The organism is Pseudomonas sp. LFS044 (genome assembly GCF_047978245.1).
In the GTDB taxonomy this organism is placed as follows: domain Bacteria; phylum Pseudomonadota; class Gammaproteobacteria; order Pseudomonadales; family Pseudomonadaceae; genus Aquipseudomonas.
The window spans coordinates 170431-225058 of record NZ_JBFPFX010000002.1 but is presented as its reverse complement, the minus strand read 5'-3'; the positions used below and the strand labels follow the sequence as shown (position 1 = coordinate 225058).

At 60.8% G+C, this 54628-nt stretch carries 64 protein-coding genes (2 of these 64 running past the window's edge); 46 read left to right on the top strand and 18 right to left on the bottom strand.

All coding sequences use genetic code 11. The annotated features are described in order from the left end of the window. Positions 1-242 carry the beginning of a glycerophosphodiester phosphodiesterase gene (locus tag ACNQPL_RS02640; RefSeq protein WP_346613854.1) on the bottom strand. Its footprint begins 475 nt before the window's first position, so 242 of the gene's 717 nt are visible here — the first part of the coding sequence; the start codon lies at positions 240-242; the stop codon falls past the left edge of the window. 31 nt (positions 243-273) lie between these two features. After that, on the bottom strand, positions 274-858 hold the full coding sequence (locus tag ACNQPL_RS02635; RefSeq protein ID WP_346613856.1) for a PilZ domain-containing protein: 585 nt from the start codon (positions 856-858) through the stop codon (positions 274-276). Positions 859-951: 93 nt separating this feature from the next. Here ACNQPL_RS02635 and ACNQPL_RS02630 point away from each other — a divergent pair, with 93 nt between their 5' ends. Genes ACNQPL_RS02630 through ACNQPL_RS02620 form a run of 3 tightly spaced genes read left to right on the top strand, consistent with a single transcriptional unit; the run spans position 952 to position 4191 of the window. Then, entirely contained in the window at positions 952-2202 is a 1251-nt protein-coding gene (locus tag ACNQPL_RS02630; RefSeq protein WP_416465746.1) for a lipoprotein-releasing ABC transporter permease subunit, read from the top strand. 7 nt (positions 2203-2209) lie between these two features. After that, positions 2210-2893, top strand: coding sequence for a lipoprotein-releasing ABC transporter ATP-binding protein LolD (gene lolD, locus ACNQPL_RS02625; protein WP_346613858.1), 684 nt, complete (start codon positions 2210-2212; stop codon positions 2891-2893). Positions 2894-2949: 56 nt separating this feature from the next. Beyond that, on the top strand, positions 2950-4191 hold the full coding sequence (locus ACNQPL_RS02620; RefSeq protein ID WP_416465744.1) for a lipoprotein-releasing ABC transporter permease subunit: 1242 nt from the start codon (positions 2950-2952) through the stop codon (positions 4189-4191). 123 nt (positions 4192-4314) lie between these two features. On the opposite strand, the gene ACNQPL_RS02615 is transcribed toward ACNQPL_RS02620, so the two are convergent. Then, the gene (locus ACNQPL_RS02615) at positions 4315-5652 is read right to left on the bottom strand and encodes a heavy metal sensor histidine kinase (RefSeq protein ID WP_416465742.1); all 1338 of its coding nucleotides are present in this window, start codon (positions 5650-5652) and stop codon (positions 4315-4317) included. Beyond that, entirely contained in the window at positions 5652-6332 is a 681-nt protein-coding gene (cinR, locus tag ACNQPL_RS02610) for a two-component system response regulator CinR (RefSeq protein WP_416465740.1), read from the bottom strand. The genes ACNQPL_RS02615 and cinR overlap by 1 nt, the downstream gene beginning before the upstream one ends. 152 nt (positions 6333-6484) lie before the next feature. Here cinR and ACNQPL_RS02605 point away from each other — a divergent pair, with 152 nt between their 5' ends. Together ACNQPL_RS02605 and queF are read left to right on the top strand one after the other, a co-directional pair. Next, complete coding sequence (locus ACNQPL_RS02605; protein WP_416465738.1) at positions 6485-6988, top strand: cupredoxin domain-containing protein; 504 nt, start codon at positions 6485-6487, stop codon at positions 6986-6988. Positions 6989-7056: 68 nt separating this feature from the next. Next, positions 7057-7887, top strand: a complete 831-nt coding sequence (gene queF / locus ACNQPL_RS02600) for an NADPH-dependent 7-cyano-7-deazaguanine reductase QueF (protein ID WP_416465736.1) — start codon at positions 7057-7059, stop codon at positions 7885-7887. Positions 7888-8018: 131 nt separating this feature from the next. On the opposite strand, the gene ACNQPL_RS02595 is transcribed toward queF, so the two are convergent. Continuing rightward, a complete protein-coding gene (locus tag ACNQPL_RS02595) occupies positions 8019-8282 on the bottom strand; it encodes a DUF4404 family protein (RefSeq protein WP_346613863.1) in 264 nt (87 codons plus the stop codon). A gap of 122 nt (positions 8283-8404) precedes the next feature. Beyond that, positions 8405-8968 (bottom strand): phosphonoacetaldehyde phosphonohydrolase-related protein, encoded by a 564-nt coding sequence (locus ACNQPL_RS02590; protein ID WP_387529721.1) that lies wholly within the window; start codon positions 8966-8968, stop codon positions 8405-8407. Between the two features lie 190 nt (positions 8969-9158). On the opposite strand from ACNQPL_RS02590, the gene ACNQPL_RS02585 reads away from it, so the two are divergent. The 3 genes from ACNQPL_RS02585 (at position 9159) to rssC (ending at position 11921) form a co-directional block, all read left to right on the top strand. Next, the gene (locus tag ACNQPL_RS02585) at positions 9159-9866 is read left to right on the top strand and encodes a VacJ family lipoprotein (protein ID WP_416465733.1); all 708 of its coding nucleotides are present in this window, start codon (positions 9159-9161) and stop codon (positions 9864-9866) included. A gap of 391 nt (positions 9867-10257) precedes the next feature. Further along, on the top strand, positions 10258-11442 hold the full coding sequence (gene rssB / locus ACNQPL_RS02580; RefSeq protein ID WP_416465788.1) for a two-component system response regulator RssB: 1185 nt from the start codon (positions 10258-10260) through the stop codon (positions 11440-11442). Beyond that, entirely contained in the window at positions 11439-11921 is a 483-nt protein-coding gene (rssC, locus tag ACNQPL_RS02575) for an anti-sigma factor antagonist RssC (protein WP_186555062.1), read from the top strand. Before rssB ends, rssC begins: the two co-directional genes overlap by 4 nt. A gap of 163 nt (positions 11922-12084) precedes the next feature. On the opposite strand, the gene ACNQPL_RS02570 is transcribed toward rssC, so the two are convergent. The 3 genes from ACNQPL_RS02570 to dusA all read right to left on the bottom strand — a co-directional run bounded on the left by ACNQPL_RS02570 (position 12085) and on the right by dusA (position 16166). Further along, a complete protein-coding gene (locus ACNQPL_RS02570) occupies positions 12085-13941 on the bottom strand; it encodes an alkaline phosphatase D family protein (protein WP_416465731.1) in 1857 nt (618 codons plus the stop codon). Between the two features lie 100 nt (positions 13942-14041). Beyond that, a complete protein-coding gene (gene tal / locus ACNQPL_RS02565; protein ID WP_346615822.1) occupies positions 14042-14968 on the bottom strand; it encodes a transaldolase in 927 nt (308 codons plus the stop codon). 187 nt (positions 14969-15155) lie between these two features. Continuing rightward, entirely contained in the window at positions 15156-16166 is a 1011-nt protein-coding gene (gene dusA / locus ACNQPL_RS02560; RefSeq protein WP_416465729.1) for a tRNA dihydrouridine(20/20a) synthase DusA, read from the bottom strand. Positions 16167-16267: 101 nt separating this feature from the next. Between dusA and ACNQPL_RS02555 the strand changes: the two genes are divergently transcribed. After that, the gene (locus tag ACNQPL_RS02555; RefSeq protein WP_140175119.1) at positions 16268-17389 is read left to right on the top strand and encodes a site-specific integrase; all 1122 of its coding nucleotides are present in this window, start codon (positions 16268-16270) and stop codon (positions 17387-17389) included. Between the two features lie 281 nt (positions 17390-17670). On the opposite strand, the gene ACNQPL_RS02550 is transcribed toward ACNQPL_RS02555, so the two are convergent. After that, positions 17671-18636, bottom strand: a complete 966-nt coding sequence (locus ACNQPL_RS02550) for an MFS transporter (RefSeq protein ID WP_306674841.1) — start codon at positions 18634-18636, stop codon at positions 17671-17673. A 6-nt stretch (positions 18637-18642) separates the two neighbouring features. Then, positions 18643-19362, bottom strand: coding sequence for an autoinducer binding domain-containing protein (locus ACNQPL_RS02545; protein ID WP_015877499.1), 720 nt, complete (start codon positions 19360-19362; stop codon positions 18643-18645). A 711-nt stretch (positions 19363-20073) separates the two neighbouring features. Between ACNQPL_RS02545 and ACNQPL_RS02540 the strand changes: the two genes are divergently transcribed. Beyond that, on the top strand, positions 20074-20625 hold the full coding sequence (locus tag ACNQPL_RS02540; RefSeq protein WP_104926637.1) for a TetR/AcrR family transcriptional regulator: 552 nt from the start codon (positions 20074-20076) through the stop codon (positions 20623-20625). A gap of 398 nt (positions 20626-21023) precedes the next feature. Here the strand turns inward: ACNQPL_RS02540 and ACNQPL_RS02535 are convergent, their stop codons facing one another. From ACNQPL_RS02535 to ACNQPL_RS02510, 6 genes are all read right to left on the bottom strand, one after another. Beyond that, positions 21024-21287 (bottom strand): pyocin activator PrtN family protein, encoded by a 264-nt coding sequence (locus ACNQPL_RS02535; RefSeq protein ID WP_140174528.1) that lies wholly within the window; start codon positions 21285-21287, stop codon positions 21024-21026. Continuing rightward, complete coding sequence (locus ACNQPL_RS02530) at positions 21284-21532, bottom strand: hypothetical protein (RefSeq protein WP_140174526.1); 249 nt, start codon at positions 21530-21532, stop codon at positions 21284-21286. Before ACNQPL_RS02530 ends, ACNQPL_RS02535 begins: the two co-directional genes overlap by 4 nt. After that, complete coding sequence (locus ACNQPL_RS02525) at positions 21529-22026, bottom strand: hypothetical protein (protein WP_140174524.1); 498 nt, start codon at positions 22024-22026, stop codon at positions 21529-21531. Before ACNQPL_RS02525 ends, ACNQPL_RS02530 begins: the two co-directional genes overlap by 4 nt. Before the next feature lie 90 nt (positions 22027-22116). Then, positions 22117-22356 carry a pyocin activator PrtN family protein gene (locus ACNQPL_RS02520; protein WP_140174522.1) on the bottom strand — a complete coding sequence of 80 codons (240 nt, stop codon included), beginning with the start codon at positions 22354-22356 and terminating at the stop codon, positions 22117-22119. Next, positions 22353-22862, bottom strand: coding sequence for a hypothetical protein (locus ACNQPL_RS02515; RefSeq protein ID WP_140174520.1), 510 nt, complete (start codon positions 22860-22862; stop codon positions 22353-22355). The genes ACNQPL_RS02520 and ACNQPL_RS02515 overlap by 4 nt, the downstream gene beginning before the upstream one ends. Positions 22863-23117: 255 nt before the next feature. Beyond that, complete coding sequence (locus tag ACNQPL_RS02510; RefSeq protein WP_140174518.1) at positions 23118-23777, bottom strand: LexA family protein; 660 nt, start codon at positions 23775-23777, stop codon at positions 23118-23120. Between the two features lie 98 nt (positions 23778-23875). Between ACNQPL_RS02510 and ACNQPL_RS02505 the strand changes: the two genes are divergently transcribed. From ACNQPL_RS02505 to ACNQPL_RS02330, 36 genes are all read left to right on the top strand, one after another. Beyond that, complete coding sequence (locus ACNQPL_RS02505) at positions 23876-24070, top strand: helix-turn-helix domain-containing protein (protein ID WP_140174516.1); 195 nt, start codon at positions 23876-23878, stop codon at positions 24068-24070. A 227-nt stretch (positions 24071-24297) separates the two neighbouring features. Beyond that, positions 24298-24786: a phage regulatory CII family protein gene (locus ACNQPL_RS02500; protein ID WP_085625550.1), complete on the top strand. Its 489-nt coding sequence runs from the start codon at positions 24298-24300 to the stop codon at positions 24784-24786. Next, positions 24779-24982 carry a TraR/DksA C4-type zinc finger protein gene (locus ACNQPL_RS02495; RefSeq protein ID WP_140174514.1) on the top strand — a complete coding sequence of 68 codons (204 nt, stop codon included), beginning with the start codon at positions 24779-24781 and terminating at the stop codon, positions 24980-24982. Before ACNQPL_RS02500 ends, ACNQPL_RS02495 begins: the two co-directional genes overlap by 8 nt. After that, positions 24979-27741 carry a bifunctional DNA primase/polymerase gene (locus ACNQPL_RS02490; protein WP_416465725.1) on the top strand — a complete coding sequence of 921 codons (2763 nt, stop codon included), beginning with the start codon at positions 24979-24981 and terminating at the stop codon, positions 27739-27741. The genes ACNQPL_RS02495 and ACNQPL_RS02490 overlap by 4 nt, the downstream gene beginning before the upstream one ends. 328 nt (positions 27742-28069) lie before the next feature. Further along, positions 28070-28549 carry a hypothetical protein gene (locus ACNQPL_RS02485; RefSeq protein WP_232097762.1) on the top strand — a complete coding sequence of 160 codons (480 nt, stop codon included), beginning with the start codon at positions 28070-28072 and terminating at the stop codon, positions 28547-28549. Between the two features lie 203 nt (positions 28550-28752). Then, on the top strand, positions 28753-29100 hold the full coding sequence (locus ACNQPL_RS02480; protein WP_125854740.1) for a phage holin family protein: 348 nt from the start codon (positions 28753-28755) through the stop codon (positions 29098-29100). Between the two features lie 160 nt (positions 29101-29260). Continuing rightward, a complete protein-coding gene (locus tag ACNQPL_RS02475) occupies positions 29261-29842 on the top strand; it encodes a terminase small subunit (RefSeq protein ID WP_416465722.1) in 582 nt (193 codons plus the stop codon). A gap of 4 nt (positions 29843-29846) precedes the next feature. Further along, positions 29847-31889: a phage terminase large subunit family protein gene (locus ACNQPL_RS02470; protein ID WP_416465720.1), complete on the top strand. Its 2043-nt coding sequence runs from the start codon at positions 29847-29849 to the stop codon at positions 31887-31889. A gap of 1 nt (position 31890) precedes the next feature. Beyond that, positions 31891-32097, top strand: a complete 207-nt coding sequence (locus ACNQPL_RS02465) for a phage head-tail joining protein (RefSeq protein ID WP_416465718.1) — start codon at positions 31891-31893, stop codon at positions 32095-32097. Then, complete coding sequence (locus ACNQPL_RS02460; RefSeq protein WP_416465716.1) at positions 32094-33575, top strand: phage portal protein; 1482 nt, start codon at positions 32094-32096, stop codon at positions 33573-33575. Before ACNQPL_RS02465 ends, ACNQPL_RS02460 begins: the two co-directional genes overlap by 4 nt. Beyond that, positions 33572-34729 (top strand): head maturation protease, ClpP-related, encoded by a 1158-nt coding sequence (locus ACNQPL_RS02455; protein ID WP_416465714.1) that lies wholly within the window; start codon positions 33572-33574, stop codon positions 34727-34729. The genes ACNQPL_RS02460 and ACNQPL_RS02455 overlap by 4 nt, the downstream gene beginning before the upstream one ends. Next, a complete protein-coding gene (locus tag ACNQPL_RS02450; protein WP_416465712.1) occupies positions 34726-35073 on the top strand; it encodes a head decoration protein in 348 nt (115 codons plus the stop codon). The genes ACNQPL_RS02455 and ACNQPL_RS02450 overlap by 4 nt, the downstream gene beginning before the upstream one ends. Positions 35074-35135: 62 nt before the next feature. Next, complete coding sequence (locus ACNQPL_RS02445; protein WP_416465710.1) at positions 35136-36131, top strand: major capsid protein; 996 nt, start codon at positions 35136-35138, stop codon at positions 36129-36131. Positions 36132-36133: 2 nt separating this feature from the next. After that, the gene (locus tag ACNQPL_RS02440; RefSeq protein WP_416465708.1) at positions 36134-36448 is read left to right on the top strand and encodes a hypothetical protein; all 315 of its coding nucleotides are present in this window, start codon (positions 36134-36136) and stop codon (positions 36446-36448) included. After that, positions 36445-37104, top strand: coding sequence for a hypothetical protein (locus ACNQPL_RS02435; protein ID WP_416465706.1), 660 nt, complete (start codon positions 36445-36447; stop codon positions 37102-37104). Before ACNQPL_RS02440 ends, ACNQPL_RS02435 begins: the two co-directional genes overlap by 4 nt. Further along, positions 37101-37631, top strand: a complete 531-nt coding sequence (locus tag ACNQPL_RS02430) for a hypothetical protein (protein WP_416465704.1) — start codon at positions 37101-37103, stop codon at positions 37629-37631. The genes ACNQPL_RS02435 and ACNQPL_RS02430 overlap by 4 nt, the downstream gene beginning before the upstream one ends. Next, a complete protein-coding gene (locus ACNQPL_RS02425) occupies positions 37628-38209 on the top strand; it encodes a phage baseplate assembly protein V (protein ID WP_416465702.1) in 582 nt (193 codons plus the stop codon). The genes ACNQPL_RS02430 and ACNQPL_RS02425 overlap by 4 nt, the downstream gene beginning before the upstream one ends. A gap of 36 nt (positions 38210-38245) precedes the next feature. Then, the gene (locus tag ACNQPL_RS02420; protein ID WP_416465700.1) at positions 38246-38452 is read left to right on the top strand and encodes a hypothetical protein; all 207 of its coding nucleotides are present in this window, start codon (positions 38246-38248) and stop codon (positions 38450-38452) included. Positions 38453-38454: 2 nt separating this feature from the next. After that, positions 38455-38781, top strand: a complete 327-nt coding sequence (locus tag ACNQPL_RS02415; protein WP_416465698.1) for a GPW/gp25 family protein — start codon at positions 38455-38457, stop codon at positions 38779-38781. After that, positions 38778-39758 carry a baseplate assembly protein gene (locus ACNQPL_RS02410; RefSeq protein ID WP_416465696.1) on the top strand — a complete coding sequence of 327 codons (981 nt, stop codon included), beginning with the start codon at positions 38778-38780 and terminating at the stop codon, positions 39756-39758. The genes ACNQPL_RS02415 and ACNQPL_RS02410 overlap by 4 nt, the downstream gene beginning before the upstream one ends. Beyond that, the gene (locus tag ACNQPL_RS02405; protein ID WP_416465694.1) at positions 39755-40483 is read left to right on the top strand and encodes a phage tail protein I; all 729 of its coding nucleotides are present in this window, start codon (positions 39755-39757) and stop codon (positions 40481-40483) included. Before ACNQPL_RS02410 ends, ACNQPL_RS02405 begins: the two co-directional genes overlap by 4 nt. Next, positions 40476-41162 carry a phage tail protein gene (locus tag ACNQPL_RS02400; protein ID WP_416465692.1) on the top strand — a complete coding sequence of 229 codons (687 nt, stop codon included), beginning with the start codon at positions 40476-40478 and terminating at the stop codon, positions 41160-41162. Before ACNQPL_RS02405 ends, ACNQPL_RS02400 begins: the two co-directional genes overlap by 8 nt. Positions 41163-41167: 5 nt before the next feature. Then, entirely contained in the window at positions 41168-41908 is a 741-nt protein-coding gene (locus ACNQPL_RS02395) for a hypothetical protein (RefSeq protein ID WP_416465690.1), read from the top strand. A gap of 7 nt (positions 41909-41915) precedes the next feature. Then, positions 41916-42380: a hypothetical protein gene (locus ACNQPL_RS02390; RefSeq protein WP_416465688.1), complete on the top strand. Its 465-nt coding sequence runs from the start codon at positions 41916-41918 to the stop codon at positions 42378-42380. Positions 42381-42445: 65 nt separating this feature from the next. Then, positions 42446-42757, top strand: coding sequence for a hypothetical protein (locus ACNQPL_RS02385; protein ID WP_416465686.1), 312 nt, complete (start codon positions 42446-42448; stop codon positions 42755-42757). Between the two features lie 90 nt (positions 42758-42847). Next, a complete protein-coding gene (locus tag ACNQPL_RS02380) occupies positions 42848-44020 on the top strand; it encodes a phage tail sheath subtilisin-like domain-containing protein (RefSeq protein ID WP_416465684.1) in 1173 nt (390 codons plus the stop codon). Between the two features lie 12 nt (positions 44021-44032). After that, positions 44033-44542 (top strand): phage major tail tube protein, encoded by a 510-nt coding sequence (locus tag ACNQPL_RS02375; protein WP_416465682.1) that lies wholly within the window; start codon positions 44033-44035, stop codon positions 44540-44542. A 30-nt stretch (positions 44543-44572) separates the two neighbouring features. Further along, positions 44573-44869, top strand: a complete 297-nt coding sequence (locus ACNQPL_RS02370) for a phage tail assembly protein (protein WP_416465680.1) — start codon at positions 44573-44575, stop codon at positions 44867-44869. A 130-nt stretch (positions 44870-44999) separates the two neighbouring features. Beyond that, entirely contained in the window at positions 45000-47846 is a 2847-nt protein-coding gene (locus tag ACNQPL_RS02365; protein WP_416465678.1) for a phage tail tape measure protein, read from the top strand. Between the two features lie 9 nt (positions 47847-47855). Beyond that, entirely contained in the window at positions 47856-48701 is an 846-nt protein-coding gene (locus ACNQPL_RS02360; RefSeq protein ID WP_416465677.1) for a phage tail protein, read from the top strand. Beyond that, positions 48676-48882, top strand: a complete 207-nt coding sequence (locus ACNQPL_RS02355) for a tail protein X (protein WP_280044583.1) — start codon at positions 48676-48678, stop codon at positions 48880-48882. Before ACNQPL_RS02360 ends, ACNQPL_RS02355 begins: the two co-directional genes overlap by 26 nt. A 78-nt stretch (positions 48883-48960) precedes the next feature. Then, the gene (locus tag ACNQPL_RS02350; RefSeq protein ID WP_416465675.1) at positions 48961-50013 is read left to right on the top strand and encodes a phage late control D family protein; all 1053 of its coding nucleotides are present in this window, start codon (positions 48961-48963) and stop codon (positions 50011-50013) included. A gap of 25 nt (positions 50014-50038) precedes the next feature. Further along, the gene (locus tag ACNQPL_RS02345; protein ID WP_416465673.1) at positions 50039-50608 is read left to right on the top strand and encodes a glycoside hydrolase family 19 protein; all 570 of its coding nucleotides are present in this window, start codon (positions 50039-50041) and stop codon (positions 50606-50608) included. Beyond that, positions 50605-51165: a lysis protein gene (locus tag ACNQPL_RS02340; RefSeq protein WP_416465671.1), complete on the top strand. Its 561-nt coding sequence runs from the start codon at positions 50605-50607 to the stop codon at positions 51163-51165. Before ACNQPL_RS02345 ends, ACNQPL_RS02340 begins: the two co-directional genes overlap by 4 nt. A 152-nt stretch (positions 51166-51317) precedes the next feature. Further along, entirely contained in the window at positions 51318-52112 is a 795-nt protein-coding gene (locus ACNQPL_RS02335) for a DNA adenine methylase (RefSeq protein ID WP_416465669.1), read from the top strand. A gap of 325 nt (positions 52113-52437) precedes the next feature. Further along, a complete protein-coding gene (locus tag ACNQPL_RS02330; protein ID WP_416465667.1) occupies positions 52438-52839 on the top strand; it encodes a hypothetical protein in 402 nt (133 codons plus the stop codon). Between the two features lie 80 nt (positions 52840-52919). Here the strand turns inward: ACNQPL_RS02330 and ACNQPL_RS02325 are convergent, their stop codons facing one another. Next, positions 52920-54628 carry the 3' portion of a hypothetical protein gene (locus ACNQPL_RS02325; RefSeq protein WP_416465665.1) on the bottom strand. The gene runs 31 nt beyond the window's last position, so the window shows 1709 of its 1740 coding nt (coding positions 32-1740); the start codon falls outside the window, past its right edge; it ends in the stop codon at positions 52920-52922.

The window sequence follows — 54628 nt, the reverse complement described above, 5'->3', positions numbered from 1 at the left end:
GGGCCGCCCTTGCGTGCGTCGTAGGTGACCAGGTCGGCAGCGGGGTGTTCGACGACCTTGCCACGCCTTCCGGTGGTGCGTTTGAGGCTAGGGTCGTGAATGACCATCAGCTCGTTGTCGGCCGACAGGTGCAGGTCCAGTTCGCAGCGGTTGACGCCGTGGGACAGGCACTGGCGGAAGCTGTGCAGGGTGTTCTCGGGCGCTTCGCCCTTGGCGCCGCGGTGGCCATAGATAAGGGTCACGTTCGTTCCTTCAGGTCAAGAATGAAAAGGCTCAGGGGGCGGGGTCGCTCTGTTCCAACTGCTGGCGCCGTTGCTGCTGTTGGCGCTGCAGGATGTAGCGGGCCAGCAACTGGCGCTGGGCGTCGGTCATGTCGGTGAATTCGGTGCCCAGTTCGAAACTGCCGTCGGGCTGCGGGTCGCAGTGGGTGACCTTGCCGCGCAGCAGCAAACCGTGGGCGCGGGGCATCAGCACCATCTTCACCTTGACCCGGGTGCCGGGGGCGATCTGCTGACGCTGCGCGAACTCGATGCCGCCTTCGGAGATGATCACTCGTTGCGGCTGGCCGATCTCGCCGAGCAAGGTTTGCGCGACCACTGCGCTGAGCAGGTCCAGGCGCTTGCTCTGTGCCCGCAGAAACGCAGCCAGTGTGCGGTCCTTGTCGCTCAGCTGGCGCAGCAGGTGCTGCGACTCGAAGTCGGACAGGTGCAGCTCGCTGAGCAGGTTGAACAACGGCGAATCATCCTGCAACAGTTCTGGCTCAAGGGCTTCGGCCGCGCTCAAGGGGCTGATTTCCAGTGCGATCCGATCTTCGATGCGGTAGTATTCGCGGCGATCTTCTTCGTCTAATGTCGTCATGGCGAACCCATGGTAGCGGCGGTGGTCCGAGTGTAAAGCCGCCACAGGCGCCTCGCCACAAGGACGTTCCCTTTCATCCGAACAAGCCCCGACATGTTCAGACCTCTTTTCGCATTCATCGGTACGCGTTACACCCGTGCCAAGCGCCGTAACCACTTCGTCTCGTTCATATCCCTGACCTCGATGATCGGCCTCGCCCTGGGCGTGGTGGTGATGATCGTGGTGCTCTCGGTGATGAACGGTTTCGACCACGAGATGCGTACCCGCGTGCTCGGCATGGTCCCTCACGCCACGCTCGAGAGCGGCCAGCCGATCAACGACTGGCCCGCCCTTGCTCAACAAGTAAAGCAGAATCCGCAGGTGCTGGCGGTAGCGCCCTACACCCAGATGCAGGGCCTGCTGACCCATGACGGCAAGGTGCAGAAGGTGCTGCTCAACGGCATCGACCCGGCCCGCGAACGTGAGGTGTCGATCATCGACCACTTCATCCAGCAAGGCCGCCTCGACCAGCTGGCGCCGGGCGAGTGGGGCATCATGATCGGCGACAAGGCCGCCGCCAAGCTGGGGGTGGCCATCGGCGACAAGCTGACCTTCGTCGCCCCGGAAGTCAGCGTTACACCGGCCGGCATGTTCCCACGCATGAAGCGCTTCACCGTGGTGGGCACCTTCCACGTCGGTGCTGGCGAAATCGACGGCTACCTGGGCCTGACCAACATCGCCGACCTGTCCCGCCTGCACCGCTGGAAGCCGGACCAGGTGCAGGGCCTGCGCCTGAAGTTCGACGACCTGTTCCAGGCGCCGCGTGTGGCCTGGAGCATCGCCCAGCAGCTGGGCGAACAGGAGTACTACAGCCGCGACTGGACCCGTACCCACGGCAACCTGTACCAGGCGATCCGCATGGAGAAGGCCATGATCGGCCTGCTGCTGTTGCTGATCGTCGCGGTGGCGGCGTTCAACATCATTTCCACCCTGGTGATGGTGGTCAACGACAAGCGCGGTGACATCGCCATCCTGCGAACCCTGGGCGCCACACCTGGGCAGATCATGGCCATCTTCATGGTCCAGGGGACGGTGATCGGGGTGATTGGCACACTGATCGGCGCTGTGGTCGGCATTGTCGCCGCGCTCAATGTCAGCGCAGCGATCGCCGGCATCGAGAAGCTGATCGGGCACAAATTCCTCAACGCCGACGTGTATTTCATCGATTACCTGCCGTCGCAGATCCAGTCCCAGGACGTGTACATGGTCTGCGGTGCGGCGCTGGTCCTGAGTTTCTTCGCCACCCTGTACCCGGCCTGGCGTGCGGCGCGCACCCAGCCTGCAGAGGCGCTACGTTATGAGTGAGTCGCGCATGAGTGATAAAGCCGTTCTGAGCTGCCGCAACCTGGGCAAGTCCTACGACGAGGGCCCGGAGTCGGTGAAGGTGCTGTCCGGGCTCAACCTTGAGCTGCACGCCGGTGAGCGGGTGGCCATCGTTGGCAGTTCGGGCTCGGGCAAGAGTACCTTGCTCAACCTGCTGGGCGGCCTCGACCGGCCGACCCAGGGCAGCGTCTGGCTGGCCGGCGAAGAGTTGTCGGCACTGGGCGAGCGCGCGCGCGGCCTGCTGCGCAACCGTGAGCTGGGCTTCGTTTACCAGTTCCACCACCTGCTGCCCGAGTTCACCGCGATGGAGAACGTGTGCATGCCGCTGCTGATCGGCCGCACCGCCATCCCCGAAGCCCGCGAGCGCGCACAAGCACTGCTGGAGCGTGTGGGCCTGGGCCACCGCCTGCACCACAAGCCTGCCGAGCTGTCCGGCGGTGAGCGCCAGCGCGTGGCGATTGCCCGTGCGCTGGTCAACCGCCCGGGCCTGGTGATGCTCGACGAGCCGACCGGCAACCTCGACCACCACACCGCCCAGGGCATCCAGGAGCTGATGCAGGAGCTTTCCAGCTCTTCGCGCACGGCGTTCCTGGTGGTGACCCACGACCTCAACCTGGCGCGCCAGATGGACCGCGTGCTGAAACTCGACGACGGTCACCTGGTGGCGATCTGAGCCGCTTGCACGGGGTGGCGTGAGCCGCCCCGCAACTCTTTCATTGGGTGTTTTACATGTTCAGACCCTTGCCCTTGTTCATCGGTGCGCGCTACACCCGTGCCAAGCGCCGCAACCATTTCATCTCGTTCATCTCGATGACCTCGATGATCGGCCTGTCGCTGGGCGTGCTGGCGATGATCGTGGTGCTGTCGGTGATGAACGGCTTCCAGCGCGAAATGAGCTCGCGCATCCTCGGCCTGGTGCCGCATGCCAGCATCCTCGGTGTGCAGCCGCTGGACGACTGGCGCAAGGCCGCTGACGCCGCCCTGCAGAACCCAGCGGTTGTGGCCGCCGCGCCGATCACCGAGATGGAGGGCATGCTCTCCTACAAGGGCGCCATGCAGCCGATACAGGTCAGCGGCATCGACCCGGCCGAGGAGGGCAACGTCTCGATCGTTGGCCAGCACATCGTCCAGGGGCGCCTGCAGGCCTTGCAGCCGGGTGAATACGGTGTGGTCATCGGCGAACTGACCGCGCGGCGTTTCCGCCTCAATACCGGTGACAAGCTGACCCTGATCGTGCCGGAAATCAGCAAGGAGCCGGGCGGCATCACCCCGCGCATGCAGCGCCTGACGGTGGTCGGTATTTTCAAGGTGGGCGCCGAGCTGGATGGCTCGCAGGCTTACATGCATGTGGCCGACGCCGGCGAGATGCAGCGTTGGGCACCGGGCCAGGTGCAGGGCGTGCGCCTGAAACTGCATGATCTGTATGCCGCGCCACAGGTGTCCAAGGCCATCGCGGCCGGGCTGGGTGATGCCTACCGTGCCGATGACTGGTCGCACACCCAGGGCAGCCTGTTCAGCGCCATGAAGATGGAAAAGACCATGATCGGCCTGTTGCTGATGATGATCATCGCCGTGGCGGCATTCAACATCATCGCCACCCTGGTGATGGTGGTGAACGACAAGGGGCCGGACATCGCCATCCTGCGCACCCTGGGGGCCACGCCGGCACAGATCATGGGTACCTTCATGGTCCAGGGCAGCCTGATCGGCATTGTCGGCACCTTGATTGGTGGTGTGCTCGGGGTGATAGCCGCGTTCAATGTCAGCCAGATTGTCGGCTGGCTGGAGCGGGTGAGCGGGCAGCATATCTTCACGTCGGATGTGTACTTCATCAGCAGCCTGCCCTCCGAGCTGCAGTGGGGGGATGTGGCGATCATCTGTACGGCGGGGTTGGTGATGAGCTTCCTGGCGACCATTTATCCTGCGTATCGGGCTTCGCAGGTGCAGCCGGCGATCGGGCTGGCGGTCTGAAGCGTCATTGCCGGCCCTATCGCCGGCAAGCCGGCTCCCACAGGTACGGTGCAGCACTTGATGGCGCTGCTGTACCTGTAGGAGCTGGCTTGCCGGCGATGGGCTGCAAAGCAGCCCCGCGATCTAAAGATTTTCGCTGAACTCAATCAAGAACCGCGTCCAGCCGCCCCCACACTCCGCCCGGATACTCCCACCATGGGCCTGGATGATCGAGCGGGTAATCGCCAACCCGAGCCCCGCATGTTCGCTGCAGCCTTCCCGCCGCGACGGGTCCACCCGGTAAAACCGATCAAACAGCCGAGGCAATGCAGCAGGCTCAATCGGCATGCCGGTATTGGCCACGCAGATGCTTGACCCAGGCGCCAGCGTCACGCGTATTTCCCCGCCCGCTGGCGTAAACCGCAGGGCGTTGTCCAGCAGGTTGGACAACGCCCTGCGCAGCATGTGCCGGTCGCCCTGCAGCGTCGCTTCACCTTCGCGCACCAGCGCTACCGCACCCTCTTCGGCCAGCGGTGCGTAGTACTCGAGCAATGCATCGACCTCGTCGTGCAACGCCAGCGCCGCCTGCCCTGGCACCAGCAGGCCATGGTCAGCCTTGGCCAGGAACAACATGTCGTTGATCATCTGCGCCATCCCTTGCAGCTCTTCCAGGTTGCCATGCAGGGCCTCGCGGTAGTCTTCCAGGCTGCGCGGGCGGGTGAGTGTGACCTGGGTGTGGGTCAGCAGGTTGGAGAGCGGCGTGCGCAGTTCATGGGCGATGTCGGCGGAAAACGCCGAAAGCCGCTGGAAGGCGTCTTCCAGGCGCTGCAGCATCGCATTCACCGTGCTGGCCAGTTCTGCCAGCTCTTCGGGCATCTGTGCGACGGGCAGGCGTGTGGTCAGCGAGCGCGCCGAAACGCTGGCAGCCACCTGGCCCATCTGCCGCAACGGCTGTAGCCCGCGGCGTGCGGCCCAGGCACCCAGCAGTGCTGTGGCCAGTGCCGACAGGCCCACCGTCAACCAGATCAGGCGCTGCATGCCTTGCAGAAAATGCTGATGGTGGGTGATGTCGAGAAACAGGGTCAGCCGGGCCTCAGGGTTCAGCCGGACGGCCAGGCTGCGGTAGTCGACGCCGCCCGCATGCACGGTCGCCAGGCCGGTGGCGGTGGGGGCATCGGGCAGTGCGTTGCGGCTGGCGTACCATGCGCGGCCATCGTTGCCGGTGATGCGCAAGGCCAGGTCGGCCTGGTGGCTGAGCTCGTTGCGCAGGGCTGGCAGCAGGGTTTGCAGGTCGCTTTGGCGTTCCAGCCCGGAGAGTTGGCTACGCAGCAGCGACAGGCGCGATTCGAGCAATTGCTGGTCGAGTTCGATGAAGTGCTGCTCGCTGGCGCGGTTGAACAGCAGCCCGGCACCGAGCGAAACGGCGGCGGTACAGGCGGCGAACAGCAGTGCCAGGCGGCTGCCGAGGGAAAGCCTGCGCATCAGTCGTTGCGCTCTTCGAGTACATAGCCCATGCCGCGCACGGTGTGGATCAGCTTGTTGGGGTGTGGGTCATCGATCTTCAAGCGCAAGCGGCGGATGGCGACCTCGATGACGTTGGTGTCGCTGTCGAAATTCATGTCCCACACCTGCGAGGCGATCAGCGACTTGGGCAGGACTTCGCCCTGGCGGCGCAGCAGCAATTCGAGCAAAGCGAACTCTTTGGCGGTGAGGTCGATGCGCTTGCCTGCACGCTCGGCGCGGCGGCGGATCAGGTCCAGGCGCATGTCGGCCAGGGCGAGGGCGGTGTCCTGGCTGGGGCTGGCACCGCGGCGCAGCAGGCTGCGGACCCGGGCCAGCAATTCGGAAAAGGCAAACGGTTTGACCAGATAGTCGTCGGCGCCCAGCTCCAGGCCGTGCACGCGGTCCTCGACGGCGTCGCGCGCGGTGAGGAACAGCACCGGCGTGTCCAGGCCGGCCTGGCGCACGGCCTGGAGGATCTGCCAGCCATCACGGCCTGGCAGCATCACGTCGAGGATCAGCAGGTCGTGATCGCCGCTCAGGGCCAGGTGCTGGCCGGTTTCGCCGTCGGTAGCCAGTTCGGTGGCAAAGCCCGCTTCACTGAGGCCCTGGCTCAGGTACTGGCCGGTGCGGGCCTGGTCTTCGACGATCAGCAGTTTCATGCAGTGCCCACAGGTACGGTGTGATGGCTGAAATGATACGTGACTATCCCAGCCGCCGGCCAAGCTGACAAAGTTGTAATCTTCCCGTCAGTCAGCTGCCAGTCAGCGCTTTCTAAAGTGGCCTCATCCCTGCTGTAAGTACTGGAGTCATCATGAAACACCTGTTCATCGCCGCCGCCCTTGCCCTGGTCAGCCTGCCCAGCCTCGCAGACGGTGGCAAAAGCTTCGCCTTTGGCGAGCCAGCCCCGGCGGCGAAGGCCACCCGCACGGTCGAGGTGGTGTTGAAGGACATCGCCTTCGAGCCCCAGAGCCTCAAGGTCAAGGCCGGTGAGACCGTGCGCTTTGTCCTGATTAACAAAGGCCAGCTGCCCCACGAATTCAACCTGGGCGACAAGGCCATGCACGCCGAGCACCAGAAAGAAATGATCGCCATGCAGGGCAAACTGTTCACTGCCGGCATGAACCACGATGGCATGGACCACGGCCAGATGAACCACGGTGATCACGGCCATGACGCTGGCAACACCGTGCTGGTGCAGCCCGGCCAGCGTGCCGAGCTGACCTGGACCTTCCGCCAGTCGGCGCCCATCGAGTTCGCCTGCAACGTGCCGGGGCATTATCAGGCTGGCATGGTCGGGCCGCTGACCATCGAGTGACTTGCGCTGCAAGGCGGGGTGTAAAAACGGTAGACTAAGGGCATTTCCAAACCTTCAGGTCAGTTTGCATGCATCCCGCCGCCGAACATTCCCCGCTGGGCAAGTCCAGCGAGTACATCGCCACCTACACGCCCTCGCTGCTGTTCCCGATCCCGCGCACGGCCAAGTGGGCCGAGCTGGGCGTTACCGCCCAGACTCTGCCGTGGCAAGGCGTGGATTACTGGAACTGCTTCGAACTGTCCTGGCTGCTGCCGTCGGGCAAGCCGGTGGTGGCGATCGGTGAGTTCGCCATCCCTGCCGATTCGCCGAACATCATCGAGTCGAAGTCGTTCAAGCTCTACCTCAACTCCTTGAACCAGACTGCGTTCGCTTCCATCGCTGAGCTGCAGGCTTGCCTTGAAAAGGATTTGTCGGCGGCTGCCGGCAAGCCGGTGGGTGTGAAGGTGCGTACGTTGGCAGAGGTGGAGGCGCAAGGTGTCGTGGCGCTGCCAGGGCAGTGCATCGATGCGCTGGACGTGGCCATCAGCAACTACGAACAGCCACAGCCAGAGCTGCTGCGCTGCGACCCGGAACGTGTAGTGGAAGAAACCCTGCACAGCCACCTGCTCAAGTCCAACTGCCCGGTGACGGGCCAGCCAGACTGGGGCAGCGTGGTGGTCGAGTACAAGGGCCGGGCGCTGGACCCTGCCAGCCTGCTGACTTACCTGATCAGCTTCCGCCAGCATGCCGACTTCCACGAGCAGTGCGTGGAGCGGATCTACCTGGACTTGAAAAACCTGCTGCAGCCTGAGCATCTGACCGTGTACGCGAGGTATGTGCGCCGGGGTGGGCTGGATATCAACCCGTACCGCAGCACAACGGCGATAAACCCTGAGAATGTGCGTCTGGTGCGGCAGTAGTTCTGACATCACTGGGCCGTTTCTCGGCCCATTCGCGGGGCAGGCCCGCTCCCACAGGTACACCGAGCAGCGCATAGCCTTTGGCAGCGGCCTTGTGTCGCGAAAGGGCCGCGAAGCGGCCCCAGCTTTTGTCAGATGCCCATGCTGTGCAGCGAGTTGACAATGCTGCGCAGGGTTGCGGTCAGGTCCGGGTGGTCGGCCTCGAAGCGCTCTATGGCCAGGTTGACACCGTCCACCACGTTGTTGTCCGGCGTGGCCTCTTCAAGCTTCAGTTGCGCCTCGATCTGCCTGGCTTCCTCGTGTAGCGCGGCCAGTTCTTCATCGGTAAGCGGTACGTTTCGATCCAGTTGCTCGCGCAAGCTGTTCAGGCGCTCTTGCAATTCGCGGGCAGGCATTGGTTGTTCTCCATCAATGGCTTGGCAAGGCATGGACCTCAGCGAAGCGGCAAAGGTTCGTGCCTGTCTTCAGCGTAATCCACTCGCCGGTGCTTTGCATGATCCGCATCAAGGGTGCTGTGTCAGGGTTTTTCACCTTTGCGCCGGCGCAAGGCAATGTCGGTCAGGCAGGTGTCCAGCGCTTCGAGGTGGTCGATCACCGAGTGCACGCCCAGGCGGAACAGCTCCAGCGTGGCCTTGCCGCGGGCCAGCTCTTGTTCCTGTTGGCTCATGCCTTGCCACGCCTGCGAGCCTAGGTCACAGGATGGGCTGCAGGCAGCCAGGCCAATGGTCCACAAACCGGCGTTCAGGCCCGACTGCAGCAGGCGCGGTTCACCGCTGACCAGTACGCAGCCGTCCAGGCATCGGCTGTCGATTGCCATCAGTGCCTGCCAGCAGGCGTTCGGCGCCGGCCAGCGCACGCCATTGGCCACGTGCCCCGGCAACCAGTCGGGTAGCACGCTGGCCAGGCGTTTGCCCTGGGTGCTGCTCAGGTCGTCGAGCCAGATGCACGGCACCTGCTGGCGGCGCAGGCCGGCGAGGGTGTCGAGGGCCCCGGGGGCGGGCAGGGGGCTGCCGCTGGCGGCCTGGACCAGGCAACCGCGCAGGCCGAACAGCACAGCGGTAAAGGCGGGCGCATCGTGCATGGCAACTTCCCTGAAATATTTCGCAGGCTATGCGGTCATTGTTACGGGCCTATGACGCTCAACACATGTTCACAAAATATTGAACAAAAATTTGTAAAGCTGTTTATCAGCCCGCAAGCCTCTATACTGCCGCCTTACCAGCGGCGTACCTGTTGCGCTTGCGGCCGAGAAATTCGATGGAGAAACATCTATGCGTAGGATCGGTGCCGGTGTGATCGAGCGAGTCACCCAGGCCTGTGTCTGTGCCAGCTTGCTGCTGGCACCCGTGGCAGCCACCCAGGCAGCCACCGAGGAGGATCCCTGGGAGACGGTCAACCGGCCGATCTTCCGTTTCAACGATATCCTCGACACCTATGCCCTCAAGCCATTGGCGCAGGGCTACCAGGCAGTAACTCCCCAGTTCCTCGAGGATGGTATCCACAACGTCTTCCGTAACCTGGGCGATGTCACCAACCTGGCCAACAACGTGCTGCAGCTCAAACCGCATGCGGCGGGCGTGGACACGGCGCGGCTGATCGTCAACACCACCTTCGGCCTCGGCGGTTTCTTCGATGTGGGCACCAAGATGGGCCTGCAGCGCAGCGACGAAGACTTCGGCCAGACCCTCGGCTATTGGGGCGTACCCAGCGGCCCGTACGTGGTCATCCCGCTGCTTGGCCCGAGCACCGTGCGTGACGGCCTGGCCAAGTACCCGGACAGCTACACCAAGCCGTACCGCTACATCGACCACGTGCCGACCCGCAACTCGATCTTCGGCCTGGATATCGTCGATACACGCGCCAGCCTGCTGTCCGCTGAAAAGCTGATTCAGGGTGACAAATACATCTTCATTCGCAACGCCTACCTGCAGAACCGTGAGTTCAAGGTGAAGGATGGCGAGGTCGAAGACGATTTCTGAGTCAGGCCTGTGCTGAAAAGGCGACCTTCGGGTCGCCTTTTTCGTAACAGATCAATGCATGGCGAGGATGCGCATGCGGATGAAGCCGCGTTTCTCATCGATTTGAGGGCTTCGCTGGCGTGCGGCATCCTGCTCATTGGGTTACACAGGTCACCTTTCTTATAACTCCCGGTGATTTCGCCTGCAAAGAGCATCGAACTCGACCCACGCATGCTTGAAACGCCTGGCGGATGGGAGTACCGTCTGCGCCTTACAAGGTACCTCTGCCGGTTGCCTGGGCCGCCTTCTTGGCCTACAACTCAAGTAGAGTGTTACCACAGAGTATTCCAGCAGCCGGATGTCAGCCTTGCAGACGCCCCTGCACCAACCCAAATCGGCGCCGTTCGCCCACATGCAGAAAATCAGTGCAACGCTGCTGATCATCGATGATGACGACGTGGTCCGTGCGAGCCTCGCCGCCTATCTGGAAGACAGTGGCTTCAGCGTCCTCCAGGCCAGTAATGGCCAGCAGGGGCTCCAGGTCTTTGAAGAACACCAGCCCGACCTCGTGATCTGCGATCTGCGCATGCCGCAGATGGGCGGCCTCGAGCTGATCCGCCAGGTCAGCGAGCGCGCCCCGCAGTTGCCGGTGATCGTGGTATCGGGGGCCGGCGTGATGAGCGACGCGGTCGAGGCCTTGCGCCTTGGCGCGGCGGACTACCTGATCAAGCCGCTGGAAGACCTTGCCGTGCTCGAGCACTCGGTGCGCCGAGCGCTCGACCGTTCGCGCCTGGTGGTGGAAAACCAGCGTTACCGCGACAAGCTCGAAGCGGCCAACCGAGAGCTGGAGGCCAGCCTGCACCTGTTGCAGGAGGACCAGACCGCCGGTCGGCAGGTGCAGATGAACATGCTGCCAGAGAGCCCCTGGGCTGTCGGGGAATTCGCTTTCGAGCATCAGATCATCCCGTCGCTGTACCTGTCTGGCGACTTCACCGACTATTTCCGTGTGGATGATCGGCGCATTGCGTTTTATCTGGCCGATGTCTCCGGGCATGGCGCGTCATCGGCATTCGTCACCGTGTTGCTGAAATTCATGACCACCCGGCTGATGTTCGAATTCAAGCGCAACAGCAAATTGCGCGAATTCAAGCCGTCGGAAGTGCTCAGCCATATCAACCGTGGCTTGATCAACTCCAAGCTGGGCAAGCACGTGACCATGGTTGGCGGGGTGATCGACGAAGACACCGGCCTGCTGACCTACGCCGTTGGCGGCCACCTGCCGCTGCCGGTGCTGTATACCCCGGGCCAGGCCCGCTACCTGGAAGGCCGTGGCCTGCCGGTGGGTTTGTTCGACGAAGCCACCTACCAGGACCTGGTCATGGAGCTGCCGCCGCAATTCAGCCTGAGCCTGATGTCTGATGGCATCCTGGACCTTTTGCCAGGTGACACGCTCAAAGATAAAGAGGCCGCCTTGCCGGAAATCGTCAAGGCAGCGGGTGGCAGCCTGGATGGGCTGCGCCAACGATTTGGATTGGCTACGCTTGGGGAGATGCCGGATGATATCGCCCTAATGGTGATGAGCAGGAACCTTCAATGAGTACCGGTAGAATCCAGTTCGCCGAGCAGAGTGGTACCTTCGTTCTGAAGTTCGTCGGTGAAGTGCGCCTGACGCTGTGTTCGGCGCTGGATGCGACGATCGAGAAAATCTTCACCGCGTTGAATTTCTCGGCCATCGTCATCGACCTGACGGAAACCGAAAGCATCGACAGCACCACGCTGGGCCTGCTGGCGAAGCTGTCGATTCTGTCGCGGCAGAAAGTCGGCCTGCTGCCGACTGTGGTCACCACCAACCCGGATATTTCGCGACTGCTGCAATCCATGGGGTTCGACCAGGTGTTCAACATCGTCGACCGCCCAGTGCCATGCCCGGAGTGCCTGACCGACCTGCCTTCGCAAGATCAGAACGAAGACGTGGTGCGTTCCAAGGTGCTGGAGGCGCACAAGATTCTCATGGGCTTGAATGACTCCAACCGTGAAGCCTTCCATGACCTGGTGAGTGCGCTAGAGCGGTCCTGATTGTTCGTTCGCAGGGGCCTCTTCGCGGGGCAAGCCCGCTCCCACAGGCGCCACGGGTTTGGACTGTCCGACACCAATCCAACCCTTGCGGGCAGTCCAGTTAATGGGAGCGGGCTTACCCCGCGAAGAGGCCGGCAAGCCCTATAAAATACCCCCCGCCCAATCACTCCCGCCGCGCAAACTCCGTCGCCTCGGCGCCATCAGCATTCAGCTGAAACACCCGCGCCGGCCGCCCCTGTTCATCAAAGAACACCTGCCCCAACCCCGCACTGTTCCACAACCGCTCCCCGGCCTTGCTATGGCTAGGCGTACGCGGCACCACCTCCATTTCCCGTCGCCGGGTAAACCAGTTCAGCGGTGAGCGCGGCGAATACAGCCAGCGGTTGAGCCGGTCGAGCACATCCAGCAGCCGTCGCGGAAATTCATTCTTGATCCCGCTGCTGGTGACCTGCCACAAGTGCGGGCTGCGCTGGCGATGGCGAATCAACACCTCGTAGACGAACGAATAGTGCACATCGCCCGACAGCACCACGTAATGCCCGGGCGTGCGCGAATGGCGGAAAATGTTCAGGATCACCTGGGCGGCGCCGCGGTGGGCCATCCAGTTTTCGGCATCCACCAGTAGCGGGTAGCCCAGCCAGCTGAACAGCTTTTGTACCGTTTCGATCAGCTTGACCCCGAAGATCGGCGCCGGTGACACGATGATCGCTGAAGGGTGGTCGAGCAACGCTTGCTGCAGCTCGCTCAGCGCCTCCCAGTCGAGCAGGCCTGAAGGTTTGGCCAGGTCGCTCTCGCTGCGCCAGCGGCGCGTGCGCGTGTCCAGCACCAGCAGCGGTGGGCTGCTGGGCAGGCTGAACTGCCAGCACTGGAAGCGCAGCAGATCACCGATCAGTTGGTCTTGCGCCTGGCGCTCCAGCTGCGGGCGTGCGAGGGCCTGGTACTGCTCGGCCAGGGCCGTGCAGCTATCCGGGTCGTTGCCCCAGGCCTGGCACAGCAGATAACCGAGCAGGGCATTGCCGATGATCCGCCGCGAGAAGGGGTGGCCATAGGCGGTTTCTTCCCATTGCGCCGAGAGGTTCCAATCGTCGGTGATGTCGTGATCGTCGAAGATCATCAGGCAGGGCAGGTGGGCCATTACCCGCGCCACCTGGCCCAGGTTGGCGGCAAACGCCTCGATCAACGGCAGTTCTGCGCGGTAGCGCGCCTGGTGCGGCTCGGCGAGGCCTGCGGGCATCTGCAGGCTGACCAGTTGCCAGGGCACGGGCGACCACACCAGCAGGTACATGGCCATGACCTCGGCGAAGGTCACGAGGTGGTTGTCGGCATTGCTGGAGGAGAATATCGGTTTGCGCTTGCCGCCAAAGAAGCGCTCGCGCAAGGTTTCGTTGCGTTCCTGGGCGGGCAGCAGGTCGGCGCGGTGGTAATAGCTGGCAGGGTGCTGGTAGAGCGACTGGCTGTCGGCGACGACAGCGCCTTCCAGCTGCTCATCGAACAGGCCGAGGCGCTCGATCAGCGAATGAATGGCCCGCAACATCGGGCCGGCAACGTCATCGGCATACACCTGGTCGCCGGTCATCAGCAGCACAGCAGGGCGCGCTTCAGGCTTGCAAGCTGCCAGCAAACGGTCGGCGCACAGCAGGCCATCGGCGGCTGGGTGATGGGGTTTGCGGCACGAGCCGTGCAGCAGTTGCTCCAGGCGATCGCGCAGCACCAGGCTCGGCCGCTGGGTGCCAGGGTAGAGCAGGTGTGGCGCCCAGTCGGCGATGCCCTGGCCGTTGACCAGCAGGTCGTACTCGATGGCGACGTTACAGGGCAGGGGTTGGGCGAAATGGATGTCCAGCAGGTGAATAAAAGCCTGCTGGCCGATCGGAATGACCTGGCACCCCACCTTGGCCGCGCCATCCATGATGAACTCGGGTTGCAACGGTTGGCTGCCGACTAGCCAGATGGCCAGGCGCTGGGGCTCCAGGCGGCGCAGTACCGGGCCGGCGAGAACGAGGGGCAAGGAGGTGAGGGTCATCAACAGCTCTGGTGTCTGAAAGGCCCGTTTCGGCGGGAGTGAAGCAAAACGGGCGGAAAATGCTGAACATTTCCCGCCCGCCTGGCAAACCAGATTTGTGTCAGGCTTTGTCAGCCATCAGCTTTTCCAGTTTCTCCTGGTCGCGCGCGAACTGGCGAATGCCCTCGGCCAGCTTCTCGGTGCCCATGGCATCTTCGTTCATGGCCCAGCGGAACTGGCTTTCGCTCAGCACCTGCTTGGCCTCGCCGGCATTGCCTGGCTTGAGTGCGCGCGGCAACTCGCCCTGGTCATCGCTCAGTTGCTGCAGCAGCTCCGGGCTGATGGTCAGGCGATCGCAGCCAGCCAGTTGCTCGATCTGGCCGATATTACGGAAGCTGGCGCCCATGACCACGGTGTCGTAACCGTTGGCCTTGTAATAGTTGTAGATACGCGTGACGGACTGCACGCCCGGGTCCTCGGCGCCGACATATTCCTGGCCGGTGCTTTTCTTGTACCAGTCGTAGATACGGCCCACGAACGGCGAAATCAGGAACACCCCGGCATCGGCGCACGCTTGTGCCTGGGCGAACGAGAACAGCAGGGTCAGGTTGGTCTGGATGCCTTCCTTCTCAAGCTTCTCGGCAGCACGGATGCCTTCCCAGGTGGAGGCCAGCTTGATCAGCACACGATCTTTGGGCACCCCAGCCGCCTCATACAGCCCGATCAGCTGGCGGGCCTTGTTCAGCAGTGCCGGCTCATCGAACGACAGGCGAGCATCCACTTCCGTGGAGATACGCCCCGGAATCGCCTTGAGAATACCCGCGCCCACGGCCACGGCGAACTTGTCGCAGGCCAGGTCGACATCGCCCTTGGCGTCGCCTTTGACCTGCTTGAGCAGCTCGGCATAGCCCGGGATGGCGGCAGCTTTGAGCAACAGCGACGGGTTGGTGGTGGCATCCACCGGCTTGAGGCGGGTGATGGCGTCCAGGTCCCCGGTGTCGGCGACAACGGTGGTGAACTGCTTGAGTTGTTCCAGCTTGGAAGTCATGGCGTGCTCTGTCCTGTGCGATGTCTCGACATTACCCGAGCCCCGACGGCCGCTCAAGGGGCCATTGGGGCGGTGGCGAATTGTCGAAGGTGATGATTCGAGTCACCAGCCAGCACGAGGTTCCCCACAAAGAACAGCGCGGTCCCTGTGGGAGCCGGCTTGCCGGCGATAGGCCCGCCAGACCACCTTACCGCCCCTGCAACAACTCCGCCGCTTGGTCAAACACCACCAGTGGCTCCGGCGCCTTGTGAATATCCGCCGACAGCAACTGCCGGAACCGCCGCGCCCCCTTGAAGCCCTGGCCCAACCCCAGAATGTGCCGGGTGACGTGATGCATCGCACCGCCACTTTCCATATGCGCCACGATATAAGGCCGCAACTGCGCCATCGCCTCGCTACGGCTGACCACCGGCGCATCACTGCCAAACAGCAGCTGATCCACCTCAGCCAGCACATACGAGTTGTGGTACGCCTCGCGCCCCATCATCACGCCATCGAACGTCTGAAGATGCGCCTGGCATTCTTCCAAGGTCTTGATGCCGCCGTTGAGCACAATCTCCAGGTCCGGGAAGTCCGCTTTCAATTGCGCGGCCACGTCGTAACGCAGCGGCGGAATCTCACGGTTTTCCTTCGGCGACAGCCCTTCGAGAATCGCGATCCGCGCATGCACGGTAAAGCTGCGGCAGCCCGCCTCGCGCACCGTACCCACGAAATCACACAACTCGGCATAGCTGTCACGGCCATTGATGCCGATGCGGTGCTTCACGGTGATCGGCGTCGACACGGCATCACGCATGGCCTTGACGCAATCGGCAACCAACACGGGGTGGGCCATCAGGCAGGCGCCGATCATGTTGTTCTGCACCCGGTCGCTCGGGCAGCCGACATTCAGGTTGACCTCGTCATAACCCGCATCCTCCGCCAGGCGCGCACACGCGGCCAGGTCGGCCGGCACGCTGCCGCCCAGTTGCAGCGCCAGCGGGTGCTCGGAGACGTCATGGCGGAGGAAACGGTGGGCGTCGTTGTGCAGCAGGGCGCCGGTGGTGACCATTTCGGTGTAGAGCAGCGTGTGCTTGGAGAGCAGGCGCAGGAAGAAGCGACAGTGGCGGTCGGTCCAGTCCATCATGGGGGCAACGCTGAAGCGGCGTGACGGCTCAGGGCGCGTGGTTTGTGGCTTGGAGCCTGATGTTGCAGTCATTTCGTTCAACGTGTTTTGTACCGATTTTCGGGGTTTTGGGGCGTTTTTATCAAGCGCTTGGTACAATGTACCAATCGACAGACGACGTGTACCAATCTCAGATGGCAACGATCAGAACGCGTAAAAAGGCCGATGGCAGCACTAGCTACCTCGTCCAGATCCGCATTAATCGCGACAAGGTGACAGTCTACCAAGAGAGCCAAACGTTCGCCCGCAAACAGGCTGCAGTGGCCTGGGCGAAGCGACGGGAAACTGAGTTGTCTGAGCCTGGTGCTATCGAGCGCGCCAACCGGGTAGGGCACACGGTCAAACAGATGATTGACCGTTACCTTGTAGAGGCAGAGAAAGCTCGGCCTCTGGGCGAGAGCAAGCGACGTACTTTAAACGCCATCAAGAACAGCTACCTGGGTGAGATGGTCGACTCCGACATCAGCCAGCAGGTGCTGGTGGACTATGCCCTATGGCGTATGAGCCCCGCAGGCGGTGGTATCAAACCGCAGACAGCCGGCAATGATCTGGCTCACCTGGGTTCAGTGTTGTCGCTTGCCAGGGCGGCGTGGGAGTACGAGATCAACCCCCAAGCTATGCCCGACGCACGCCTTGTCCTGAAACGCCTCGGCTACAACATGAAGAGCCGGGAGCGGGATCGCCGGCCAACGCTTGAAGAACTCGACAAGGTGCTTGAGCATTTCTTCGAGATGCTTGCACGGCGTCCGACAGTCATTCACATGCCGAAGGTGGTTGCGTTTGCCATCTTTTCCACGCGCCGTATGGACGAGATCGCTCGCATCATGTGGGAGGATCTGGATGAGCACCGCCAGGCGGTGAAAGTGCGGGACATGAAGAACCCCGGGCAGAAGATCGGTAACGATGTGTGGTGCCATCTGCCGGATGAGGCGTGGGCGATTGTGCAAAGCATGCCGCGTCAGTGCGCTGAGATCTTCCCTTACAACACCGACTCAATCGGCACGGCCTGGTCCAGAGCGTGCAAGATGGTTGGCGTGGAGGACCTGCATTTTCACGATCTGCGCCATGAAGGTGTGAGCCGGTTGTTCGAAATGGATTGGGATATCCCGAGGGTGTCGAGTGTTTCCGGTCATCGGGACTGGAACTCGCTGCGGCGTTACACCCATCTGAGGGGGCGTGGTGATCGATATATGGAGTGGAGTTGGTTAGAGCGGATTATCCAGGCCCCAGTCGCCCTAGGCGCCCGGGTTGAGTAGTTTGTTGGGGTACACGGAACGGCGGTGATTAGCCCTGCGCGTAGCAGCGCTTTGAGTCGATCCGGCTGGCAGGAGTGGCCGCTTTCGACCCATAGCGGCCACTCACAGCGGCCAGCATTGCCTCATTCTTTGCGGACAATACATTTGGCGCTTATGGAGCTTTGTGCGAAAGGCGCAGGGCGAGAGAATCTCCACTCCTCCAGCGCGGCAACAGGTTCGTTTCCAGCAAAAATAAAAGTGATCGGCACCTGTGCCCCCGAGACGGCCATTACCTGCCAGACTCAATGCTCTTTGTCTGATGCGATCTTAGCGCCGCAGAGGACGAGGATCAGTAACGCTGAGGTGAAGAGCAAAGAGAAGCTTAGGGACGTCGCATGAGCGATCAATCCAATCGCAGCCGGCCCCATCAGTATGCCTAGGTAGCCGATCGCATTGACTATCGCCAGCGCTTGAGCCACGGGCATTACAGTCTGATGCCCGGCCGTGGAGCAAAATATCGGAACGAGATTCGAGATTCCTAATCCGACGAGCACGAACCCCCAAACCGAAACAATCCAGTGGTCGATACCCACCGCCAACGCCATGCCGCCCATAGCCAACAAACTTCCTATCAGTAGCACTGTTCGCGACCCTACCCTGCTGACGATCCAATCACCTGACAGCCTCCCTACTGCCATGGTCACCGAAAAAGCGGCATACCCGATGCCCGCAATATCAGAATCCACGTCCCGGTTTGAAGTCAAATAGACAGCACTCCAGTCGAGCATAGAACCTTCAACCAGAAAAGCGATGAAGCACAGCCCCGCCAGTAACAACACTAGCCTGGTTGGCTTCATCTTAGCCGGCGCTCCCTCTAGCTCCGCGAACGGGAGCATGTGACGACCAAGAGATAAGAGCACCACGCCTAATCCAAGAGCTAATGTAAGTATTGACTGTACAGGATTGAGGCCTAACCAGAGCAGGAGGCTTACCGTACCGGCGCCGAAAATGTTGCCGACGCTGGCCAGGCCATGAAAGCCAGACATCATCTGCTTGCCGTGGTGACGCTCGACAAGCGAGCCTTGAAGATTCATGTTTACATCGGCTGTACCGATGGCGGCCCCAAAAATAAACAAAAAAGACAAGAGTGCCCAATATGAAGTGGCAGTTGCCAGACCAACAAGGGCAACAGCGGTAACAGCGCTTGCAAGATAGACAGTTGTCCTGCAGCCAATTCGATTCGCTAAACTGGCCACAAACGGCATCATGCACATCTACGGCGCCTGGATCAGCCCCATGCCGATCGCCTTGACGACCGCCTGCACCTTGTTGGCCGCGCCGAGCTTGGCGAGGATGTTGTTGATGTGGAACGTGACGGTGCGCTCGGAGATGTTGAGCTGTTCGCCGATCTCGCTGGCGGTGCGGCCTTCGCTGGTCCAGCTCAGCACCTCGCGTTCGCGCTTGGTGAGCGAGATGCTCGCGGCCGGCGACAGCTTCGGCACGAGGAACCGGCCCATCAGCGAATGCGAGAGATTGGCGAGCCAGTTGGCCTGCAGCGTCAGGCTGTTGATCTCGGCCGGCGTGAGGCGGTCCGAGCGCCGCGCGATGGTCAACAGTCCGAACACGCCGCGCGCGGCCCAGCTCGACTGCGCGACGCCGACCGACATGCCGAAGTCGCGCGCGTCGCGCCAGAGCGACGGTTGCTCCGCCGCATCGGCGTCGGGCCAGATGATCATGTTCGGGCTCGCCGCCCCGTCGCGCACGGTCGGATCGATCTCGATGTAGTTGCGCGCCTGATAGTGCGCCATCCAGCCCGGCGGATAGGTGTCGAAGATCTCGACCAAGGGCTGCGATCCCGGCTGCGGCACGCGGATTCCATAGCAGCAGTACTCGAAGCCGAGACGCTTCGAGTATGCGGAAACCTGGTGAAAGAGCTGCTGCTCGTTTTCCGCCGTATTGAACTGGTGGTAGGCATCCTGCCAGCGTAGTTCCATTGATCCGGTACCAAGGCCCAAGAGGAGCAGACCTAGTGCCGCCTCACCTATCTGCGCCCTTTCCTTAGCAAATGGAACCAAAGGTGCCCATGCGCCCATACAAGATCCCGCTAGGAAGAAAGCATATCTGGAGGCGGAAAGCGTATTAGAGGTAAAAAAAGTTCGTTCCGTACTATTCATCTAATAAAGCCTGTAGTTGGCAAGCGGACACTAAGCCCGTAACTTATGGTTCAGACCGGTAATAAAATTTTTGCTGGCGCGTGCGACCTAGAAAGCTAGAGCCTTTCCCATGTAGAGCTAGCTAGTAAGGACACCAGGTGAATAGCCGAATTTTTCGCCGACATCTTAGCCCATACCGTTCAGCGCGCAGCCATAAAAAATAGCATTGATGAGTTGTGATCAGAGAAGGTCTTCATAGGGCGTTGTGGCGTTGAACTGACTGTAAAGTGTCTTCGTCTACTTCCTCAAGCCAATAATCGATTCGTCGAACTTCTCGTCATACAAACACTCATCAATAACACTGGTCAATGTGTTCATCCAAAAAATTTCCTGACCCACTAGCTATTTGTTTCGGGCTCTTGCCCAGCGCAAGAAACCGTACAGGTGTACGATTTCTATCCTACTGCGAGCGCTGATCGAGGTCAATGAAATCGTACGGTTGTACGGTTTCTTGCCCTATGCTAATGTCAGCTGGCAGAGATAGGAGCATGCATGACGAACGAGAAACGGAAGACTTGGCAGCAAGACCCTCATCGTAGGGAGAATATCCTCAAGGCAACCCTAGACTGCATCGAACTGCACGGGGTTGTATGCACAACGTACCGAAAGATTTCCGAACTGTCGGGCGTGCCTCTCGGTTCACTTACACACTACTTCCCGAGCATGCAGGAGCTGCTGCTGGAGGCATTCCAGCTGTTGGCTCAATGCGTATCTACTCGATTTGCAGCAGCAATTCGAAAAGCAAAGACTAAAGAAGACGCTTGCAATGCGATCGTGGATGTTATCTTTGAAAGATTCACATTCGGCACTAGAACGATCCAGCTGACTTGCGAGCTCTATATTTTCGCGGGTCGTAACTCTGTGATGAAGAATGTTATGAAAGACTGGATGCTTGAAATCAGAGGATCACTCGAACTCTTTTTCTCCCCCTTGTCAGCAGTCGCGCTAGATGCTCTGATTGAAGGGGTCATTCTTCATCGGTCAGTAATCCCCATTGCTCGTGAAGACGCTTACAAAATGATAGCCAGGCTATCCGATTTGTAATAGTCATTGTTTGGCAGACAAAAAAATAAAGCGTTATCTGGCCAGCATATCCAAACTACGTAGGTATAAGCGGCACGGTAACGTCCTGTCTGATGATTGAAAGAGGTTGCCGCTCTCGCTGCGGGATGTAAACCGACGCCGTTGCTGCGTTTCTTGTAAGGGTATGAACGTCCGCTCTGGGTCGAAAGCGGTCACTATCACATAATGGATTTGGGCATTTTCAGCCGTTCTGATCCAGCCGATTTAGGGGGCGGGTCGATAGCCGCCATCGCAGGCGGCCATCGACGCAAGGTAGCTAAGCCGTATTCGAATGGGTGAAGAGTCGGATGCAGCCAGATGTTCCGTGCGGCCGGTTGACACTGATCAAGTGGGGTGAAATCTCCGTATCAGCGTACCCGTCACCTCTTATTCAATTGCGCACACTCTTTTCGCGCAGCATCCCGCTGCTGGTCCAGGTAGAGAGCCAGATCAGCAATGTGTATGCCTCGGGCGCTCTTCTGGCTCGGTTCAAGCCGGGTGATCGGTAGCTTGATCTCTCCGGCCAGCACCTTGCGTTGGAATACAAGCGGCGTTAGGTGCGTGAAGTAGTCAGCGCATACCTGTTCGAGCGAGATAATCGCCGTGCCGTTGTACTGCGCCATCAAAAGAAAGGCTGTGTTCACGCATGGCCCTCCTGTTCCAGCGAATTCGTCTCTGCGTTGCTGGGCCGAGCGGATTGCCTACCCTCACTGAGCTGGGTTAGCACCTGCTTGCTGGCAAGGTTAAACAACTCGTCGGCGCTAACTGGCGCTATGGACTGCTCGAAGTTGCGCACGGCCTCAAACCGAGTTCGATACAGCCCGGCCTGGCCGAGCCAAGCGGCTGCGTTGGGGGTCGCGGTCGGTGCGGGATCGTCGTGCTGGCTCATGCTGCCTCCTCCGCGCTTGTGGCACCGGCAGGGGTTTCGCGCAATTGGGTGTGAATCCGTTTAGCCAGGCCTCCCAGTTGGGTGGCTTGCAAGCTCGCGCGTGATGCCTGCTGAGTTGCCTTCATTGCGATTAGCGTCCGCTCAGTCAGATTCAATGTTTCGATGGCGCTGATAAGCAGCTCGTAATCTGTTCTGGCCACTGCTAACCCGGTGTAAGACATGATCCGGGCTTCCAGCTCGCGGATGCTGCCTTTTAGTTGTGCGACAGCAAGGTGATGCCTGCGATGGTCCGCTTCGGTCTGAACTTGGGCTTTGTCCAGGTCGTCTTGAAGGCCTTTAATCTGCAATTTCAGATCGGCTTTCAGGCGCTGTTTGCCGGTGTCCAGGCCTCGGTTGAAGGCGCGATGGCGAGCTTTCGCAAACAGTAAGGGCAGAACAATCAGGGTAGCCAGCCACAGGATACCTAGGGCGAGTACTTGTTGATGCGGTTGCATGTGCTGTGCTCCGAAGTGTCCAGCACCGGCCGGAAGTGTGGTGGTGGCCTGGTGCTGAAGCGTTGCCCCTGATGGCCGGGGCCGCCTCTGTTACGCCGTCTTATTCGCTTGGGTGTCTAGGTAGTCGGCGAGTTCGTGCAGGTAGATCACGTACTGCGCTCGGGCTGAGTGATGCAGCTTTGTAGGCTTCAGCCCAATCTTTCCGGCGTTGATCAACTCCTTGAACCGGCGATCTGTCTTTATGTGCGGGAAGTAGCGCTCTCGCACGGCAGTCAGTGTCGGGCAGGGTGTTGTCCACTCATTGCGCAATTGGCGAAGCGTGTCGGTCATGGGTGCTCCCCGTGACTCACTGGGAGTCGGCCGAGCTTGGCGCGCACCGCTTCGGCAAGCGTGTGCTTACAGCTGCCGTACGCCGTCGCGCGAATCTCGCCTTGGTCGTTGGTGACAACGGTCCCAAACGGTTGCTCTTGGTCGGTGGTGGGGGTGATGAAGGCGCGTAGGCCTTCCGGGAGAACATCGCTCACGCAGTCCAGCGCTTCCATCAAGGCGATAGCGCGTTGGGTCTGTAAGCCCGACTCTGTTCGGCCATTGGCTACGTCCTGCAGGAAATCGCGCAGGGACATGTACTTAGTGGAGTCACCACGGCGCAGGGTTATCGAGCCCGTATAGGGGCCGAACCGCACTTGCAGGTGGTGATCGCGGCTGTCGTTCTCCACCTGAATGTGAGCGTCGACAGTTGTTTCGGGACGCCGTAGCGGGCAGGTGGTGTTCCCGCCATTCTCCAGCGTGCGCTCCAGCAGCATCACGCGGCGTAGATTGATAGTGAATTCGTTCATACCGCACCCCCGTTAGGGACAGCGCGGACGTTGCCCCCAGGGGAGACGATCACTTGCAGACCGGTCGAGCGTTGAAACGCTTCAACGATGGCGGGGTGGGTGCAGGTGGTGGGGTGCAAGTAGATCTTGCACCCGTTCCTGTGCTGTGCAGTTGGCATATCTGGACCTCGGTGGTGAGAGGGTAGAGGTCCAGACAATACTTAAACGAATTTATACGGTCAATACTAATTCGTATTGACCGTATGGGCGGTGTGGTCAGAAGATTTCCAGCTTGGAAACCACTACACCACAGATCGAAGCGTCTTCGGGCAGCTCAATAATTGGGTCAGGCCAAGATGGGTTCAATGGCTTGAGAAATCTGCGCTCCCCCTCCAGTACCAACTGCTTAAACGTGGCTTCCTTGCTGTCTGCGAGCTTGGCGATTACCAGAGAGCCGTTCTCATAATCCTTGTTCGGGTCGACAAAGATGATGTCGCCGTCCATGAACGAGCGCCGCTCATGTGGGTTGAACATTGATAAGCCTCGGACTCTCAGGGCGAACGTCGCGTTGCTATGAGATACAGCGCAAGGCAACCAATTTTCTACATCCTGCAGTTCGAGGACATCCTGCATTTCACACCACGTTCCCGCCTGTACCCATGAGATCAGCGGTACAAATCCGCGAATACGTGGTCCTGGTTCGATGTTGGAGTTGGGGCCGATAACTAGTTCAGGCGCTTCCCCTCCTTTCCAAAGCCACTCGCTGGTGACGCCCAAGGCTTTCGCCAGCTTTTCGACGTTCGCCTGGCGTGGGCTTGCAGAGGTGCCGGTGAGGATTCGGTGGATGGTCGGCTGCGGTACCCCTGACCGTCTTCCCAATTCCCCTTCAGACCACTGCAGTTCATGCATTCGCTGTGCTACGCGCTTTCCTATCACGGCCTATGCTCTGATTCGTTTGCGTATCGGAATTGTATTGCTCGCATCAATTCGTTTGGGTATTATCATGCCAATTCGATAACGCATCGGTGGGTGCAATGACCATTCAAGAGATGCTTCAAAAACTGACTGATCTGGGGTTTTCGCAGCGTGCGATCGCAGATCGAGTTGGCGTCACACAGCCAACGATCTATCGAGCAACCAAAGGCGCGGCCGTCCGCTATGAGATCGGCAAGGCTATTGAGCAGTTCTATGAAGAGCAAAAAAAGGTCGCTGAAAAGCAGCCTAAGTAAGGACTGCTGAGCTAGGGCCTCTCACCACAAGAATTCCTAGCTCAGCAAGCACGGCGCAGAGCGCCGTTGTACCCGCCATCCGGTTGCCTCTCACCACAAGATTCGCCGGATGACTAGAACCGCGTGAAATGCCCGCACAGCACGCAAAGCACAGCACACCGGTTGTATTCACAGGATAGGGCGTACTTACCTCTGTGACTACACCGTTAATCGAGGTTTAACGGTTTATGAGTCGTATCGACACTCTGCCGGGAGTAGGGCCGGCACTATCCCTCAAGCAGGCGCTCTACCGCGCCGGTCGCGATTACAAGGGTGGGATCACCCGCCTGGCGTTTGAGATGGGTATGGATCTCGACGCTCTCCAGAAAAAGCTTAAGCACGACGAAGAGCGCCGCTGGCTCACCCCGGACGAGCTGGAAGAGGTGCTGCAGTGGACCGCAGACCGGCGTGTCCTCGACGCTTTGGGGCGTGCGGCCGGCGTAGTTTGGTACCGACCGTGCCCGATCCCTGCAACCAACGAGCAGTTGAAAGCGGTTGGCCTTTTGCTGAAGGAAGCTGCTGAGTTCGTGAGCAGCATGCACGAAGGTGCTGCTGACAACGTGTGGGAGCTGCACGAAGTGCAGAAGCTTGAGGCGTGTGGCCTGGATGTTATCCGCCAGGTACTGGCGATTACGTCAGGTGCGCGTCAGGCTATGGAGGACCAGGTCAATGGCTGATGCAGTCGATTTCGCGAATGATCAGGTCGAGTACTTTCTCCAGCTGTCGTTGCAGCGCCTTGCGCGTCTGCCTGGCAAGCCGAGCGCACAGTTTTGCGACGACTGCGGCGAGCCGATTCCGTTGGCTCGACAGCAGACCGTCGAGGGCTGCGATACCTGCGTCGACTGCCAGGAGCTGCGGGAGCGCCGTCGATGAGTGAGCGCCCAGTAGCAACTACGGCCGGATGGGCGCGCCGTTACATCGAAACCTTTGGCCTCGCCCTGGTGCCCATTGAACCGGGCGAAAAAGGCCCAAAAGGTAAGGCTTGGAATACCCCTGAGGGCTATATCACCGATGCAAACGCTGCGGAGGCGTTCTGGTTGGAGCATCCCGATCACAACCTTGGTGTTGTGCTCGGCCCTAGTCGTGTTTGTTCGCTTGATGTGGATGATGTCGCGCTGTCCCGTATTGCTTTGCGCGACGCCTTTGGGCTGGATCTGGAGGCGCTCGCAGCTGCATACCCAACCGCTGTGGGTAACCCTGCGCGTTTCCGTGTAATGTTTCGGGTGCCGGATGAGGTTGAGCTGAGCCGGCGCTCTTTGGCGTGGCCAAACCAGGCCGACCCGGATGGTTCGATCTTGAAAGCGCTCACTGCTCAAATGGTGGCGGCGAAGGATGCTGGTGACGCGACACGCGAGGCGGCTCTTAAGATAGCGGCTGAGCCTTTTAAGAAAATCACCGTTTTCGAGTTACGTGGTGGCGCTGTGCAAGACGTTCTGCCGCCCTCCATTCACCCAGGCACCGGTCAGCCGTACACATGGCGTATACCACCATCTGCCGCCGGCCTTCCTGATCTGCCCGCCGAGCTGTTGAACATCTGGCTAAATTGGGACCAGCTCAAGCCCCAGGCGCTCGCAGTGTGCCCGTGGGCTATTAAGTCGGCTCCGGCGGTCTCTCAACCAACCCCGCGCCCTCGTCCAGCCACTGCGCCGTCAGGTAGTTCATTGCCTGAAGTCATTCCTGAGTTCAACCGAACCTACGATATCGCCACTTTGATTGAGGGGCACGGCTACAAGCGCATTGGTGGCAAGTGGCTCTGCCCTCACAGCAGCAGTGGTGACCCTGGTGTGACGATCTCGGAGGGCAAGCTGTATTCGCACCACAGCTCAGATCCGCTGGCTAACGGTCACAAGAATGATGCCTTCGATGTGTACTGCATCCTTGTGCACGACGGCAACCAACGAGAGGCAACCAAAGCGGCGGCGCGAATGTTAGGGCTGGATGCGAAGTCGAGACCGCCGGCCCCTCCGCCCATTGGAGAGCTTACCCAAGCCCCATCGGCTAATGAGCCTGTTGGCCACCTTGAGGATGGGCTGACAAGTGAGGAGGTGCACCGCCATGCAACGCCCACGACAAGCGAGCCCGGCGCGGGCGCCTTCGCGGCCAACGGGGGGGAGGGGGGAAGTACTATGGACATTGCCACCGCAATGCGCCGCTTCGCCCTAGTCGAGGGGACCACAAACGTCTGGGACATGGACAAAGCGAAGCCAATGAAGCGTGGCGGCTTCGAGGCTCTTATAGGCAAGCCGCTTGCGAAGGAGTGGATGGAGCGTACCGACAAGAAGTTGATCGCGCCCGAGCAAGCACAGGAGCTTGATCAGGCTCGGCGTCTCTCAGCCAAGAAAGGCGGTGCACTGAAGCTCGACCCCATCGAGCGATACGTGTACATCGATGGTACCAAGGACGTTTGGGACAGAGAGAAGAAACGCCGTATCGCCGAAGGCGCCGTGAAAATGGCAATGGGGGAAGAGTACAAGTGGTGGCTCAACAGCCAGGATCGCCGCGTGGTGGACGTCGACCATATCGTGTTCGATCCCACCATGACCAAGGATCCCAACATCTACATCAACACCTTCGAAGGGCTGCCTCTGGAGCCGGTGCGTGATGATGCAGCCTGCGAGAATCTGCGCTGGTTGATCTCGTTCCTCTGCAACCATGACGAGGAAGCGCTGGGCTGGCTGACGAAGTGGTTGGCGTATCCGCTCCAGAATATGGGGGCCAAGATGGATACAGCAGTGCTAATGCACTCCATCATGGAGGGATCGGGCAAGAGCCTGCTGTTTGCGGATGTTTTCGGCCAGTTGTACGGCCAGTACTCTGCGACTGTTGGGCAAACGCAGTTGGAAGGTAGCTTCAACGCCTGGCAGAGCCGCAAACTGTGGGCCGTATTCGAGGAGGTCGTCAGCCGCGACCAGCGTTACAACCAAGTGGGTAAGATCAAGCACATGATCACTGGCAAGACCGTGCGGATGGAGTCTAAGTTCATCAATGGATGGGAAGAAGCCAACCACATGAATGCGGTCTTCCTGAGCAACGAGATCATGCCTTGGCCTATCAGTGATGATGATCGTCGTATGCTGGTGATGTGGCCGTTGCAAACGCTGCCGGTAGAGCGCCAAAAGGCCATTGGCCGGGAGTTGGCCAAGGGCGGTGTAGCGGCGCTTTACGGCTGGCTGCTCGCGCTCGACCTCGGCGATTTCAATCAGCGTACTCGCCCTCCGAAGACGGAGGCGAGACAACGCCTGGTCGCGCTAAGCCGAACGGCATGGCAAACTTTCCTGAGTCTCTGGCAAACTGGAGAGCTTGGACGAGGTCTTTGGGGTTGCTGCCTCGCTACAGATTTGTACGCGTTGTTCATTGAATGGTGTTCGCGTAACAAAGAGCACTCAATGAGTCAGACGAAGTTCTCACTGATGCTCAGCGCAACGGTCGAGAAGACGCGTTCGATTCCGTGGACGGACGGAAACAACCGTCGATTTGCCGCGTTCTTCTTCCCCTCTGATTCCGATGCTTCCCTACCCCCATCGTTCAATGCGGCCGAGCTGGGGCAAGCCGTTATCACCTGGCGCAGCAAGGCGAAACTTGCAGGGTGGAACGTAGATGCTTGGGAGCACGTGAAGGGGGTGGCTGCATGAAGCCAAATGCCCCTGTGTTGGGTGTGTTGGGTTTGTGTTGGGTAGGTTTGTGTAACCCAACACACGTTGAACCCCCGAATTTCAAGGCTTCCCGTACCTCTGTGTTGGGTGTGTTGGGTTTGCGCACGCGCACGCGTGCGCGGGAAATATTTCTCTCGGCGCAACGGCTCTACAAAAAAACCTATGCGAGGACAAAAAAACCCAACAAACCCAACACACTCAACACACCTATTGATAAGGCACTGAATTTATTGAGTTTTAACTGTGTTGAGTTTGTGTTGGGTTGCGGTTTTTTGTGTTGGGTTGGGGATCTTGGGAGAGCAGACTCATGAATGACGAAGCCGAGCGCCTACAAATGGTTGAGGGGCTGATGCAGCACTGGGGGGAGCAGCGGGCACTCCTCGGGCATCAGGCCGGATTGGGTAGTCAGATGGGCAGCATCATGGAGTGGAAGGGCGCAGCTCCTCGTGGCGGAGTTGCCGGGGCGAGGGTACTTATTAGTGGAGCGGGTTTGGATCATTCAGCAGCGGAGATTGATGCAGCAGTTGCGGAGTTAAACCGCCGTGACAAGCGCGGGGCAATCCTGGCGAAACTGGCCACTTACAGGTATCTGCATGGGGCAACCATCCGTGAGCAAATGCGCGAGGTCGGGCTGGCGGAGGGTGCCGACCGGACCTATCGGAACTGGATCAAGTCACTGCACCTACAGGTGCTGGCCATCCTGATGGCTCGATCTGGGCCAAACAGACGACATACCGTTCGTCGGTTCACAATGCGCCGAGTGTGCGCTGAGGATGCGTCGAAGTAGCGTCAAGACGGAGTACCGAAAATGACCTCTTTTCGGTTTTTCCGATGGCATGTAAAAAGACGCCACGATATGAAAAGTGCGCTTAGGCGCTTCCCCACAAGCACTGTGCTGTGCGACCCGCTCCGATATGTCGGCGCATTGAGAACCCTGCCAACTGGCGGGGTTTTCTTTTTCCGGCGCCGTGCTTTGCCAATGAGGCTTACATGAACAGCGAGCAACAAACGTTAGCCGAACTGCCGATCTGGATGGTGATCGTGCTGTCCTTGGTCGGCGGTGTTTCGGGAGAGATGTGGCGGGCGGATATGGCGGGCGCTCGCGGTTGGGGGCTGATTCGCCGGTTGGCGTTGCGCTCTGGTGCCTGCGTGACCTGCGGTCTTTCGACCAACATGCTGCTGTACGCCCTCGGCGTTTCGGTATGGGCGGCAGCAGCGGTTGGTTGCTTGGCTGCGATGGCTGGCGCCGATGTCGCGATCAACCTCTACATGCGCTGGGCCGCCAAGCGGCTGGGGCTGGAGCAGGCGCCGCCCCAGGCCGGCGAGCCGGGGCAATGACCCGGCCGGCAGCCCCGGCGGGGCGGGGGACCCTGGCGATATGGCCGGGGTACGGGGCAGGAAACCCGCGGTTCTTTGTTAGCGGGAGGTTCACCAGCTTAGTGAACTACGGTGAACTGGTTAACCCCCCGAATTCATTGGGTGAACTGGACGCTTCGACATGACGCAGCTGACTAAATCGGAGTTCGCCGCCCGGCACGGATGGTCGAAATCCTACGTTTCCAAACTGGCCAAGCAGGATCGCCTGGTGCTGACTGATGACGGCAAGGTCGATGTCGAAGCCACGGAGTTGCTGCTGGCCGAGTCCGCTGATCCGAGCAAGGCGGCTGTTGCTGCCCGCCACGAAGAGAGCCGCATCGAACGTGACGTTCGAAGTCAGCTTCAGCCCGGCCCCGGCCCATCGGCGGTATCACAGCCGGAACTGACGCCCGGCGGTGCTCACAACTTCCAGAAATCGAAGGCGCATCGCGAGTATTACCTCGCCCAGCTGGCCGAGGCCGAGTTCAACAAAGTCCAGGGCAACCTGGTGGAGCGGAAAGCGGTGGAAGACGCGGCCTATGCGGCGGGCAGGATGCTTCGTGACCAGTTCTTCGGGCTCGCACCTCAACTCGCTGCCGAGCTGGTGGGGATGAGTGACCCATGGGATATCGAGAAGCACCTCGCCAGCGCCTTCCGCCGAGTCTTCACCGAGGTCGACAAGATGAGCAGCATCGACCTCGACCGAGCGATCACACAGAGCTGAGCCTATGCCCACCGGATACGCAAACGGTGCTGAGGTGTACCGCGAAGCGTATTGCCGAGGGCTGACGCCTGACCCCGAGCTGTGGGTAGACGAGTGGTCGGATGAGTACATGCGGATCCCGCGTGATACCGGCGCCGCCGAGCCTGGCAAGTACCGCACCGCGCGTACACCGTATGCCCGTGAACCTATGCGCTGCCTGTCCCCAGCCCACCCGTGCAAGCGGGTGGTGACCAAGGTCGCCTCGCAGCTGATGAAAACTCAGATCGCCTTGAACTGGATCGGTGCGCTGATCCACATGGCTCCATCCAACATCCTGACGCTGCTGCCCAGCTTAGCCTTGGCCAAGCGGGTGTCTTCGCGGATCGGCAAGACGATCGATGTCACGCCCGAACTCAAGGCGCGTGTGGCGGCCAATCGCTCCAGGGATGCTCGAAACACCATGGATACCAAGGAGTTCGAGGGCGGCACGTTGTATGCCACCACGGCTGGCTCGGCTGCCAACCTGTCCGAGCTGTCGGCGCGTTACATCTACGGCGATGAAGTTGATCGTTGGGATGTCGACGTCGACCAAGAGGGTGACCCCATCAAGCTGGCCGAGGCCAGGGGCAGTACCTTCGGCCGTAACGCCAAGTTCTATTTCTCCAGCTCACCGCTCATCAAAGGGGCGTCGCGAATCGACGACCTGTTCATGATGGGGGATCAGCGCCATTTCTATGTCCCGTGTCCGGCTTGTGGGCACATGCAGGTGTTGAGCTGGGACCGCCTGCTGTACTCGGCTGACTTCAGCACTGTGCACTACCAGTGCGCTGGCTCTGATTGTGATGTCCTGATCGAGGAGCACCACAAGAGCGAAATGCTGGCCAAGGGCGAGTGGCGCGCTCATGCGCACGGTGACGGCGAGACAGTCAGCTTCCACCTCAATGCGCTGTATGCACCTCTGGGTTGGCACTCCTGGACGATGTTGGCCCGAGAGTTCGAGGAGGCCAAACGCGCCCAGGATCGCGGCGACTTGGAGCCCATGCAGGTGTTCTACAACACCCGCCTGGCTGAGGTCTGGGACAGTGCGGTCGAGCAGACGAAAGCTGAGGTGCTGCAGGCCCGCGCGATGCAAGGAGACTATGTCCTCGGCACCTTGCCCGTGGGAGCGCTTGCCTTGACGGCCTCCGTCGACGTCCAGGCCAACCGCCTGGAGTTGATGGTGATGGCCTGGGGTACCGGCATGGAGCGCTGGGTGGTCGATCACCAGGTGATCCCTGGCGATCCGGCCGACGAGCGTACCTGGTCGCTGTTGGACGAGCGGTTGAAAGTCCGGTACCGGCACCCCTGCGGCGTAAGCCTCGGGATCTTGGCTACCGGCATCGACTCCGGCGGTCACCACACGCATGAGGTCTATCAGTTCGCCCGCGTGCGCCGCTGGCGCAACGTGTTCGCGCTCAAGGGTGCGAGCAAGCCGGGTCGGCCAGTCATCGCCCAGCGTCCGTCCCAAGTGGATGTCACTTGGAAGGGTCAAACGGAGCGCAACGGTGCAGAGCTGTGGATCGTTGGTACCGACACGGCCAAGGACTGGATCTACAACCGCTACAGCTTCGAGAAAGGCCCAGGCGCGTTGCACTTCGCCAAGGATCTGCCCGACGAGTTCTTTCAACAGTGTGTGGCTGAACGAAAGGTCGCCCGCTACGTGAAGGGCTACAAGCGCATCGAGTGGGTCAAGGGCAAGGCCGACCGCAACGAGGCACTAGACCTGATGGTGTACAACCTGGCCATGGCCAACTTCCTCGGCCTGCACCGCTACGGCGAACAGGACTGGAACAAGCTGAGGCAGGCGCTGGCGCAGGCCAACCTATTCGAGCATGGCGAACCGGAGCCACCTCGGCCCCTGGCCAGCGAGCCGGACGACGATCAGGACGACAAGATCGATTTACCAGCACCCGCGCCTGTAGCGGGCAAACACAACGATCCAACGCCACCTCCACCGCCGGCTCCCCGGGCGGTACCCCAACCCATGCAACGCCGCAGCTCCAGCAGCGGCTACCTCAAGAGACGCTGACATGGCCTATACAAAAGCACATCTCGACGCTGTCGAGCGGGCGATTGCGCGCGGTGAAAAGATCGTTCGCTACTCGGACCGCACCGTCGAGTATCGAACGGTGGACGAGCTGATTAAGGCTCGCGACCTGATCCGCACTGAGCTGACGAATGCCGCCGGACCACGTTCGCGCGTCGTGCGCGTATCCCACGGAGGCAAGGGTCTGTGAGCGGACGCTACTTGTCCCTCGGTCGGTCGGGCATCTTGGTGCCCGAGCGGATCAAGGCCAGCTATGAAGGCGCCGCCGAGGGACGGCGCTCATCGGGATGGGATGCGCCGGATACCGGCGTGAACAGCCTGATCATGCCGGCCCTGCGCAACCTGCGCTCCCGCTCCCGCAGCGCGGTGCGCAATGACCCCTACGCCGCCAACGTCATCGACAAGCGCGTCAGCAACCTGATCGGTACAGGCATCACCCCGCACCCACGGCTGCTCGACAAGGCGATTCGCAAGGTGATGCAGGAGCTTTGGGAGGATTGGGTGGATGAGGCGGATGCCGATCAACTCACGGACTTTTACGGCCAGCAGGCGCTGGTGGCGCGCACGGTAGAGCAATCGGGCGAGTGCTTCATTCGCCTGCGCCCACGCCGGCTGGAGGACGGCTACGCGGTGCCGCTGCAGCTGCAGTGCCTGTCACCGGAGTTCGTCCCCCATGACAAGTTCGAAATGACCCGCTTCGGCAACGTCATTCGGGCCGGGATTGAGTTCAACGCCATGGGGCGGCGTGTGGCCTACTGGTGCTATCGCAACCATCCCAGCGACAAGACCTCGCTCAATGTGGGCTACAACCAGCTGGTGCGGATCCCGGCGGAGCAGATGCTGCACGTGTTCGAGCCTCTGGAACCCGGCCAGCTGCGCGGTGTTCCGCGTCTGGCGCCGGTCCTGAAACGGCTGCGCAGCCTAGACAACTTCGATGACGCGGTGCTGTTTCGCCAAGAGGTGGCCAACCTGTTTGCCGGCTTCGTTCGCAAGCCAGCACCTGACGGCCCGCCGCAGCTCGACCCGCTCACTGGGGCACCGGTCAAGTACGACCGCGACGGCTTCACCCCGATGGTGGGACTTGAGCCCGGCACGATGCAGGAGCTGCTGCCTGGTGAGCAGGTCGAGTTCTCGGACCCGCCGGACGCCGGCAACAACTACCCCGATTTTATGCGGCAGCAGCTGATGGCCGCTGCCGCCGGGTCGGGCATGCCCTACGAGCTTATGACCGGCGATATGCAGGGTGTGAATGACCGGGCGATCCGCGTGGTGCTCACCGAGTTCCGGCGCCGCCTGGAGCAGCTCCAGTTTCAGGTGTACGTCCATCAGCTGTGCCGACCAGTTCGCAAAGCCTGGATGGACATGGCCGTGCTCGCCGGGGCGCTAGACCTGCCGGACTACGCGCAGCGGCGTCGCGAGTACCAGCGAACCCGTTGGGTGCCGCAAGGCTGGGCCTACATCCACCCGGTACAGGACGTCCAGTCCAGGCAGATGGAGATCCTTGCCGGCTTCACCTCTCGCAGCGAGACCTGTTTGCGCGGCGGAACCGACGCTGAGGTGGTGGATGAAGAAAACGCTGCCGATCTCGCCCGGGCAAAGGCCTTGGGCCTCAAATACAGCACTTTGTCGGCGGTCGATGACGACCCCGAGGAGAAGGAGAAAGCATGAAGCCGTTGAAGCCTTTCCGTATCTTCAACAAGGCACCAACGGTGCCGCAGGTTGATGATGAGCACTGGTATCAGATCAAGGCCGCCACGAAAGCTGAGGGCGCTACGGAAGCCGATCCTGTCCCGATTGAAATCTACATCTACGGCGAGATTGGCGGTTGGGGTATTACCGCTAACCAGTTCATCCGCGACCTCAAGGCGATTGATGACGGGGTGTCGCCGGTTGAAGTCGCCTTCAATACCAACGGCGGCGATCTGTTCGAGGGTCTGGCGATCCATAACGCGCTGAGCCGTCTGGGTGAGCGTTGTACCGGCCGCATCGATGCCCTGGCGGCTAGCGCCGGTAGCGTTGCGGTGTGCGGCGCTCACCGGGTGGTGATGGCGTCGAATGCGATTCTGATGATTCACAACCCCTACACCTGGATCGAAGGTGACGCCGAAGAGCTTCGGCGGGTGGCTGATGTACTCGACCAGGCGTTCGAGGTGATCATCGCGGCTTACAAGGCAAAAGCGCCTGACATCGACGAAGCCGAGCTGCGGCGTCTGGTCAACGATGAGAGCTGGCTGACCGCTACGGAAGCACTGGCACTTGGGCTGGTCGATGAGATCGGCAATGGCGTGCAGGTGCGAGCCTGCCTGGGCAACGGTGCAGCTATGGCCAAGTATCGGAAGACCCCGCAGACGTTGCTCGATCAGCTCGCCACCAAGCCTGGTGAGCCTGATGCAGCTCCGGCAACGACGTCCGAGCCGGCGGCACCAGACCCAGGCGATTCCACTGCGCTGGCCTTGATGATCACCCAGGACTGCGCCAAGGCGGGAATCAGCAATCTGGTCGCTCCCCTGATCACTGCCACCAAGCTGACCGACAAGGCCACGGTGCAGGCCGCGCTAAAGCGCGCCAAGGGCATTCGCGATCTTTGCGCGGCAGCTCGGCTGCCGGAGCTGACCCCTGAATACGTGACGGCCGGCCTGGAGCCCGATGCAGTACGGGCTCGGCTGTTCGAGAAGCTGGTCAGCTCGGGCCAGGGCTTCGAGATCGACAACACTCTGCCGCCGGCCGACGACGAGCAAGAGCCGATCAAGGCGCAACTACCCAACCCAACCGATATCTGGGCTGCCCGCCGGCAGGCCGCCACAAAAGGAGCACGACCATGAGCGTCATCCAACAGGAACCGGTCCATGCCGGTGAGTTCCTGCTTTCTGAAGGTGCGGGGAAGATCTCCCGCGAAGCCATCAACATCGTCGCTGGCCCGGCCCTGGTTGCTGGCCAGTTGCTCGGCCTGGTCACGGCAAGCGGCGAGTTCGCTCCCTACAACCCCGAGGCTGAAGACGGTAGCGAGAACGCCGTCTGCATCCTCTTCGCTCCGCTCGGCGAGTCGGATGTCTCGCGGCGTGGGCGCGCCGTGGTGCGGCTGGCGGAGGTCACCGAGGCGCTGTTGACGGGCCTGGACGGCGATGCGGAAAAGTCCTTGGCGGCGAACTTCATCATCCTGCGTTGACCTGGCTCTGTCTTTTCTCTCAACCCCGCCTCGAGCGGGGTTCTTACTTTCTGGAGTACCCCATGGCTGAGATTGCCATTTTTCAAGATGATGCCTTCAGCGTTGCAGCCCTGACTGCAGCCATCAACGAGCAGGAGTATGTGCCGGGTCGCCTGGCGGCGCTCGGGCTCTTCCGCGAAGAGGGCGTTCCGACGCTGACCGTTCAAATCGAAAAGGACGGCGATACGCTCGCCCTGGTGCCTGCGGGTGAGCGCGGAACTTCCGGCTTGGTGGTCGGTGGCAGCAAACGCAAACTCATCCCCTTCAACACCGTTCACCTGCCGCAACGTTTCTCGATCAAGGCTGACGAGATCCAGGGCATTCGTGCGTTCGGCTCCACCACTGAGCTGCAGGCCGTTCAGGCGGTTGTGAACAAGCGTCTGGGCAAGGCCCGGAGCCAGCTGGACGCCACCCATGAGTATCACCGCATGGGCGCAGTTAATGGCCAGGTGCTCGACGCCGACGGCTCGTCGGTGTTGCTGGACATCTACAAGACCTTCGGTGTGTCCCGGCAGACGCTGTCGATGGGCCTCAACGATCCGAACGCCAACATCCAGGCGCAGTGCGTCGACGCGCTGGACATGCAGGAGGACGCGCTCGGCAATGTCACCACCACCGGCGCGCGTGCGTTCTGTGGCAAGACGTTCTGGAAGAAACTGATCTCTCACCCATCGGTGGTCGAGACCTACAAGGGCAGCCAGCAAGCCGCCGCACTGCGTGGTGATGGGCGTGAAGGTTTCGAGTTTGGTGGCATCAGCTGGGAGCGCTATCGCGGCAAGGTTGGCGGCAAAGCCTATGTGTCGGATGACGAGGCCCGCCTGGTCCCAGAGGGCGTCTCGGATCTGTTCCTGTCGATCTATGCCCCAGCGGACTACATCGAGACCGTCAACACCGAGGGCTTGCCGTACTACAGCAAGATCGAGGAAATGCCGTTCGGGAAGGGTATTGACGGCGAGGCGCAGTCCAACCCGCTGCACATCTGCACCCGCCCACGTGCTGTCCTCCGTTTGACGATCTGATCATGGCCTTCCGCGACCTGATCGACGACGTGGATGAGGTGGTGTTTGAGGTCTTGGGCGATCTGGCCCGAATCGAAGGTCGCGAGGTGGCTGGTATGTTCTCGGCGCCGTGGCTGCAGCCAAAGCTGGGGCAGATCAATACCGGCTTGCGTGAGCCGCACCTGGTCATCCGAGTTGGCGACAACTCGGGTGTCGATGTGCGACAGCAGGTGGTGATTGATCTGCCATCTGAAGACGGTGGCGGTAACTACATCATCACCCGCATCGAGCCGGGCGGTGATGGCCTCGTGACCCTGATACTGAGGAAGTCAGCATGAGCGTCGGCAGCTATCAGAAGCAATCGTCCAGCTCTGGCCTGATCACCCTGCAGGCAAACCCACAGCAGGTCAAAAACTTCTCCGAGTTCGGTGAGCTCATGCCCAAGGCGATCAAGGCGGCGCAGCGACGGGCGATCAACAAGACCGTTCGCTGGCTGCGCACCCACATCGCCAGGTCAGTGAGCCAGCAAGAGCGCATTGCCGTATCGGCGGTGCGGCAGCGCTTGCTGGCTTACCCCATGGGCAGCAACGGACAGGGCAAGCTCTGGTTCGGTCTGAACCCCATTGAAGCCAGTCGCGCCGGTCGGCCACGGCAAACCCGCTCGGGAGTGTCGGTCGCTGGTCGCAAGTACCAGGGCGCGTTCTTCAGGACGGTTTACGGCAGCAAGCCGGATATCTGGATCCGCACAGCCAGCAAGCACTTCAGCAAGGACGATTACCCGGACAGCGATGTGTCGGGGAAGGGCGGGGCGAGTTCGGGCTGGATCGGCGAGAACGACAGCCGCTTCCCGTTGGCCAAGGCAAAGATCTCGCTCGACGACGTCAGGCCGCATTTCGAATCATGGACGAACAAGGCCCACCAGCGCCTGCTGGTGGTAATGGAGCAGGAGCTGAACTTTGAGCTGCAGAAGTACCTTCGGAGGCTGGGGCAATGACTGACAATCCAATTCCTCTGGGCCAGGTGTATGCCGCGATTGAGCAGGGCATTCACCTGGCCATTCCCGCACTGGCCTATGTCGGCACCATGCCGGGGCGCCTTGAAACAGTGGTCCCCCCGGCGGTCGTGCTGGAGCTTGCCGGCTTTGAAGCGGCAGAGCGCGATCCTGGTACCGGCGAGACAGCAGTGGACGCACGCTTCGAGGCGCGTGTCATTGTCGGCAGTGAGCTGGACGACTGCCTTCACGTTGCGGCATTCGTCGCAGCGCAATTGGCGGCGCTGCTGCGGCTACAGACGTGGGGCATTGCTGTTGATCCTGCGAAGTTCGTTCGCGCTGAACAGGACTGGAGCCGGCCAGAGCTCGACAGCTTTGCAGTCTGGGTAGTCGAGTGGACGCAAGGCATTTACCTGGGTGAGGAAGAGTGGCCCTGGCCGACTCAGCCCGGCCCGCTTGTGTTCGGCTTCGATCCTGAGACGGGCCGGGGCAATGAGGGTGCCTATGTGTCGCCGGAGGATCTCGCATGAGCTATGCGGCGGCGCAGCATGACCGGATGCTTGCGAGCCTGTTGATCCCTTGCCGAGTTGTCGCCATCGACCTCGCTGCCGCCATGGTGCGTGTTTCCGATGGTGGAGATTGGACGAGCGCCTGGGTGCGATGGCATGCCCAGGCTGCCGGCAAGGCTCGCCATTGGCGGGCGCCTAGCATTGGTGAGCAGGGCGTGCTGGTCAGTCCGAGCGGCGAGCCGGCACAGGGCACATTCGTGCCAGGGCTTTATGGCGATGCAGGGGGCCAGCCTGACAACCGCGACCATGTTGAGGTCTGGCGTTTCGCCGACGGCGGCTCGCTGGTTTATGACTGGCAGGCCAACAGCTACACCATTGCGCTTCCCAGCGGTACGGTGACCGTCAAGGTCGGCGGTACCGAGGTGGTGGCGACCGACGACGCGATCACTGCCAAATCCGGCAGCGTGACAGTCCAGGCGGCAAATATCACCCTGGAGGGCGCTGTGCAGATCAACGGATCGCTCAACGTCACGGGTGACATCCTCGGCGGTGCACGAATCATCGACACGGCCGGCAACACGGCCAACCACAAGCACTGACAGCCCGCCTCGAGCGGGTTTTTTTATGGAGGGCCTATGGCCGACAAGAAAGCTGCGGAGGCCTCCGCGACGGTAACTTTCGTCGACAAAACCTACGATCAGCGCCCGTTGTACCTGGCCACTGGACGGGAGCTGGTTGTGCGCCGAGGACGCATCACGGTGCCGGCGGACGATGCCGAAGCCCTGGCCTACCTGGCCAGCGACAACGGGCTGCAGCAGCTGCAGCCGCTGCAGGATGAATAACCGTGATTGGCGTGGATCGTCGGACAGGGCAGCCCATATCGGGGCTGGATCACCTGCGCCAATCCATTGAGGACATTCTGACCACGGGCCTCGGCAGTCGACGCATGCGGCCGGAATACGGCAGTCATCTGCGCCGGTACGTCGACTTGCCGGTTAACGAGGGCTGGAAAAGCGCCGTGCAAGCGGAGGTCGCCCGTGCCCTGGCGCGCTGGGAGCCGCGCCTGAAACTGGAGCGGGTGCGGGTCACTGCTGTGGTTGACGGCAAGATCACTCTGGAGCTGGCCGGCCAGTATCTCAACGATCCCGCGATTCTGGAGGTGAGTGCATGATCGATCTGTCATTGCTTCCGCCGCCCGAGGTGGTGGAAAGCCTGGAGTTTGAAACGATCTATCAGACGGTACTGAGTGACTTCCGCCTGATGATGGGGGATCAGTGGACGGCGGTGCTGGAATCCGATCCGGTGGTCAAGCTGCTGGAAGTGGCGGCCTATCAAAAGCTACTCGGCCGGGCGCGGGTCAACGCGGCGGCCAAGGCCAGCCTGTTGGCCTACGCCAAGGGCGCCGACCTAGACAACCGCGCCGCCGACTACGGCGTGCAGCGCCTGATCATCACCCCGGCCCAGCCGGATGCGGTGCCACCGGTGGCGGCGGTGATGGAGAGTGATTCGGCGCTGCGCTACCGCACGCGGCTGTCGCTTGAGGCGCTATCGGTGGCGGGTAGCCGCGGTGCCTACGAGTACCACGGCCTCAGTGCATCGGCGAACGTGTCGAGCGTGTCGGTGGACTCGCCGACCTTCGCCGGCGTGGCGCTCTCGGATGCGCAAAAGGCCGTGCTGCCGGCCGGGGCCATCGTCGTGACCTGCACTTACTCTGCAGGCCTGGATAACCCACTGCCGGGCGACGTGTCGTTGGCCGTGCTGGGCCGGGTGGGGAGTGAGGAAACGCCGGCGCAGCTGGTGGCAGCAGTGCAGGCCGCGCTGTCGGCTGAGAGTGTCCGGCCGCTGACAGATCGGCCGCGCACTCAAGCAGGGTTGGCCACTGACTTTAAGGTGTCGGCCACCCTGGAGCTGGAGGCGGGGCCTGAACCGACCGTTGTGCTGGCCGATGCCCGCAGCGGGCTGGATTCGGCGTTGGCCGAGGCGCGCCGGATGGAGGGGCAGCTGCCGCTGTCGGCCATCTACGCCGCGTTACACGTAACGGGCGTGCGCCGGGTGGTGCTGACGGCGCCGACCGCCGATGTAACCTGTGACAAGCGGCATTACCCCAACTGCAGCGCGATCACCCTTAAAACCAAGGTGGTCGCATGAGTCTGCTGCCCAGTAATGCCACCGTGCTCGAGCGCGCCCTGGAGAAGGCCGGCGACCTCGGTATTGATCCCGAGGTGATTCGCGGTGTCGCCGACTCGGCACGCTGCCCGCCCAACTTCCTGCCCTGGCTCGGTTGGGCCATGAAGGTAGAAGGCTGGGAGGCGGCCAACACCGACGAGCAGCGCCGCGACCTGATCCGCGAAGCCATACCGGTTCACAAGACCAAGGGCACTGTCGGCGCAATCAAGCGGGTGCTCAAGGCGGTGCGGGTCAACGCCGAGTTCAAGGAGTGGCACCAAGTCCCCAATGCGGCCCCATACACGTTCCAGGTTACCGCCTGGGCCAACGATAACCGGGAGGGGGAGGGGTCGATTCTGTCGCCGGAGTTGGGCGAGCGTCTGCGCGCCCTGATCGATGCGGCCAAGAACGAGCGCAGCCATTACGAGTTTCGCCTGGGGGCGCGTTTCGAGGGCTCCCTTGCAGTGGCATCGGCCGCCAGGGCGCGCACGGTTTACCGGCGTTCTGCGGAAATCCTGCCCATGCCGGCCGACAACACCAGTTCGGGGCTGTTGGTGGCGGCGGCGGCCCAAGCGCGCTGCGTGATCCGGCAGGCCGCCGCGATCACCAGCATACCTATCAATTCTGAGTCGGGCCTGGTGGCCGCCTGTGCGGCCCGTGCGCGCGTTGTCGTGCGCGGCTCGATGGAGGGCATCGTAAATGAGTGACCCGTTATTGCTGACCTTTACCAAGGCCGGCCTGGCGGCGGCGCTGCGTGCGGATAACACCGGCATCGCCATGGAGATTGCCACTGTGGTGGTCGGTACGGCGGCCTATACGCCGTCGAGCAGCCAAAAAAGCCTTGTGGCCCAGGTGGCTGAATATCCAATCATCGGCGGCGAGCGGCTGAGCGACACCATGTTGCACATCGTCGCCAATGCCGACGGCCCGCGTGCGTTCTGGATCAAGGAGCTTGGCTACAAGCTGAAAGACGGCACGTTGTTGGCGGTCTGGTCGCACCCGACTGAGGCGCTGACCTATAAGCCGGTTACTGGCGAGGTGCTGCTGGCCTACGACATTTCGTTTGCGGCGCTGCCGGCGAACAGCGTCACCATCAACAGCAGCGAAGCCGGGCTAAGCCTGACGGTGGCGGCGCCGTTGGCGGCGCATGCAGCGGCCATCGTCGCGGGCCAGCTGCGCGGCATGCAGCAGCAAGACCAAATCGACGCACAAACGGAAAAGCAGCGTATTTCCGGCGAGGTGCAGGCCAATTTACTGGCTCGCACCAAGGCTATCGAGCAGCGCCAGGACGTTGACCGCGAAAACTTACTGAGCGCGACAGTCAGCAATGCGGCTGCCGTTATCGCCTTACAAACCCTTGTTGTACAACATATCTACGGAGCCTAAAGCCCATGAGTCTTGAATCTGATGTAGCCAACTTGGTTACTAAAACCACGTCGCTCATTGACTACTTCACCGGCCGCAAAGCGTCGATTGACGCATCTGTATCAGCGGCCATTGCCGCGATCCCTGATGGGCTCAAAAACATCTATGTCAACGCGTTGACCGGGGATGATTCGGCGGCTGGCACCGCTGCGGCGCCGGTGAAGACCATTGAGCGCGCCCTTAGAAACACCCCCGTGGGCGGCGTGTGTGTTGCCTACCTGCAGACTGACTATGTGATGAATACGGCCATCAACATTGATGGTCGTTTCCTGCATCTGCGCTCCGATGTTTCAGGCGTTAAGCGGAAAGTTACCTGCAATTACTACCTGACCTCTGATGGATCGGCCACCTATCTGTCTGGCTATGTGCAGTACAACGGCGCGCAGATCATGGTCACGGACCTGACCTTTGCCCTTCCTTCACCGGCCGGATTCGTGCCGGCGCCGACGGGCTTCGTTAACGCGCTGTTCAAAACCAACTCCAGCGCCGGCACGGTAGTGTGTTCCGTGAAAATGACCGCCTGTGAAGTCACAGCGCCGGCCGACTTCCTTGGTTTCATTGTGGGTTCGCCCAACTGCGCGATCATTCTGGAAGTGCTCAACGTGTCGTTCCCGGCAGGCTTCGGCGGTCGTTACGTACACCTGGTGGCGGCCGGTACCAACCCGGCGACACTGCCTAACCTTCTGACCAACCTGTCTTCCCTGTGAGGCCCGCATGCAAACTAGCAACCTGTCCGTAACTTTTGGCGCCACATCGTATGTTGGCTGGGATTACACCGCTTTGCCCCTGGGTGCCGCCCTTCTGGCGGCCGGGCAGCAGATCGATGCGGCCGCCGACTTGGCGCGCCGCGTTGTTCTGGGTGATTCATTGCGCGCCGTCGAGTATCAATTGACCGCCACCGAAGCGGAGGCCTTCGCCGCTGCTGGCCACGTCGGCGACGTGCCGCCGACCGTACAAGCCTGGATGGATGCCGTGGGCAAAGACGCGGTATCCGCTACCGCTGACATTCTCGACGAGGCGGCCGCCTGGAAAGGCGCGCTGTATCAGATCCGCGCGGCGCGTCTTAAGGGCAAGCATCAAGCGTTGTTGGCTGATAGTCATGCGGCGGCCGAGGCTATCGCCGACGCGGCTATCGCCGAGATTCAGGCCGGCATTCAAGGCGTCGGCAACGCCGCCTAACCCAGCTGCTACACCGTCAACCCCAAGGGCCGCTAAGCGGCTTTTTTTGTGCCTGGAGGGCACGCATGAATCGAACCCACCTTGAGCACGTCGTTGCGGCGCTGCTGATCATGGTCGCCGCGTGGGGCCTGCTGGCCCTGCTGGGCATCCCGGCTGGCCATTGGGCCGGCGCCTTCGCCGGCGTGTTCTTCTTCGTCGGTCGCGAGTACACCCAGGGCGAGCGCAACCTGGCGCACGTCGAGTCGGTACACCTGACCCATCTGCGCTGGTACGACGGGCTGCGCTTCTGGCGATGGACGCCAGACGGGCGGCTTGACCTGCTGCTGCCCCTGGTCGTGTGCCTGGTCGCGGCGCTGCTGGTGCAGCTGCTGCTCTGACCTCGATCCCTGCAGCCCCGCCTGGCGGGGTACACCCCATTCAATCCTGAGCCGCGCACGTCGCGGCTCTGTGCTTTCTGGAGCTTTCCCATGGCTGGATTCTTTCACGGCGTTACCGTAACGAACGTCGACACCGGCGCGCGCAGCATTGCGCTGCCGTCGTCCTCGATCATTGGCTTGGTCGACACCTTCACCGAGGGCGCGCCGGCAACGGCCAAGTACAACGACCTGGTACTGATCACCAACGAGCGCGAGGCGGTGGCCGCCTTCGGTGCCGGCGCGGCGATCACCAAGGCCTGCCAAGCCGTGTTTACCCGCGCCAAGGCGGTCATTGTCGCCTGCGGTGTGGCCAAGGCGGCCGACGCGGCCGCGCAGACCACTTCGATCATCGGCGGCACGCTGGCCAACGGCAAGCGCACCGGCCTGCAGGCGCTGCTCGATGGCAAAAGCCGGTTCAACGCGCAGCCGCGCCTGTTGATCGCGCCCAAGCACACCTCCACCCAGGCGGTCGCTGCTGCTGCCATCGCCCTGGCCGACAAGCTGCGCGCTATCGCCATCATCGACGGCCCCAACACCACCGACGACGCGGCGGTGCTGTACGCCAAGAACTTCGGCGCGAAACGCGCGTTTCTGGTCGACCCCGGCGTGCAGTATTGGGACGCCACCAGCGGCGCCGGCGCGACGGTGGACGCGCCGGCGTCGGCCTGGGTGGCCGGCCTGTTCGCCTGGACCGATAGCGAATACGGCTTTTGGGCCTCGCCGTCGAACAAGGAATTTGCCGGCATCACCGGCACCACCCGCGCGGTGGAGTTTTTGGACGGCGACGAGTCGTGCCGGGCCAACCTGCTGAACAACGCCAATATCGCCACCATCATTCGCGATGACGGCTACCGCCTGTGGGGCAACCGCACCCTGTCGACCGATGCGAAATGGGCGTTCGTCACCCGCGTGCGGACGATGGATATCGTCATGGACGCGATCTTGTACGGCCACAAGTGGGCGGTCGACCGCTCGATCACCGCGACCTACGTCAAGGACGTGACCGAGGGCCTGCAGGCGTTCATGCGCGACCTCAAGAACCAAGGCGCAATCATCAACTTCGAGGTCTACGCCGACCCCGTGCTCAATACGTCCAGTCAGCTGGAGCAGGGCAAGGTGTATTGGAACATCCGATTCACCGACGTGCCGCCGGCCGAAAACCCCAATTTCCGCGTCGAGGTCACCAACCAATGGCTGACCGAAGTCCTCGACACCGCCGCTTAAGGAGCGCACCCCATGGCAATGATTCCCGAAACCCTGGCCAACCTGAACCTGTTTGTCGACGGTGTGAGCTTCCAGGGCGATGTACCCAGCCTGACCTTGCCCAAACTCACGCTCAAGACCGAGGAACACCGCGCCGGCGGCATGGATGTTCCGGTGGAGCTGGACATGGGCATGGAGAAGCAGGAAGCGGCCTTTACCACCAACGGCGTGCGCCGTGAGTCGCTGAAGTTCTTCGGCCTGGCCGACGGTACCGCCTTCAACGGCACGTTCCGGGGTGCCTTCCAAGGCCTGAAGGGCGCGATCAAGCCCGTCGTCGTAACCCTGCGCGGGCGGCTGAAGGAGGTCGACCTTGGCGACTGGAAGCCCGGCGACAAGGCCGAGATCAAGCATTCCGTCGCCGTTACCTATTACAAGCTCGAGTTCGACGGCCGCCTGATCTATGAGATCGACCCGCTCGGTATGAAGCGCGTAATCGATGGCGTCGACCAGCTCGCCGCCCAGCGTACCGCCCTCGGCCTCTAATCCACCATTCGAATGCAAGGACACAACACTATGAGCAAGCCCCTGCCGAACTACCTGCTGATCACTGACGACGGCGTCACCGTGACCCTGAGTAAACCGAGCGAGCTGAACGGTATCAAGGTTGACCGCATCACCCTGCGGGCTCCAACCGTCCGCGACATCCGTAGCGCCCAGGCCACTGGCGGTACCGACGACGAGCAGCGCGAGCTGAACCTGTTCGCCTCGCTGGCCGAGGTCGGTATCAAGGATCTGGAGGGCTTGGCCCTGAAGGACTACAGCCGGCTGCAGGCCGGATACTTTCGCCTGGTCAGCGAAGACGACGTTTGACCCCAAGGTGCAGAAGCAGCTGGCCAAGCGGCTGGCTGCTGAACTGGGTTTCTCGGCTACCGAGATCCAGGACATGGCTTTCGCGGATATGTGCTGGTGGCTCACGGATTGAGCCTATGGGGGGTAACTGATGGCAAGAATGCAATTAGCGCTGGTAATCGGCGGCGCCGTCGCAGCTTCGGTCGGCGCCGCATTCAAGACGGTCGAAGGCCGCATCCAGAAGCTCGAGGAAAAAGGCAACAAGGCCAAGGTACTCAAGGCCACCATTGGCGAGACCATGAAGCTGCAGGCCGAGTGGAAGAAAGCGCACGACACCGGCGCGGCCGGCGCCGACAAGTTGCTGCGCAAGCTCAATGGCAACCTTGAGTCGCTCAGGAAGCAGGGCGTCGAAGTCGGCCGGCTGACCAAGGAATACCAGCGCCTCGGCCGTGAGGAGAAGGCCGCCTCACTGCAGTTCAAGGGGCACCAGGAGATCCAACAGGGCAAGTCTGGGCTCAAGACCAGCGTTGGTGCCGCTGCCGTGGGCATGGGCCTGACCGCGATCCCAACCAAGATCAGTGCGGACTACCAGGCCATCATCCGTGACATCGCAATCAAGGCCGATAAGGTCAACACGCCGGAGGAAGTGCAGCTCAGTCGGACGGTGATCCAGACCGCCAAAGACACCGGCATGGGCCGTGACGACGTGGCGGCACTGATCAACCAGCTGGTTGGTGCTGGCATGGAGCTGGACAAGGCCATGGCCTATGCGCCGACCGCTGCCAAGTTCGCGGTAGGGCAGGGAGCCTCTGGCGTCGATACAGCCAGCATGATCATGGCGCTGCAGCAGAACGCCAAGATCACTGACCCCAAGGTCATGGAGCAGGCTCTGGAAGCTATCGCGTACCAGGGCCAAGCGGGTAGCTTCGAGGCCAGCGACATGGCCAAGTGGTTCCCGCAACTGCTGGCCGGCATGGAGAAGAACGGGATCACTGGCCTTGAGTCTGTCACCTCGCTGGGTGCCATGCTGCAGGTGCAGATGAAGACCGCCGGCAGTTCGGACGAAGCCGCAAACAACTTCAAAAACTGGATGGAGAAGATCGGCGCCGGTGACGTGGTCAAGGCGTACAAGGATGTCGGCATCGACTACCAAGCCTCCCTGAACACTGGCCTGCAGAAGGGTATGAGCGTCATTGAGTCGTCGATGGCTCTGGCGATGAAGTACGTTGAAGCGACCGACCCCGCCAAGGCCAAGAAGATCAAGGATGCTCAGGCCGGGATCGATAAGGAAGTCGACCCGGAGAAGGCCAAGGCTGCGCTGGAAGCGCTGGAGAAGACGCTGCGTACCGGTGATCTCTTCGCCGACATGCAGGTCAAGGCGGCGCTGACGGCCTACGCGCAGAATCGGGGGCTTTACGCTGAACTGAAGGCCGACTCGCAGAATGCCACAGGCATTCTCGACAAGAACCTGGCAGAGCGACGGGAAACGTCCTCGCAGCGCTGGGCAGAGCTCGGCCAGGCCTGGAACGACTCCATGCGCAGTATCGGCGATGCGATACGGCCAGCCACAGATGCCGTGGCGCAAGGGCTGACAGCGGTACTGGGCGGCATGACCAAGCTGTCGGACAAGTTGCCCGCAGTGGTGATGGGGATCGCTGGGCTGACATCGGCGGTCATCGCGCTGATGACGGCCCGCAGCGCAGCGAAGGTTGCGCGGGGCGTTTTCAACGTTGCCCGTGGTAGAACCTGGGGGCGACGGCGTAGCGGCGGCGCAGAATCGGCGCCGGACGCAGCGCCATTGCCTGTGACTGGCAATCCAGTGGTCGATGCTGGTCTGGGGGCGTTGGGCAAGGTGCTCGGTGCTCCCGCAAGCAATGACCCCTCTGGCCCAGCTGGCGGCGAGCCGCTGCGGGTGTTTGTGGTCAACGCTGATGCGGTTGGTCGCATGGGTTCCACTGTCGCGAATTCGTCACCGGCTGAACCTGGTAGCCGGCGTGCCCGTCGTAGGCGCCGCCGGCAAGCGGCTTCACTGTTGCCGTCACGCCCAGCGCCCAGCGTGTCAGCGTTGCCGGCGGTGAAGCCTCCGCCAGTATCTGTGCCGGCAGTCCACGTTCCCACGTTGGTAGGCGCCGCAGATGCGGCGGGCGAGGCTACACGCCTCGGACGCATGGTGCGCAGTGTGCGAGGCGTTACCCAGGTAATGGGAAGGCTCCCCGGCGGCAAACTGATGGATGCAGTGCCGTCGGTGCTGGACACGGCGTTGAACGCCGAGACCCGAGACGAGAAGGCTGAGGGCTACGGTGGCGCTGCTGGCGGTGTGGCAGGTGCCTGGGCCGGTGCAGCCGCTGGTGCGGCAATTGGCTCAGTGGTCCCGGTTATCGGGACGGCCATCGGTGGTGCCATCGGTATGGCGCTGGGCGGCCTTGGTGGTGATGCGCTGGGTGGTTGGCTGGGCAAGAAGCTGTTCGGCGAGGACAAGGCGCAACAGGTTGCAGACATACAGCCGGAGGCCAAGGAAGTGCCCAAGGCTGAAATGCCCGCCATTGGCGCAGCGGTGGTCGCAAAGGCACCGGCAGTGGCTGAGGCAGACAACCCTGATGCTGTCTCGGTGGCCAAGAAGGTACCCAAGGTTGAGCCGCCTATCATCGGCGCTGCAGTGGCGACTACGGCTCCGGCAGTACCCGAAGCAGCCAAGCTGGATACTGCCCCGCAGCCCGCACCTGGCGCGGTAGTGCGCGAGCTGGTCAAGACCGCACCACCACCGCCTCCGCTGCAGGAAGTGGCTAAGGCTGCGGCGCCTGCGAAGCCAACAGCGAAGGTTGATCAGGCTTTCAACTATTCGCCCAGTAGCTCGATTGTGGTGCATGGCGATGTGAAGGATCCCGCGCAGTTAGCCCGTGAGCTCGAGCCGTACAACCGGCAGCAGTTCGAGCAGTTCATGCGCGAAGTGTCCGGGCGCCAAGCCACGAAGCTGCTTTATGACGACCCACACTTGTAAGGAGGGCTGATGGCTTACATGGAACAATTGCAATCGACCCTCAAGTGGCTGGTCGCTGCCGGCGAGGAGGGAAGGGTGAGCCTGGATGGCATGCTGGGACCGCTTACCGGCGCAATCAGTGATATCACCGGGGCTGCCGGCGAGCTGGAGAACATTCCCATAGTCGGCCCGGCCGTTGGCGAGAAGCTGGGGAGAGTGATGCGTGGAATCAGCGTTGCCCAGTCCCAGGTCGGCCAGGTGGCCTCTACCTATGGGCGCACCGTGTCTGCCGCCACTCAGGTGCAGGAACGTCTTGGCACATTTAAAGAACAGGCTGCCAAGGTCACCTCAGAGGTCAGTCGGGTGGCGGGCAATGTCAGCCCGTCGCTGGCCAACATTCTGCCCACCGGTGGCGCCGGGTCACTGGCCACACCGTTGGCCAGCGCGGTGAAGCCGTACCCGCACCTGCTGATCATCCAGCCGCTGCGCCCGAATGCTCAGCCTTACTACTTCAACTTGGACACCGCCGCGTTTGACGAGCTGACTCGCAAGACGTCAGTGAAGTGGGCGGCGCAGGAGCGACTGCGTCGGCCAACAGCTCAGCAGGCCGTGGGCTTGGGTGATGAAAAAATGACCCTCAAGGGGGCGATCTTCCCTGGCTTCAAGGGGGGGATCGGGCAGTTGGATACGTTGCGCGGCATCGCCCGGGCGATGGAGCCGGTCAACTTGACCACGGGATATGGCCAGGTGCTGGGCAACTGGTGTCTGGAAAGCGTCAACGAGGAACAGGGCGCCCTGTTGGCCGGCGGTATCCCTCGGAAACAGGCCTTCACGTTGGAGTTTGTGAGTTATGGCGACGACATGCAGAACATCTGAGGGCGATCTGTTGGACGTCATTTGCCAGCACCATTACGGGCACCTCAACGGCGCGGTCGAGGCGGTGCTAGAGGAGAACCCGGACTTGGCCAGGGAGGCGCAGCCATACCGCGCCGGCCTAATCATCCGGCTGCCTGTGCTGTTGGCACAGGAAGTCGAGGAAGTAACGTTCTGGGACTGATCAACAGGCGCCGGCAACCGTCCGGCAAAGGCATAACGGACCCCGCGCTGAGCGGGGTTCATCGTTTCTGGAGGGACCATGAAGCCTGCGTTTCAAATTGTCGCGGACGGCAAGGACATTACCGCGTTGATCAATGATCGGCTGATGCTGCTGCGCACTTCCGACAAGCCCGGCATGGAGTCGGACGAGTTTGAGCTGCGTATCGATGATCGTGCCCAGGCTGTCACGCTGCCCAGCCGTGGCGCCAAGATTGAGGTTTTGCTGGGTTATGCGGGCAATCCCTTGAAGCGTATCGGCAGTTATTTGGTCGATGAGATCGAGGTCACTGGGCCACCCGACACAATCACCCTGCGCGGTAAGGCCAGCGACATGCGGGGCAGTGGCAAGACCACGCGCAGCGGTAGCTGGGAGGGCAAATCGCTCGCGCAGATCGTCGCCGACGTGGCGGGTCGTAACGGCTGGGAGCCAGGGTGCCAGGTTGAAACCAAGGTGCCGCGTGTCGATCAGCGTAATGAGTCGGACTTCAACTTCATCACGCGGCTCGCCAAGCAGTACGACTGCACGGCCAAGGTGGCTAACGGAAAGCTGATGGTTATGCCACGCCAAGGTGGCCAGAGCGCGAGCGGCAAGGATCTGGGCGTGGTCACGCTCAACCGTACCGACGTCGTCCGCTATTCGTTCCGCCTTGGCGACCGCACCACGCAGAAGGCTGTGAAGACGCAGCACCAGGACAAAAAGTCCGGTGTGCTCAAGGTAGTGGAACTGGAAAACGGCGAGGCGCCTGAGGGGCTGCCGGCGGTGCACACCGACCGTCACATCTACCCAGATGAATCTGCAGCCAAGCAGGCGGCCAGGGCGCGGCTGGCTGCGTTCAACCGCAGCACTGCCGGCGTGCGGCTTGAAATGCCAGGGCGTACTGACCTGTTTGCTGAGCGGTCCATTAATGCCCAAGGCTTCAAGGTAGGGCTGGACGGCGAGTACCTGGTCGACAGCGTGGAGCAGGTCTTCACGCAGAGCGGGTGGACCACGACGGTCGAGTGCAACGGCGGCAAGAAGGGCAAGGCCAAGGCCAAGGGCATCAAGAAGAAAGCGGACAAACCCATGCGCACGGTTGATGTGAGGCCGGCGTAATCGACTATTTGCAGGAGAACAAACGATGCCGATCACCGAAAAACAGATTCAGCAAATCCTTCCCAACGCCGGCGGCCAAGCCGGCGTTTTTGTTCCTGGCCTCAATGCCACCATGGGCAAGTACGCCATCATCACCCGGCTGCGTATGGCCGCGTTTCTCGCCCAGGTGGGGCACGAGTCGGGCCAGCTGAAGTACGTGCGTGAGCTCGGCAATGACAAGTACCTGTCGAAGTACGACACCGGGAGCCTGGCGCAGCGTCTCGGTAACACGCCAGAGGCAGACGGCGACGGCCAGTTCTACCGTGGCCGTGGGCTCATCCAGGTGACTGGCCGCTACAACTATCAGGCCTGCAGCGAGGCCCTGTTCGGTGATAGCCGGCTGCTGAATACCCCTGAGCTGCTTGAGCAGCCTGTCTATGCATCGCTGTCGGCCGGTTGGTTCTGGCAGAAGGAGGGCCTGAATAGCTTGGCGGACAAGATCGCGCACCCGGATGACGCCGTGTTCGAGAAGCTCACCAAGCGGGTCAACGGCGGCCTCAATGGTTTGAAGGATCGCAAAGAGATTTATGCCCGGGCACTTGAGGTGCTGCAGTGAGCGCCTTGGGCGGTCGTCTGATCGCCTTGGCGGCCCTGGTGCTCGCATGTGCAATTGGCGCAGGGGCAGCCTGGGAATGGCAGGCCAACAGCTATGGGAAGCAACTCGCCGAGCAGGCCGACGATTATGGCGAGCTGCTGGCGAAGAAGGATCGCGCATACGGCCGTGAGCGCGAGGAGGCCGCCTCGGTGGCGCTCAATCAACTGGAAGAGCAGCAGGGCGCGCGCCGCGCTTTGGAGTCTCGCCTACAGGATCAGACCGAAACACACTGGAAGGAAATGAATGATGCTCAACAAGCTCAGGCTCGTCTGCGTGACCGGCTTGCTACCGCTGATCTGCGGCTGTCAGTCCTTGTCGACGACGGAGCCCTTGCCGGCCAGGGTTGTGATGGTGGGGGGCGAGAAGCCTCCAGCGCCAGAGGCGTGGTACATGGAGCCGTACGCGCCCAACTTGACCCAGCGCATGCTCAACGAATTATCGCCATCACCGACGAAGGTGACCGTGGACTGATCGCGCTGCAGGCCTGCCAGGCCTACGTCCGCGAAGTCACCAAGTAGTAAAGAGGCGAGCCGGGAGGATGCGTCAACATCCAGCCCGGCCCACCGAACCCGCAGACCCTTCCTGCAAGTCCAGCCGTGGCCTCTGCCTTGTGCACAAAGCGCGGCGAGCCTAACACCTGTTTATCCATACAGTAAAGACTTGCATATCTATGACCTCTCCAATCATCCCCTGGATGGGTGGCAAACGCCGCCTGGCCGACCGCTTGATCCCTCTCTTTCCCCCTCATGAATGCTATGTCGAAGTCTTCGCCGGCGGTGCCGCCTTGTTCTTCATGCGTCCCCAGCCCGCCCCGGTGGAGGTGCTGAACGATCTCAACGGTGACCTGGTCACCCTTTACCGTGTTGTGCAGAACCACCTAGAGGAGTTCGTGCGCCAGTTCAAGTGGGCGCTCAGCTCCCGCCAGATCTTCGAATGGCAGAAGATGACGCGCCCGGAGACTCTGACCGATATCCAGCGTGCCGCTCGGTTCTTCTACCTGCAGCAGCACGCCTTCGGTGGCAAGGTCACCGGACAGACATTCGGTACCGCCACCACTGGGCCGGCCATCAACCTGCTGCGCATCGAAGAAAATTTGTCGGCTGCCTGGCAGCGCCTCGCCGGCACCTACGTCGAGAACCTGTCCTGGCTCGCTTGCGCCGAACGCTATGATCGAGCGCACACGTTCTTCTACATGGACCCGCCTTACTGGCAGACCGCCGGCTATGGCGTGGATTTCCCTTTCGAGGAATACGAACGCATGGCGGACTTCATGCGCCGCTGCAAGGGCAAGGTGATGGTCAGCATCAACGACCACCCGGACATCAGGCGAGCCTTCGACGGCTTTCACTTCGAATGCTTGGACATCCGCTATAGCAACACAAACCAGCGACAGGGCAAGGCGGAGATTACCGGAGAACTGGTAATCATGAATTGGCAGCCTTCAGTAATGGAGCAACTTTTCTAATTGAAGTAAGTGAAGCCATCTGAAAACCTCAATGCAAAGAATAAGTAACAAATTGAAGGTCGACATACTTTCTCCAAGGTGAGCTTTAGCGCTCAGCGGTTGTGTGAGATGGCTTCGAGTCCACGTTGGTAGCGAATTTAATATGAGTCTTTTGAATCTTGTCAACAGTTTATTTGAGTTGGGGCGTGAGGAGTCGCTCCCAGCCCGAGGCCCGTGCGCAGTGGGCTGCGTGCGTTTTTGCGGTTTTGCGTAAAAGCGTTTTGGTTCATTTGAACATTGGTTGGAATGTAGATTTCTACATTTGAAGATTTAAAGATTTCTTTATTTGAAGATTTCTTTAGCTAAACTTTTTGCTGGTAGCTGGGGCAGTTCAGTAGTTTTAGCCGCTAAAGCTGCTGTCCCAGCGTTGGCTGAGGTTTATTCAATTCTCAGGTTCTATCAGTTCAGCCCCCTGATTTCGGATATTGCCCACCGCTTTGCGTACGGCATGCCACTTAAAATCGCCGGCGACTCGACAACCCGTTCGCACTATCTCTTCAGCGCGCTCAGGCTACCGCAGGGGTGGATGGTCGAACTGAGCGACCAATCTGCGCTGATCGCCGATCCAGACGGGCGAGGAACAGTACTATCGTTGTTGGCGGTGTCAGCGTATCGGCGCGGTGAAGTCGATGCCGATCAATTGCCCGTTATGTTGGAGTTGCTGAGGCTGCGCGACTGTGGGCTCTGAAGCATGGCGTGAGGTGCTGACTGACATCATTGATGTCCATGGTCGTCAGTCCTCCCTCGACGACCGCTTTGAGTCTGAAGTTAGCTGATTGGGTCTAGCTTTAAATAGACTGAGCTTGGTTCATTTTTCAATCCCTCTGCTGGGTATGTTTTAATAAGCTGATTGCTATCGGCGTCATAAGTGATTCTGTCCGGCAAGCATGCTTCAGCTACGCGAGGATAGTTTGTATGTAACTTGGTGTAATTTCTTATCGTCCACGCAAGGGTGGACTTGTGCAATGGTCGGCACTCTTTATGGAAGTCTCCATTAGGAATATTCAAACCCAAAACATTAAGGCAGTAAGCCAAAATTGCAGAGCTTTTGAAATTGGGGAATTCTTCCATATGAATAATTTCGTTGTAGAGTAAGCGGTGTAGCTTATGTCTGATAGCACGTCCCGCAGGGCCGGTCAGGGCGAATTGTAGTTTACTCCATATCGTGTTGTGTTGTATCGTCCAGCAGTCCCACCATGGTGATTTTACGTTTGATGCATGATAAATTGTTTCAAAAAGGATGGATGCTATGTCGTCGTATATGGAGTCATAAGGGCGCCCGTATGCAACTCTTATGCGAAGATTTATTTCTTGAGGGGTGCTATGTTTGTCGAGGATTTCAATGGCTTCTTTTACGAAATTCATTATTTCCTGTAATTTTTGTACCGGTTCACTTTCGTAGCTATTGACTAGGCCGTTAACCGTGTAGAGGTCTGAGGTCGCAGAAACAAGATAGTCAGTTGCTCTCTTTAATGGGCGGGAATGAGTGAGGATCTTCGCGTCTGCATATCCTTGAATAGCGACTAGCACTAACCTGCAGTAGGCGGCCCATTGAGGCGCACTCCATTTCCTATTCCCTAACAAGTCAGGATCTAGTAGTGAATCTATGCTTTCGATGGTTTTAGGGTTGGAGAACATAGCTTGGCTAAGTGGTCTCAGGTGACCAATTAGACCGGACTCATAAACGTCTGTTTCATGGTAGAGGAATGAATTGGGGTTGCTGAGTGCCTCCCTAACGATATTCTTGGCAAATGTCCGAATTGCAACGCCATATTTCCCCTGGTTATTAATTTCTTCGAAGATTGCGAGAGCAGTTATGGGGGAAGAATTAACAATGGCACTGCACAGACGTTTGTCTGCTATGAGAAGAAGTATGTCGTGAGCGTACGCTTCGGTATTGGTCAGCCGTTGCGGCACTTTACCTTCCCGAAATTCGTCCGCCTGCTTTCCAGTTCTATATCTGTCAGGTGCATATCGTATAAGTGCTCCCGCAGAAGTCGCCAACTCATCAGAAATTATTGAAAGCTCTGCCGGGTCACCTTTTACTATGTGTCGATAGAGCGTTTGAGCAAAACGCTTAGCATTACTCCTCCCAAACTGAGGTGGGCGTATGAAAGCGAACCACGCCCAAGTTAAGAACGTTAGAAAAAAAATGGCGCCTATGAGGGCTTGCCATAACGCCGGCGAGATAATTTTTCCTTCCGGAACCAGCCAGCCTTGAGCACGCCATAGGTCAGTAATCAGCGTCAAAATGCCTACCCCACATACAATGACATAGGTCGCTGAGAGGAGTGGGACGGGCGCCGCTCGAATTCGAAAGCGATAGCGGACATCTCCTATCGTCCAGGCAAGAACCATAAGGGCGAGCCCTGTTAGAAATTCGGAGAAACCGAAAAACTTAGTTCCTGAAGGATCGAGGTGGGAAAAACATATCGCCCCATAGCAGTTGTCAGTAATCATAAAGCTTCCAAGCAGGC

Excerpts from the sequence above, each read along its gene's own strand:
- ACNQPL_RS02430 (WP_416465704.1), top strand. The coding sequence starts at position 37,101 with ATGACTGACAATCCAATTCCTCTGGGCCAGGTGTATGCCGCGATTGAG.
- ACNQPL_RS02400 (WP_416465692.1), top strand. The coding sequence starts at position 40,476 with ATGAGTGACCCGTTATTGCTGACCTTTACCAAGGCCGGCCTGGCGGCG.
- ACNQPL_RS02470 (WP_416465720.1), top strand. The coding sequence starts at position 29,847 with ATGCCCACCGGATACGCAAACGGTGCTGAGGTGTACCGCGAAGCGTAT.
- ACNQPL_RS02425 (WP_416465702.1), top strand. The coding sequence starts at position 37,628 with ATGAGCTATGCGGCGGCGCAGCATGACCGGATGCTTGCGAGCCTGTTG.
- ACNQPL_RS02500 (WP_085625550.1), top strand. The coding sequence starts at position 24,298 with ATGAGTCGTATCGACACTCTGCCGGGAGTAGGGCCGGCACTATCCCTC.
- lolD (WP_346613858.1), top strand. The coding sequence starts at position 2,210 with ATGAGTGATAAAGCCGTTCTGAGCTGCCGCAACCTGGGCAAGTCCTAC.
- ACNQPL_RS02435 (WP_416465706.1), top strand. The coding sequence starts at position 36,445 with ATGAGCGTCGGCAGCTATCAGAAGCAATCGTCCAGCTCTGGCCTGATC.
- ACNQPL_RS02410 (WP_416465696.1), top strand. The coding sequence starts at position 38,778 with ATGATCGATCTGTCATTGCTTCCGCCGCCCGAGGTGGTGGAAAGCCTG.
- ACNQPL_RS02540 (WP_104926637.1), top strand. The coding sequence starts at position 20,074 with ATGACGAACGAGAAACGGAAGACTTGGCAGCAAGACCCTCATCGTAGG.
- ACNQPL_RS02555 (WP_140175119.1), top strand. The coding sequence starts at position 16,268 with ATGGCAACGATCAGAACGCGTAAAAAGGCCGATGGCAGCACTAGCTAC.
- ACNQPL_RS02520 (WP_140174522.1), bottom strand. The coding sequence starts at position 22,356 with ATGACCGACACGCTTCGCCAATTGCGCAATGAGTGGACAACACCCTGC.
- ACNQPL_RS02620 (WP_416465744.1), top strand. The coding sequence starts at position 2,950 with ATGTTCAGACCCTTGCCCTTGTTCATCGGTGCGCGCTACACCCGTGCC.
- ACNQPL_RS02335 (WP_416465669.1), top strand. The coding sequence starts at position 51,318 with ATGACCTCTCCAATCATCCCCTGGATGGGTGGCAAACGCCGCCTGGCC.
- ACNQPL_RS02505 (WP_140174516.1), top strand. The coding sequence starts at position 23,876 with ATGACCATTCAAGAGATGCTTCAAAAACTGACTGATCTGGGGTTTTCG.
- dusA (WP_416465729.1), bottom strand. The coding sequence starts at position 16,166 with ATGACTGCAACATCAGGCTCCAAGCCACAAACCACGCGCCCTGAGCCG.
- ACNQPL_RS02385 (WP_416465686.1), top strand. The coding sequence starts at position 42,446 with ATGAATCGAACCCACCTTGAGCACGTCGTTGCGGCGCTGCTGATCATG.
- tal (WP_346615822.1), bottom strand. The coding sequence starts at position 14,968 with ATGACTTCCAAGCTGGAACAACTCAAGCAGTTCACCACCGTTGTCGCC.
- ACNQPL_RS02450 (WP_416465712.1), top strand. The coding sequence starts at position 34,726 with ATGAGCGTCATCCAACAGGAACCGGTCCATGCCGGTGAGTTCCTGCTT.
- ACNQPL_RS02465 (WP_416465718.1), top strand. The coding sequence starts at position 31,891 with ATGGCCTATACAAAAGCACATCTCGACGCTGTCGAGCGGGCGATTGCG.
- ACNQPL_RS02595 (WP_346613863.1), bottom strand. The coding sequence starts at position 8,282 with ATGCCTGCCCGCGAATTGCAAGAGCGCCTGAACAGCTTGCGCGAGCAA.
- ACNQPL_RS02590 (WP_387529721.1), bottom strand. The coding sequence starts at position 8,968 with ATGCACGATGCGCCCGCCTTTACCGCTGTGCTGTTCGGCCTGCGCGGT.
- ACNQPL_RS02360 (WP_416465677.1), top strand. The coding sequence starts at position 47,856 with ATGGCTTACATGGAACAATTGCAATCGACCCTCAAGTGGCTGGTCGCT.
- ACNQPL_RS02375 (WP_416465682.1), top strand. The coding sequence starts at position 44,033 with ATGGCAATGATTCCCGAAACCCTGGCCAACCTGAACCTGTTTGTCGAC.
- ACNQPL_RS02550 (WP_306674841.1), bottom strand. The coding sequence starts at position 18,636 with ATGATGCCGTTTGTGGCCAGTTTAGCGAATCGAATTGGCTGCAGGACA.
- ACNQPL_RS02545 (WP_015877499.1), bottom strand. The coding sequence starts at position 19,362 with ATGGAACTACGCTGGCAGGATGCCTACCACCAGTTCAATACGGCGGAA.
- ACNQPL_RS02355 (WP_280044583.1), top strand. The coding sequence starts at position 48,676 with ATGGCGACGACATGCAGAACATCTGAGGGCGATCTGTTGGACGTCATT.
- ACNQPL_RS02390 (WP_416465688.1), top strand. The coding sequence starts at position 41,916 with ATGCAAACTAGCAACCTGTCCGTAACTTTTGGCGCCACATCGTATGTT.
- ACNQPL_RS02370 (WP_416465680.1), top strand. The coding sequence starts at position 44,573 with ATGAGCAAGCCCCTGCCGAACTACCTGCTGATCACTGACGACGGCGTC.
- ACNQPL_RS02475 (WP_416465722.1), top strand. The coding sequence starts at position 29,261 with ATGACGCAGCTGACTAAATCGGAGTTCGCCGCCCGGCACGGATGGTCG.
- ACNQPL_RS02440 (WP_416465708.1), top strand. The coding sequence starts at position 36,134 with ATGGCCTTCCGCGACCTGATCGACGACGTGGATGAGGTGGTGTTTGAG.
- ACNQPL_RS02515 (WP_140174520.1), bottom strand. The coding sequence starts at position 22,862 with ATGAACGAATTCACTATCAATCTACGCCGCGTGATGCTGCTGGAGCGC.
- rssC (WP_186555062.1), top strand. The coding sequence starts at position 11,439 with ATGAGTACCGGTAGAATCCAGTTCGCCGAGCAGAGTGGTACCTTCGTT.
- ACNQPL_RS02405 (WP_416465694.1), top strand. The coding sequence starts at position 39,755 with ATGAGTCTGCTGCCCAGTAATGCCACCGTGCTCGAGCGCGCCCTGGAG.
- ACNQPL_RS02345 (WP_416465673.1), top strand. The coding sequence starts at position 50,039 with ATGCCGATCACCGAAAAACAGATTCAGCAAATCCTTCCCAACGCCGGC.
- ACNQPL_RS02485 (WP_232097762.1), top strand. The coding sequence starts at position 28,070 with ATGAATGACGAAGCCGAGCGCCTACAAATGGTTGAGGGGCTGATGCAG.
- ACNQPL_RS02570 (WP_416465731.1), bottom strand. The coding sequence starts at position 13,941 with ATGACCCTCACCTCCTTGCCCCTCGTTCTCGCCGGCCCGGTACTGCGC.
- ACNQPL_RS02365 (WP_416465678.1), top strand. The coding sequence starts at position 45,000 with ATGGCAAGAATGCAATTAGCGCTGGTAATCGGCGGCGCCGTCGCAGCT.
- ACNQPL_RS02380 (WP_416465684.1), top strand. The coding sequence starts at position 42,848 with ATGGCTGGATTCTTTCACGGCGTTACCGTAACGAACGTCGACACCGGC.
- ACNQPL_RS02420 (WP_416465700.1), top strand. The coding sequence starts at position 38,246 with ATGGCCGACAAGAAAGCTGCGGAGGCCTCCGCGACGGTAACTTTCGTC.
- ACNQPL_RS02585 (WP_416465733.1), top strand. The coding sequence starts at position 9,159 with ATGCGTAGGATCGGTGCCGGTGTGATCGAGCGAGTCACCCAGGCCTGT.
- ACNQPL_RS02615 (WP_416465742.1), bottom strand. The coding sequence starts at position 5,652 with ATGCGCAGGCTTTCCCTCGGCAGCCGCCTGGCACTGCTGTTCGCCGCC.
- ACNQPL_RS02395 (WP_416465690.1), top strand. The coding sequence starts at position 41,168 with ATGAGTCTTGAATCTGATGTAGCCAACTTGGTTACTAAAACCACGTCG.
- ACNQPL_RS02495 (WP_140174514.1), top strand. The coding sequence starts at position 24,779 with ATGGCTGATGCAGTCGATTTCGCGAATGATCAGGTCGAGTACTTTCTC.
- ACNQPL_RS02530 (WP_140174526.1), bottom strand. The coding sequence starts at position 21,532 with ATGAGCCAGCACGACGATCCCGCACCGACCGCGACCCCCAACGCAGCC.
- ACNQPL_RS02525 (WP_140174524.1), bottom strand. The coding sequence starts at position 22,026 with ATGCAACCGCATCAACAAGTACTCGCCCTAGGTATCCTGTGGCTGGCT.
- ACNQPL_RS02630 (WP_416465746.1), top strand. The coding sequence starts at position 952 with ATGTTCAGACCTCTTTTCGCATTCATCGGTACGCGTTACACCCGTGCC.
- ACNQPL_RS02350 (WP_416465675.1), top strand. The coding sequence starts at position 48,961 with ATGAAGCCTGCGTTTCAAATTGTCGCGGACGGCAAGGACATTACCGCG.
- cinR (WP_416465740.1), bottom strand. The coding sequence starts at position 6,332 with ATGAAACTGCTGATCGTCGAAGACCAGGCCCGCACCGGCCAGTACCTG.
- ACNQPL_RS02480 (WP_125854740.1), top strand. The coding sequence starts at position 28,753 with ATGAACAGCGAGCAACAAACGTTAGCCGAACTGCCGATCTGGATGGTG.
- ACNQPL_RS02635 (WP_346613856.1), bottom strand. The coding sequence starts at position 858 with ATGACGACATTAGACGAAGAAGATCGCCGCGAATACTACCGCATCGAA.
- queF (WP_416465736.1), top strand. The coding sequence starts at position 7,057 with ATGCATCCCGCCGCCGAACATTCCCCGCTGGGCAAGTCCAGCGAGTAC.
- rssB (WP_416465788.1), top strand. The coding sequence starts at position 10,258 with ATGCAGAAAATCAGTGCAACGCTGCTGATCATCGATGATGACGACGTG.
- ACNQPL_RS02490 (WP_416465725.1), top strand. The coding sequence starts at position 24,979 with ATGAGTGAGCGCCCAGTAGCAACTACGGCCGGATGGGCGCGCCGTTAC.
- ACNQPL_RS02455 (WP_416465714.1), top strand. The coding sequence starts at position 33,572 with ATGAAGCCGTTGAAGCCTTTCCGTATCTTCAACAAGGCACCAACGGTG.
- ACNQPL_RS02445 (WP_416465710.1), top strand. The coding sequence starts at position 35,136 with ATGGCTGAGATTGCCATTTTTCAAGATGATGCCTTCAGCGTTGCAGCC.
- ACNQPL_RS02605 (WP_416465738.1), top strand. The coding sequence starts at position 6,485 with ATGAAACACCTGTTCATCGCCGCCGCCCTTGCCCTGGTCAGCCTGCCC.